At 55.9% G+C, this 57,492-nt stretch carries 51 protein-coding genes and 1 tRNA gene (2 of these 52 running past the window's edge); 24 read left to right on the top strand and 28 right to left on the bottom strand.

The features are described 5' to 3' along the window. Positions 1-283, bottom strand: the 5' portion of a protein-coding gene (locus tag ACGK9W_RS06615) for a hypothetical protein (RefSeq protein WP_041645222.1). The gene continues 47 nt to the left of window position 1, outside the view; only the first 283 of its 330 coding nucleotides appear in the window; it begins with the start codon at positions 281-283; the stop codon falls past the left edge of the window. Positions 284-491: 208 nt separating this feature from the next. On the opposite strand from ACGK9W_RS06615, the gene ACGK9W_RS06610 reads away from it, so the two are divergent. Together ACGK9W_RS06610 and ACGK9W_RS06605 are read left to right on the top strand one after the other, a co-directional pair. Beyond that, positions 492-908, top strand: coding sequence for a hypothetical protein (locus ACGK9W_RS06610; RefSeq protein ID WP_014577128.1), 417 nt, complete (start codon positions 492-494; stop codon positions 906-908). A 57-nt stretch (positions 909-965) separates the two neighbouring features. Next, complete coding sequence (locus ACGK9W_RS06605; RefSeq protein WP_014577127.1) at positions 966-2,207, top strand: trans-acting enoyl reductase family protein; 1,242 nt, start codon at positions 966-968, stop codon at positions 2,205-2,207. Here ACGK9W_RS06605 and cydC read toward each other — a convergent pair. Genes cydC through ACGK9W_RS06585 form a run of 4 tightly spaced genes read right to left on the bottom strand, consistent with a single transcriptional unit; the run spans position 2,204 to position 7,972 of the window. Continuing rightward, entirely contained in the window at positions 2,204-3,820 is a 1,617-nt protein-coding gene (gene cydC / locus ACGK9W_RS06600; RefSeq protein ID WP_405419823.1) for a thiol reductant ABC exporter subunit CydC, read from the bottom strand. The two genes, ACGK9W_RS06605 and cydC, sit on opposite strands and share 4 nt — an antisense overlap. After that, positions 3,813-5,525 carry a thiol reductant ABC exporter subunit CydD gene (cydD, locus tag ACGK9W_RS06595; protein ID WP_273156804.1) on the bottom strand — a complete coding sequence of 571 codons (1,713 nt, stop codon included), beginning with the start codon at positions 5,523-5,525 and terminating at the stop codon, positions 3,813-3,815. Before cydD ends, cydC begins: the two co-directional genes overlap by 8 nt. After that, positions 5,526-6,527, bottom strand: coding sequence for a cytochrome d ubiquinol oxidase subunit II (gene cydB, locus ACGK9W_RS06590; protein ID WP_069183608.1), 1,002 nt, complete (start codon positions 6,525-6,527; stop codon positions 5,526-5,528). A 2-nt stretch (positions 6,528-6,529) separates the two neighbouring features. Next, entirely contained in the window at positions 6,530-7,972 is a 1,443-nt protein-coding gene (locus ACGK9W_RS06585) for a cytochrome ubiquinol oxidase subunit I (protein ID WP_405419818.1), read from the bottom strand. 183 nt (positions 7,973-8,155) lie between these two features. On the opposite strand from ACGK9W_RS06585, the gene ACGK9W_RS06580 reads away from it, so the two are divergent. The 5 genes from ACGK9W_RS06580 (at position 8,156) to ACGK9W_RS06560 (ending at position 11,717) form a co-directional block, all read left to right on the top strand. After that, complete coding sequence (locus ACGK9W_RS06580; protein WP_405419815.1) at positions 8,156-8,797, top strand: class I SAM-dependent methyltransferase; 642 nt, start codon at positions 8,156-8,158, stop codon at positions 8,795-8,797. A gap of 75 nt (positions 8,798-8,872) precedes the next feature. Continuing rightward, a tRNA-Leu gene (locus ACGK9W_RS06575) sits at positions 8,873-8,959 on the top strand. Between the two features lie 296 nt (positions 8,960-9,255). Next, on the top strand, positions 9,256-10,200 hold the full coding sequence (locus ACGK9W_RS06570; protein WP_405419813.1) for a retron St85 family effector protein: 945 nt from the start codon (positions 9,256-9,258) through the stop codon (positions 10,198-10,200). Position 10,201: 1 nt separating this feature from the next. Next, positions 10,202-11,128 (top strand): retron St85 family RNA-directed DNA polymerase, encoded by a 927-nt coding sequence (locus tag ACGK9W_RS06565; protein ID WP_405419810.1) that lies wholly within the window; start codon positions 10,202-10,204, stop codon positions 11,126-11,128. A 436-nt stretch (positions 11,129-11,564) separates the two neighbouring features. Next, entirely contained in the window at positions 11,565-11,717 is a 153-nt protein-coding gene (locus ACGK9W_RS06560; protein ID WP_405419807.1) for a hypothetical protein, read from the top strand. 25 nt (positions 11,718-11,742) lie between these two features. On the opposite strand, the gene ACGK9W_RS06555 is transcribed toward ACGK9W_RS06560, so the two are convergent. From ACGK9W_RS06555 to ACGK9W_RS06540, 4 genes are all read right to left on the bottom strand, one after another. Then, positions 11,743-13,286, bottom strand: a protein-coding gene (locus ACGK9W_RS06555; RefSeq protein ID WP_085986444.1) for an IS3 family transposase whose coding sequence is annotated in 2 segments (ribosomal slippage) — positions 11,743-12,815 and positions 12,815-13,286 — 1,545 coding nt in all. Because the reading frame shifts where the segments join, the coding sequence is not laid out codon by codon here. A gap of 90 nt (positions 13,287-13,376) precedes the next feature. Further along, the gene (locus tag ACGK9W_RS06550; protein ID WP_405419804.1) at positions 13,377-14,180 is read right to left on the bottom strand and encodes an enoyl-CoA hydratase-related protein; all 804 of its coding nucleotides are present in this window, start codon (positions 14,178-14,180) and stop codon (positions 13,377-13,379) included. Positions 14,181-14,233: 53 nt separating this feature from the next. Next, positions 14,234-15,112 (bottom strand): DMT family transporter, encoded by an 879-nt coding sequence (locus ACGK9W_RS06545; RefSeq protein WP_053115334.1) that lies wholly within the window; start codon positions 15,110-15,112, stop codon positions 14,234-14,236. Positions 15,113-15,150: 38 nt separating this feature from the next. After that, positions 15,151-15,294 carry a hypothetical protein gene (locus tag ACGK9W_RS06540; RefSeq protein WP_167450411.1) on the bottom strand — a complete coding sequence of 48 codons (144 nt, stop codon included), beginning with the start codon at positions 15,292-15,294 and terminating at the stop codon, positions 15,151-15,153. A 188-nt stretch (positions 15,295-15,482) separates the two neighbouring features. Here ACGK9W_RS06540 and ACGK9W_RS06535 point away from each other — a divergent pair, with 188 nt between their 5' ends. Further along, on the top strand, positions 15,483-16,274 hold the full coding sequence (locus tag ACGK9W_RS06535; protein ID WP_405419802.1) for an enoyl-CoA hydratase: 792 nt from the start codon (positions 15,483-15,485) through the stop codon (positions 16,272-16,274). 25 nt (positions 16,275-16,299) lie between these two features. Here the strand turns inward: ACGK9W_RS06535 and ACGK9W_RS06530 are convergent, their stop codons facing one another. Genes ACGK9W_RS06530 through ACGK9W_RS06520 form a run of 3 tightly spaced genes read right to left on the bottom strand, consistent with a single transcriptional unit; the run spans position 16,300 to position 18,523 of the window. Then, on the bottom strand, positions 16,300-16,851 hold the full coding sequence (locus tag ACGK9W_RS06530; protein ID WP_405419799.1) for a DUF192 domain-containing protein: 552 nt from the start codon (positions 16,849-16,851) through the stop codon (positions 16,300-16,302). Further along, positions 16,815-17,576, bottom strand: a complete 762-nt coding sequence (locus tag ACGK9W_RS06525; RefSeq protein ID WP_008171593.1) for an ABC transporter permease — start codon at positions 17,574-17,576, stop codon at positions 16,815-16,817. The genes ACGK9W_RS06530 and ACGK9W_RS06525 overlap by 37 nt, the downstream gene beginning before the upstream one ends. 26 nt (positions 17,577-17,602) lie before the next feature. Continuing rightward, entirely contained in the window at positions 17,603-18,523 is a 921-nt protein-coding gene (locus ACGK9W_RS06520; protein ID WP_008171591.1) for an ABC transporter ATP-binding protein, read from the bottom strand. A 132-nt stretch (positions 18,524-18,655) separates the two neighbouring features. Between ACGK9W_RS06520 and ACGK9W_RS06515 the strand changes: the two genes are divergently transcribed. Both ACGK9W_RS06515 and ACGK9W_RS06510 read left to right on the top strand, forming a co-directional pair. Beyond that, positions 18,656-19,117 (top strand): hypothetical protein, encoded by a 462-nt coding sequence (locus ACGK9W_RS06515; RefSeq protein ID WP_039881896.1) that lies wholly within the window; start codon positions 18,656-18,658, stop codon positions 19,115-19,117. An 89-nt stretch (positions 19,118-19,206) separates the two neighbouring features. Beyond that, positions 19,207-19,518, top strand: a complete 312-nt coding sequence (locus ACGK9W_RS06510; protein WP_008171587.1) for a hypothetical protein — start codon at positions 19,207-19,209, stop codon at positions 19,516-19,518. Here the strand turns inward: ACGK9W_RS06510 and ACGK9W_RS06505 are convergent. The 4 genes from ACGK9W_RS06505 to ACGK9W_RS06490 all read right to left on the bottom strand — a co-directional run bounded on the left by ACGK9W_RS06505 (position 19,511) and on the right by ACGK9W_RS06490 (position 23,248). Then, entirely contained in the window at positions 19,511-20,116 is a 606-nt protein-coding gene (locus ACGK9W_RS06505; protein ID WP_273083859.1) for a hypothetical protein, read from the bottom strand. The genes ACGK9W_RS06510 and ACGK9W_RS06505 overlap by 8 nt on opposite strands. Before the next feature lie 135 nt (positions 20,117-20,251). After that, positions 20,252-21,718, bottom strand: coding sequence for an ABC transporter permease (locus ACGK9W_RS06500; RefSeq protein WP_008171584.1), 1,467 nt, complete (start codon positions 21,716-21,718; stop codon positions 20,252-20,254). 13 nt (positions 21,719-21,731) lie between these two features. Further along, complete coding sequence (locus ACGK9W_RS06495; protein ID WP_405419793.1) at positions 21,732-22,382, bottom strand: ATP-binding cassette domain-containing protein; 651 nt, start codon at positions 22,380-22,382, stop codon at positions 21,732-21,734. Beyond that, positions 22,382-23,248, bottom strand: a complete 867-nt coding sequence (locus ACGK9W_RS06490) for a putative selenate ABC transporter substrate-binding protein (RefSeq protein ID WP_405419790.1) — start codon at positions 23,246-23,248, stop codon at positions 22,382-22,384. Before ACGK9W_RS06490 ends, ACGK9W_RS06495 begins: the two co-directional genes overlap by 1 nt. A gap of 183 nt (positions 23,249-23,431) precedes the next feature. On the opposite strand from ACGK9W_RS06490, the gene senB reads away from it, so the two are divergent. Then, on the top strand, positions 23,432-24,406 hold the full coding sequence (gene senB / locus ACGK9W_RS06485; protein ID WP_405419787.1) for a selenoneine biosynthesis selenosugar synthase SenB: 975 nt from the start codon (positions 23,432-23,434) through the stop codon (positions 24,404-24,406). Here senB and selD read toward each other — a convergent pair. From selD to ACGK9W_RS06465, 4 genes are all read right to left on the bottom strand, one after another. Further along, on the bottom strand, positions 24,403-26,679 hold the full coding sequence (selD, locus tag ACGK9W_RS06480; RefSeq protein WP_405419784.1) for a selenide, water dikinase SelD: 2,277 nt from the start codon (positions 26,677-26,679) through the stop codon (positions 24,403-24,405). The genes senB and selD overlap by 4 nt on opposite strands. Next, positions 26,679-27,332, bottom strand: a complete 654-nt coding sequence (locus tag ACGK9W_RS06475) for a helix-hairpin-helix domain-containing protein (RefSeq protein WP_405419782.1) — start codon at positions 27,330-27,332, stop codon at positions 26,679-26,681. Before ACGK9W_RS06475 ends, selD begins: the two co-directional genes overlap by 1 nt. Positions 27,333-27,372: 40 nt before the next feature. Next, positions 27,373-27,771, bottom strand: a complete 399-nt coding sequence (locus tag ACGK9W_RS06470; protein WP_008171578.1) for a hypothetical protein — start codon at positions 27,769-27,771, stop codon at positions 27,373-27,375. Between the two features lie 172 nt (positions 27,772-27,943). Continuing rightward, positions 27,944-29,464 carry a carbon-nitrogen hydrolase family protein gene (locus ACGK9W_RS06465; protein WP_008171577.1) on the bottom strand — a complete coding sequence of 507 codons (1,521 nt, stop codon included), beginning with the start codon at positions 29,462-29,464 and terminating at the stop codon, positions 27,944-27,946. 148 nt (positions 29,465-29,612) lie between these two features. Between ACGK9W_RS06465 and ACGK9W_RS06460 the strand changes: the two genes are divergently transcribed. Continuing rightward, the gene (locus tag ACGK9W_RS06460) at positions 29,613-31,499 is read left to right on the top strand and encodes a methyl-accepting chemotaxis protein (protein WP_405419778.1); all 1,887 of its coding nucleotides are present in this window, start codon (positions 29,613-29,615) and stop codon (positions 31,497-31,499) included. A gap of 14 nt (positions 31,500-31,513) precedes the next feature. Here ACGK9W_RS06460 and ACGK9W_RS06455 read toward each other — a convergent pair whose 3' ends face one another. Further along, a complete protein-coding gene (locus ACGK9W_RS06455; RefSeq protein ID WP_405419775.1) occupies positions 31,514-32,467 on the bottom strand; it encodes a hypothetical protein in 954 nt (317 codons plus the stop codon). A 186-nt stretch (positions 32,468-32,653) separates the two neighbouring features. On the opposite strand from ACGK9W_RS06455, the gene ACGK9W_RS06450 reads away from it, so the two are divergent. After that, positions 32,654-33,208 carry a YiiD C-terminal domain-containing protein gene (locus ACGK9W_RS06450; RefSeq protein WP_041645218.1) on the top strand — a complete coding sequence of 185 codons (555 nt, stop codon included), beginning with the start codon at positions 32,654-32,656 and terminating at the stop codon, positions 33,206-33,208. Positions 33,209-33,213: 5 nt separating this feature from the next. Here ACGK9W_RS06450 and recQ read toward each other — a convergent pair whose 3' ends face one another. Further along, positions 33,214-35,082 (bottom strand): DNA helicase RecQ, encoded by a 1,869-nt coding sequence (recQ, locus tag ACGK9W_RS06445; RefSeq protein WP_273093414.1) that lies wholly within the window; start codon positions 35,080-35,082, stop codon positions 33,214-33,216. A gap of 217 nt (positions 35,083-35,299) precedes the next feature. Here recQ and ACGK9W_RS06440 point away from each other — a divergent pair, with 217 nt between their 5' ends. After that, positions 35,300-36,496 carry a 1-acyl-sn-glycerol-3-phosphate acyltransferase gene (locus ACGK9W_RS06440; protein ID WP_008169692.1) on the top strand — a complete coding sequence of 399 codons (1,197 nt, stop codon included), beginning with the start codon at positions 35,300-35,302 and terminating at the stop codon, positions 36,494-36,496. A gap of 33 nt (positions 36,497-36,529) precedes the next feature. After that, positions 36,530-37,189 (top strand): alpha/beta hydrolase, encoded by a 660-nt coding sequence (locus ACGK9W_RS06435; protein WP_405419771.1) that lies wholly within the window; start codon positions 36,530-36,532, stop codon positions 37,187-37,189. 19 nt (positions 37,190-37,208) lie between these two features. On the opposite strand, the gene glgP (ACGK9W_RS06430) is transcribed toward ACGK9W_RS06435, so the two are convergent. Genes glgP (ACGK9W_RS06430) through glgB form a run of 3 tightly spaced genes read right to left on the bottom strand, consistent with a single transcriptional unit; the run spans position 37,209 to position 43,140 of the window. Further along, complete coding sequence (gene glgP / locus ACGK9W_RS06430; RefSeq protein WP_405419768.1) at positions 37,209-39,761, bottom strand: alpha-glucan family phosphorylase; 2,553 nt, start codon at positions 39,759-39,761, stop codon at positions 37,209-37,211. A gap of 32 nt (positions 39,762-39,793) precedes the next feature. Then, positions 39,794-41,257 (bottom strand): glycogen synthase GlgA, encoded by a 1,464-nt coding sequence (gene glgA, locus ACGK9W_RS06425; protein WP_288365675.1) that lies wholly within the window; start codon positions 41,255-41,257, stop codon positions 39,794-39,796. Further along, a complete protein-coding gene (glgB, locus tag ACGK9W_RS06420) occupies positions 41,254-43,140 on the bottom strand; it encodes a 1,4-alpha-glucan branching protein GlgB (RefSeq protein ID WP_041645216.1) in 1,887 nt (628 codons plus the stop codon). Before glgB ends, glgA begins: the two co-directional genes overlap by 4 nt. A gap of 203 nt (positions 43,141-43,343) precedes the next feature. On the opposite strand from glgB, the gene glgC reads away from it, so the two are divergent. The 5 genes from glgC to glgP (ACGK9W_RS06395) all read left to right on the top strand — a co-directional run bounded on the left by glgC (position 43,344) and on the right by glgP (ACGK9W_RS06395) (position 50,853). Beyond that, on the top strand, positions 43,344-44,609 hold the full coding sequence (gene glgC / locus ACGK9W_RS06415; protein ID WP_014577092.1) for a glucose-1-phosphate adenylyltransferase: 1,266 nt from the start codon (positions 43,344-43,346) through the stop codon (positions 44,607-44,609). After that, positions 44,599-46,326, top strand: coding sequence for a glycoside hydrolase family 57 protein (locus ACGK9W_RS06410; RefSeq protein WP_273018340.1), 1,728 nt, complete (start codon positions 44,599-44,601; stop codon positions 46,324-46,326). The genes glgC and ACGK9W_RS06410 overlap by 11 nt, the downstream gene beginning before the upstream one ends. Further along, positions 46,323-47,816 carry a 4-alpha-glucanotransferase gene (gene malQ / locus ACGK9W_RS06405; RefSeq protein ID WP_108018595.1) on the top strand — a complete coding sequence of 498 codons (1,494 nt, stop codon included), beginning with the start codon at positions 46,323-46,325 and terminating at the stop codon, positions 47,814-47,816. Before ACGK9W_RS06410 ends, malQ begins: the two co-directional genes overlap by 4 nt. A 100-nt stretch (positions 47,817-47,916) precedes the next feature. Beyond that, positions 47,917-48,276, top strand: coding sequence for a PilZ domain-containing protein (locus ACGK9W_RS06400; protein ID WP_039881769.1), 360 nt, complete (start codon positions 47,917-47,919; stop codon positions 48,274-48,276). 42 nt (positions 48,277-48,318) lie between these two features. After that, the gene (gene glgP / locus ACGK9W_RS06395; RefSeq protein WP_405419761.1) at positions 48,319-50,853 is read left to right on the top strand and encodes an alpha-glucan family phosphorylase; all 2,535 of its coding nucleotides are present in this window, start codon (positions 48,319-48,321) and stop codon (positions 50,851-50,853) included. Positions 50,854-50,856: 3 nt separating this feature from the next. On the opposite strand, the gene ACGK9W_RS06390 is transcribed toward glgP (ACGK9W_RS06395), so the two are convergent. Then, positions 50,857-52,269, bottom strand: coding sequence for a TrkH family potassium uptake protein (locus ACGK9W_RS06390; RefSeq protein WP_169702211.1), 1,413 nt, complete (start codon positions 52,267-52,269; stop codon positions 50,857-50,859). Between the two features lie 250 nt (positions 52,270-52,519). Here ACGK9W_RS06390 and ACGK9W_RS06385 point away from each other — a divergent pair, with 250 nt between their 5' ends. Genes ACGK9W_RS06385 through ACGK9W_RS06375 form a run of 3 tightly spaced genes read left to right on the top strand, consistent with a single transcriptional unit; the run spans position 52,520 to position 54,287 of the window. Then, positions 52,520-53,062 carry a porin family protein gene (locus ACGK9W_RS06385; RefSeq protein ID WP_008169714.1) on the top strand — a complete coding sequence of 181 codons (543 nt, stop codon included), beginning with the start codon at positions 52,520-52,522 and terminating at the stop codon, positions 53,060-53,062. 23 nt (positions 53,063-53,085) lie between these two features. Next, positions 53,086-53,661, top strand: a complete 576-nt coding sequence (locus ACGK9W_RS06380) for an ACP phosphodiesterase (RefSeq protein ID WP_008169716.1) — start codon at positions 53,086-53,088, stop codon at positions 53,659-53,661. Beyond that, on the top strand, positions 53,658-54,287 hold the full coding sequence (locus ACGK9W_RS06375; protein ID WP_008169718.1) for an ATP-dependent zinc protease: 630 nt from the start codon (positions 53,658-53,660) through the stop codon (positions 54,285-54,287). Before ACGK9W_RS06380 ends, ACGK9W_RS06375 begins: the two co-directional genes overlap by 4 nt. Here the strand turns inward: ACGK9W_RS06375 and ACGK9W_RS06370 are convergent. Next, positions 54,284-55,120: an ABC transporter substrate-binding protein gene (locus ACGK9W_RS06370; protein ID WP_008169721.1), complete on the bottom strand. Its 837-nt coding sequence runs from the start codon at positions 55,118-55,120 to the stop codon at positions 54,284-54,286. The genes ACGK9W_RS06375 and ACGK9W_RS06370 overlap by 4 nt on opposite strands. 466 nt (positions 55,121-55,586) lie before the next feature. Here ACGK9W_RS06370 and ACGK9W_RS06365 point away from each other — a divergent pair, with 466 nt between their 5' ends. Then, positions 55,587-55,910: a flavodoxin domain-containing protein gene (locus tag ACGK9W_RS06365; RefSeq protein WP_288944283.1), complete on the top strand. Its 324-nt coding sequence runs from the start codon at positions 55,587-55,589 to the stop codon at positions 55,908-55,910. 10 nt (positions 55,911-55,920) lie between these two features. On the opposite strand, the gene ACGK9W_RS06360 is transcribed toward ACGK9W_RS06365, so the two are convergent. Further along, a protein-coding gene (locus tag ACGK9W_RS06360; RefSeq protein WP_405419755.1) for a Tn3 family transposase crosses the window boundary here: on the bottom strand, positions 55,921-57,492 show its 3' portion. Its footprint extends 1,401 nt past the window's final position; only the last 1,572 of its 2,973 coding nucleotides appear in the window; the start codon falls outside the window, past its right edge; it ends in the stop codon at positions 55,921-55,923.

Below are 57,492 nucleotides of genomic sequence, written 5' to 3'. Positions count from 1 at the left end.
TCTCTTCCTCAAGTTCTTTCATCACTTCCTGGTACACCATTTTGCGAACCATCACGGGGAGTTTGTCGGCAAGCACTCGGGCAGAGCGTGACTCCCGCTTGGCCAGGGCAATCGGATCCAGTACCCGAAGCGTAATAACCAGCTCCGGTTCCTGCTCGGAATCTGCGATATCGTCGTTCTCCATCATTCGGGCGATCACTTTGCGCTGTTCAAGAACCTGCCAGCAGACAAAGCCGCTGAACAGGACAAGCAGGATGCTCAAGACTGTTAAAAAGGTGATCAATTCGAACCTCCGGAAATCGTTTTCTTGCTCTGCCTGCCAGTGTGCCCCAAGCAGTATGACAAACGATTGGCCGTGAAGACGGATTTACCGGTGTTGCCGGGAAAGTAGAACGAGCGCTCAAAACTGTTAACATTGGTTGCAGTTGTTCAATGAGCTACGCAGAATCAACGGGTTAAGGCCGACTATTCATACCAACAGAGGATTGTTCATGGTTTGGTTCAAGGCGTTTGCAAGTGGTTTTCTCGCAACCCTGGTGTTTCATCAGGGCCTGTTCGCACTGTTCTGGCTTGGGGGCATCGTGCCCGCAGCGCCCTTCAACCTGTCACCGGTGCCGCCGCTGGGTGTGCCCCAGGTTGTGTCACTGGCGTTCTTTGGTGGCCTTTGGGGAATGTTGTTGTGGCTGATTCTTGGGCGCCTGGCAGGGGTGAAGTTCTGGCTGGGGCATGTCATTGTAGGGGCTGTAGGTCCCACAGCAGTCGCCATGCTGGTTGTATTCCCCCTGAAAGGGCTAGATGTCTCGGCCCAGACCTGGGTGGGCGGCTTGCTCCTCAACGGTTTCTGGGGCCTGGGTGTTGCCGTATTCATGCGTCTGATGGGCGAGAAAGCGGTTGCCGGGCTCCGCTGAAATACCATTGATTCGTTATCAATTTCTGTTGTCATCACTGTTTACTAAGGAAGAGCAATGACCAAATCCGCAGAAACAGCCCATGATCTGGTGGTGTTCGGTGCCACCAGCTTCGTCGGCCAGATTCTTACCCGTTACTTGCTCGAGACCTACGGTGTAGGCCAATCGGTAAAATGGGCGATTGCCGGACGCTCCGAGAGCAAGCTCAACACGCTGAAGAGCAGCCTTGGCGACAAAGCCAGGGATCTGCCGGTGATTCTTGCCGATGCCGCCGACGACGCAGCCCTCAAGTCCATGTGTGAGCAGACCCGCGTGATTATATCCACGGTCGGCCCTTATGCGCTTTACGGCGAGCCGCTGGTCAAGGCTTGCGTACAGACTGGTACGGACTATTGCGATCTCACCGGCGAAGTTCAATGGATTCGCAAGATGGTGGAGCGTTACGAGGCGGAGGCGAAAACCTCCGGAGCGCGAATTGTCCACTGTTGCGGTTTCGACTCGATTCCTTCTGACATGGGCGTCTGGTTCCTGCAGAATCAGGCGGAGCAGACGTTCGGAATGCCGTGCCAGGATGTCCGCATGCGGGTCAAGACCGCCAAGGGCGAGTTCTCCGGCGGTACGGTTGCCTCCATGATGAATGTGGCGAAGGAAGCGGCGGCGGATCCGAAGCTGCGCAAGGAGCTGGCCAACCCGTTTTCCATCTGTCCGCCGGAACATCGCTCCAAGACCCGGCAGCCCAGCCTCAAGGGCGCCGAGTTTGATAAGACGTTCAACGCCTGGCTTGCTCCCTTCGTGATGGGTGCCATCAATACACGGGTGGTGCATCGCTCCAATGCCATGCAGAACGCGCGGTACGGCAAGGAATTCACCTACGATGAAGCCATGATGACCGGTCGTGGCACCAAGGGCCGGCTGGCTGCTTATGCGATCACCGGCGGCCTGGCGGCGTTCTTTACCGCCTCGGCGATCAAACCGACTCGCTGGCTGGTGGAGAAGTTTGTCCCTCAGCCGGGCGAAGGCCCAAGCCCCGAAGCCCAGAAAGCGGGGTTTTATGATCTGCGCTTTGTTGGTCGCACCGAGGACGGCAAGACCATCATCACCAAAGTGACCGGCGATCAGGATCCGGGCTACGGTTCCACCGGCAAGATGTTGGGCGAAGCGGGCATGTGCCTGGCGTTCGATATTCCGGCGGATCAGCCGGGTGGGTTCTGGACACCGTCTTCTCTGCTGGATGGCAAGCTGATGGACAGGCTTACCAGCAAGGCGGGGCTGACGTTTGAGGTTCTCGAAACCCGCTAACCACTCAGGTAGATCACACGGTCGGTGCCCGGAAGGGCATCCGACCCGTGGGCGAGACTGACCACGGTTTTCCCTTCCAGAAGCGATTCCATCCGTTTTGCTATCCTCGACCGGGTCTCGGCATCCAGGCCAGTGAACGGCTCATCCAGTATGACCAGGGGAGCTGGGTTCAGTAACACCCGTGCCAGCGCCACTCGTCGAGCCTCGCCACCTGAGAGCCTGCTTCCGGCGCTGCCCAGCCAGGTATCGAGTTGGTCCGGTTCGGTAGCGAAGCGCTCAGCCAGTTCCATCTGCTCCAGCATGCTCCAGAGTTCCGTGTCCGAAGCCTCCGGAGATCCCAGTAACAGGTTGGCCCGCAACGTGTCTTCAAACAGCACGGTTTTCTGGGTCAGGTAAACGCACTCCCTCCTCGCCAGATTGCCCTGGGCGGTGGGCAGCAGGCCGGCGAGCACATCCGCCAGAGAGGATTTGCCGCTGCCCGAATGCCCGAGAATGCCGATGTGCTCTCCATCCTCAATCCCAAGGTTGAAGTGTGTGAATAAAGGCGCGTAACCCTCATGTTTTACGGCAATATCTTCCGCCAGAAGGGCTTTCTGCGGCGGCAGTTCTGAGGCGCTGGCCGCGGCGTTCTGGTCATCCTCCCGGCAATCCCGGTTCAACCGCGCCGCAGACGCAACGGTAGCACCGAGCTTGTCAAAGGCATCCGGCAGCATGGCGTAGACCTCGGCCAGGCCGAGCAGGGCAACGGGCAGTAACACCAACACCGGACCGGACACCGAACCTGACTGGAACAGGGCAAAGCCTGCCCAAAGGGCCAGAACGGCAGAAAGATTGACGAACAAATGGGAGCCAGCCAGATGCCAGCCTACCCGGGTATCGGCCCTGGCTTGCTCGGCAGTTACCTGATGGGCCTGGCGCATGAGCCAGGCCGCATGTTTGCCGGTGCGCCCGGCCGCGGTCAGCTCGGGGAAACCCTCGATGTGCTCGATCACCGCCGTTCGAAGGTCTTCCTGCCGGTCGCTTTGCCGGGCCGCCAGGCGCCAGGTTCTCAGATAAACCCCTGCGGTGGCGATTACCAGGGCAACGACCAGCAACAGTCCCACCAGCAATGCCGTGCCGATATCAAAGAGCACGGCAGCCAGAACCATCACCAGCAGAGTAACCAGGCCCGCAAGGGCGGTGGGTGCGATCAGGCGCAGGTAGAGGGTGTCCAGGGCATCCACATCGGTGGTGAGCCTGGATAGCCACTGGGCGCCACTCAGCTCGCCACGGCGAACGCGATTGGCGCGGGACAAACGTTTGAACAAAGCGACACGAATGTCTGTGAGCAACCTCAGAACGGTATCGTGGTTGTAGACCCGCTCCAGATACCGGAACACCGTGCGGGAAACGGCAAAAAACCGGATCGCGCCGCCGGGTACGTAAAGATTTATGGTCGCCGCCACGCCTGCCGCCAACAGAAGGCCAACCAGCGCAGTTTCAGCAATAAACCATCCGGATACCGCCAACAGACCTATGCCGGAGAGCAGGGTAGCCAAAATCAGGAAACCGCCCACAACCAGGCGCCCCGGGCGTTTGAAGATCAGGTCCAGCCAGGGCTTCAGTTCACGCATCGCGCACCTCCCCGTCGGAGACCAGCAATACACGATTGGCAAGAGTCAGCAGGGCCTGGTGGTGGGTGGAGAAAATCAGGGTTTTGCCGGCCACCGCCAGTTTATGCAGAGCCTCCAGCACAAACACTTCACTGTCGCTGTCCAGGCCGGCAGTGGGTTCATCGAGCAGAATCAGGTCGTAATCGGCCAGGAAAATACGCGCCAGACTCAGCCTTCTTGCCTGGCCGCCGGAAAGCCCCTGGCCCTCCTCGGATACCGGGCTGTAAATACTTTGCTGGCGACTGTCGAGCAGGGACCCGAGGCCCACATTGCGCAGGGCGGTCTCGATGGCGATATCAGAGGCATCCGGAGTGGTCAGTCTGAGATTGTCAGCCCAGGTGCCCTGAACCAGAAAACCTTTCTGGCCCAGCCAGCCAAACCGGAAGCTGCCCGGTGCCTGGCCGAACAGGTGGATATCACCGGTATCCGGTGCCAGAAATCCTGCCAAGAGATGGAGCAGGGTGGACTTCCCGCCGCCGGAGGGGCCTGTCAGGGCAACCACTTCGCCTTTGCGGATGGTCAGCGTGAGATCACTCAACACCTTCTGACCCGACCGAAAGCTCTTGCTGACGGAACGCAGCTCGATCCAGTCTTCCGCGCCCTCCACAGACACGGTTTCACTCGCGCTCTGAAGGTTCACCGGGGATGCCAGCCGCTCAAGAATTTCGGTACCAGCACCCATCGCTGCGGCACGATCATGATAATGCTGGGAAAGGGTACGCAGCGGCTGGAAAAACTCCGGGGCCAGTAAAAGAATCAGCAGCCCGGAAAACAGGGTCAGATCTTCGGAAGGCCCGTAGGTGATGTAGCCCAGCAGACCAAACCCGATGTAGATGGCGATAACGGCGATGGCCACCGACGCAAAAAACTCCAGAACCGCCGAAGACAGAAACGCGACCCGGAGCGTTTTCATGGTGATGCGTCGGTAATGATCCGAGCGCTTGCGAATCAGCTCGGCTGCCCCCTCGGTCTGCCCGAAGAGCTGCAGCGTAGTCAGGCCGCGTACCTTGTCCAGGAACTGGCCGGATAGTCGGCTGATGGTTTCAAAATGCTGCTGGTTCAGTTTCTCCGCACCCATACCCACCAGCGCCATGAACAGGGGAATCAGCGGTGCAGACAGCAGCAGGAAGATGCCGGCCAGCCAATCCAGCCAGAACACCAGGGCGAGGATCAGCAGTGGCACAATCATCGACAGGGTCATCTGCGGTAGAAAACGGGCGAAGTAGCCATGCAGAGCTTCCACGTGATCTATCCATTCGCGGGCAAGCGCGCCAGCCGAAGACTGGCCCAGTTCAACAGGGCCGGTGACCTGCCAGTGCTTGTGGAGTTGCCGGCGGGCGTCACGGCGAACCTGTTCGCTGCATCGAGCGGCGAAGCGGGTCTGGTAGCCCTGGCCAAGTGCGCGCACAACGAGGGCGATAATCAGACCCATAAAAAGAGGAGTGAGGTCCGCAACCGGAACCTCGTCAATGATGCCCAGGTGGATAATCCGGGCAAGCAAAACCATCTGAATAATGGTGGCAATGCCGGCAACGGTGCCGGCAGCCACGGTACTTCGGATCCACAGGCGACTGCCACGGGCCAGATCCGCAAGCCATCCTTTGACGGCTTTCTGATCGGCGGCGGAGGTATTCTCTCCGCCCCCATTGGCCGATGGCTCCGCCACTTAGTGATATCCCTCGCCGGCGCGTACCTTGCCGCGGAAGACCCAATAGGTCCAGGCGGTGTAGACCAGCACAATCGGAATCACGAACAGCAGACCCAACAGGAGGAACAGCTGGGATTCATAGGCGGAGGCTGCCTCCCAGAGCGTGTATTCCGGCGGGACCACATAGGGCCAGCGGCTGACCACCAGGCCCAGATAGGTGGTGATGAACAGGCCCATGGTAGCCACGAACGGCATGCCGTCTTTGCGATCACGAACCGAACGGTAAATCTGGATAGCACAAAGCAGTGTCAGAACCGGCAGGACCCAGATAATGCTCAGGTTGGAGAACCAGCGCTCACGCACCATTTCATCCACGAAGGGCGTCCAGACGCCGATGATGCCAAAGACCACCAACACCGCGAGGAGCAAGGGCAGGGTGATCTTGTAGGCCCACTGCTGCAGATTCCCCTCGGTTTTCATGATCAGCCAGGTGGAACCCAGCAGGGCATAGCCGGCCAGCATACCCAGACCCGTGAGCACGGTGAACGGCGTCAGCCAGTCCAGCGCGCCGCCAACATAGACGCCATTGGCGGTTTCAAAGCCCTGGATATAGGCCCCGACCACGGCGCCCTGGGCAAAGGATGCAACTGTGGAGCCGCCGGCAAACGCCCAGTTCCAGAGATAACGTGACGTACGGGCCTTGAACCGGAACTCAAAGGCCACGCCCCGGAAAATTAGCCCGGCCAATAGCAGGAATACACCGATATAGAGTGCCGGCAGGAAGATGGAATACACCATGGGGAAGGCGGCCAGAAGACCGGCGCCACCGAGCACCAGCCAGGTTTCATTGCCGTCCCACACCGGGGCCACCGAATTCATCATGGTGTCGCGGGCTTCCTCGTTCGGAGCAAAGGGGAAGAGAATGCCCACGCCCAGGTCGAACCCGTCCATCAACACATACATGATGATGCCGAAGCCGATAATGAATGCCCAGATAAGAGGCAGATCAAACAGTTCCATAATCAGTGACCTCCCTGGTTGACGGGCTTGGCAGTACCAACAGTATCGCCAGAATTGTGGTCAATTTCGAAAGGCACGTGTGCAGCGGAGAACGGACGCTTGGGTCGATCTGCCTCGTGTTCGTCCTCATCACGGTCTTCAAGACCGACATACAACACACGCATGAGGTAGTAGACACCGGCAGAAAACACCAGAGCGTACACAACGATATAGCCGATGAGCGTGAACAGCGCCATGCCGCCGGTCAGCGACGGGGTCAGGGCCTCGGCCTGGGTCATCTGGCCATACACCAGCCAGGGCGCGCGGCCCACTTCGGTTACGAACCAGCCGGTGAGTACCGCAAAGAAGGGCGCAATGCTCATAAAACGCATCCCCTGCAGGAACCAGTTGGTGCGCCAGTACCTGCCGCCGGCACGCAGAACCAGGCCGGTTACCGCGAAGGCGATCATCAGCAGGCCAATACCTACCATGATCCGGAAGGACCAGAACACAATCGCCACCGGAGGCTGCTCTTCAACCGGCACTGCGCTCACACCCGGCACCTCTCCGTCCCATTCATGGGTCAGGATGAAGCTGGCCAGGCTGGGAATACCGATCTCGTACAGGTTCCGCTGGTTTTCCTGATCGGGAATGGCGAACAGCAGCAACGGCACATTGCGGGAGGTTTCCCAGTTACCTTCCATGGCCGCAACCTTGGTGGGCTGGTGCTCCAGGGTGTTCAGACCGTGGAAATCACCCAGCACCGCCTGAGCAGGAGCAATGAACAGCAAAAGCCACAGGCACATGGACAGCGCTTTCTTATTGGCCTCCACCTCGCGACCCCGCAGGAGATACCAGGCGCTCACGCCGGCCACCACGAAGCCGCCGGTCAGGAAGGACGCCAGCGCCATATGGCCAAAGCGGTAAGGGAAGGACGGGTTAAAGATCGCCTCGCTCCAGGAAGTCACATAGAACACGCCATCACGGAGTTCGGTGCCCGCGGGAGTCTGCATCCAGCTGTTGGCCGAGAGAATCCAGAAGGAGGAAATAAAGGTACCCGTCGCAACCATGATGGCGGCAAACAGGTGAACGCCAGCCGGCACCTTATCCCGGCCGAAGAGCAGCACCCCGAGGAACGCCGCCTCCAGGAAGAACGCCGTAACCACCTCATAACTCAGGATAGGGCCAAGGAAGTTGGCCGAGGCCTGCGCGAAATTGCTCCAGTTGGTTCCGAACTGGAACGACATCACGATGCCCGACACCACCCCCATACCAAACACCACGGCAAACACCTTGGTCCAGAAGGCAGAGAGCTTCACCCACACAGGATTCTCGGTTTTGAAGGCAAGGCCTTCGAGTACCGCGATGTAGGAAGCGAGGCCGATGGTAAACACCGGAAAAATGGCGTGAAATGACACCACGAACGCGAACTGGATTCGCGATAGGATGAGAGGATCAAGTTCCATGGGAACCCTCCGGTAACGATCACATCATAACAAACGGGCCCAGCGAACCCGTTCAGCCGCTGCCTTAGCTCTGATTGTTATATTGTTATTACCGGCAGATGGTTACTATGCTACTAAATAAGCTAGCAGTTTCGATAGGGCCGATTGTCGCACCCTTGATTTAAAACAATTATGGTGATGCCGATGAGCTTTTACGAAGACAGAATACTGCCTCACATCATAGACCGGGCTTGCTCAATGGGCCAGGTGATGAAACTTCGCAGCCAGGTAGTTCCCCACGCCAAAGGGGTGGTTCTGGAAGTGGGCATGGGCTCGGCCATCAACATGGAATTCTACAATGCCGAACACGTAGACATGGTGTACGGCCTGGAGCCCTCAGAAGGCATGCGCCGCAAGGCCCAGCCGAACCTCGCACGATCCCCCATCAAGGTAGAGTGGCTGGACCTGCCCGGAGAGAAAATCCCACTGGAAGACCACTCTGTCGACACCGTACTGCTCACCTTCACCCTGTGCACCATCCCCGACTGGCAGGCCGCGCTAAAGCAAATGTGGCGGGTACTGAAACCGGGCGGCGAACTCCTGTTCCTGGAACATGGCGAATCCCCCCACGATGGCACCCGCAAGTGGCAACACCGCATCACCCCAGGCTGGAAAAAGCTGGCCGGCGGCTGCCACCTGAATCGCCACATCGCCGACCTGATCCGACACGCCGGCTTCGAAATCCAGGAACTGGAAAATCTCTACATCCCCAAGGCGCCCAAAATCGCCGGATACATCTACAAGGGCAGGGCAACCAAGCCCACAGTAGCCAGCCCAGCAGCTTGAAGGCGAGGGCAGAATCCGAATTGCGTTACCCCACGCAGACTTATACAATTCTGCCCGTCAAAACCTCCCCCGAATGCTCCGGTGGTGAAATTGGTAGACACAAGAGACTTAAAATCTCTCGACCGTTAGGTCGTGCCGGTTCGATTCCGGCCCGGAGCACCATCAATTTCACTGCTAAGTGGTTCGATCATGTCTTCCGGAGTCGCCACCTTTTCATGTAGACGTTTTGAGAAAACGCCCTCCAGCGATTTGCTCCTACTGAAAAAAAAGAATACCCTCTAAATTCCTTTACGCGAATGCTCGATTTGTTGATTTGTCGAGTTGTGTCTGGTGTATATCCGGACCCCAAATTATTGTTGGCACTTAGGTGCGCTGGAGCCGCCTCAGTCTCCATGCGGAGCCTGAGTCGTCTCCAGCGCCCCTTTAAGGTAAAGGCTATATAAAAAGAAATGACAGCCGTGTCTTCTGGCCACCATCCGTTTGAGCAATTCAAGAAAGTCGAACTAGAGAGCTCTAGGCTTAACCTAGACCCTCACATCCTGTTTATCTGCGGTGGTGAAGTCGATGTAAAGCAAATGGACACCCTATCGTTACGCGAGCGGTTTTTTGAATCGTTCGATGAGCATGGCTATCCAACCTATCATGACTCCTGCATTAGAGCTGAGACCTTCAAGGATTACCATGAAACAGGTCAATATAAAGATCTTGCAGCTTTTGAAAACGATTTAGCACACATTGCGTCATTACTGGTAATTTTTCTTGAGAGTGCTGGCTCTATAGTTGAGTTGGGCCTTTTTTCAGCGAATGAAATGCTTCGCAAAAAGCTTTTGGTTGTCGTAAATCAAAAGCATCACAACAACGATTCTTTTATCAAGCTTGGCCCCCTAGCCACGCTCAGGAGAGCCAACAAAGATAGCGTTTGCGTATATCCTTGGGAACTCCACAATCCAGCCGGAATTAGCAAAGACGATTTGGGTTTCATATTTGAGGATGTGAACTCTGCACTGTCTAAGATTGATGCAACTATTAAATTTGACAAGGATGACCCTGGTCATATTTGCTTTTTAATTTACGAGGTAATAAGGATATACCGGGCACTTAGGATTGGGGAAATTCGAAAGCTGTTAAGTTTTCATGGAATAGAAATCGATAATGTCAGAATAAACAACTTTATTTATTTGTTAAGTATTTCTGAATATGTAAAGGAAGAAAATTTAGGGCGAGATACATTTTATGTTTGCGTGAAGTCTTTTAAAAAAATTAAGTATAAATCTAAAGATTTGTCCGATAGGTTTGATGACAATAGCATGTTTCTTGAGTCTTCTATTTTTTACTCGCGTGAAGAATCGGAAAAAAGACGGCATAGAATCATTGAAATGAATACTACGCCAGAGGGTGTCTAATATGTCATTTATAAATGAAGTGTCCAAGAATATTAGCATTCCATCTGGAGAGTTATCTCGTTACGCCAAAACCTGCCCGAGGCGTTACAAAGTTTATTATATTCGGAAACGGAACGGGAAGGGTTTAAGAGAGATTGCGCAGCCAGCAGCTCCTGTAAAGAAATTACAGAGAGAAGCTTTAGAAGTCCTGAAGCCGGTACTTCCTATTCATGACAGTGCTATGGCATACAGGGAGGGACGCTCTATAGTTGACAATGCCGATAGGCATAAATCGAACCCCTATATCCTGAAAATGGATTTTCGTAATTTTTTTCCTTCGATAAGGCCTGAAGATTTTATAAGTGTCTTAGAGAAGAATGTTGGCGAAGTTGACAGCACAGACCTTAATTTCTTTACTAATCTATTCTTCAGATCTGTGAATGAAAACTTAGGATATCGACTTAGTATTGGTGCTCCAAGTTCTCCTTTTATATCAAACTGTATTATGTTTGAATTCGATAGTGCGATGTCTAAAGAATGCGAACGGTTAAACGTCACTTATACACGCTATGCTGACGATTTGACGTTTTCTACCGCAAAAAAGGGTGAATTATTCGGGTTCCCTGACCTTGTAAGGGAGATTTTGATTACAACACCTTCTCCAGACTTAGAAGTCAATAACGAAAAAACCGTTTTCTCATCGAAGAAACACAACCGACATGTAACCGGTTTGGTCCTAACAAACGACGGAAATGTGTCTCTAGGTAGAACTAAAAAACGTGAGATTAGATCTTTGATATATCATTACAAGAATGGACACCTAGACAATGATCAAATAGAGAAGCTTATCGGAACCGTAGCATTCGCTAGACAAGTAGAGCCAGACTTCTGGAGACGCATCAAGCTTAAGTACGGCTTAGACGATAGCTTTTTTAAAATTAAGCCCTAGAAATTGGTAATGTCGGATACAGTTGTTGACAGAACTCCAAGGTAGCAGATGAGATTCACTGTTGAGTTTCTCCCAGGGATAAGCGGTAGCGGCGGGCAAGGCGTCGATTTTCGCCCTTTGTGACTTCCTGAACCTGAGTGGGTCGCGAAAGGCGGTCGAGCCAAGATTCCTTAGTCTTGTCGTGCCCGCCCTTGTCGTTTTTTTTGGAAGTGTAACTTCCCGCCTGAAAAACCTCGCTAACCATCACCGTGCTCCAGCATAAATACCTAAAGGCTTGTCTTTAGATGGGGCACCGAAATAGATCATGTGACAACTCAGGTATTCACCAGTTTCTTTAGACACTTTTGCCATTTCGCGGCTCTGAATAGGTGATCGACGTTCCCACTCCCGGCGTAAGCATTACCTCAATGTTTTCCTTACAAGGAGACAGAACGCCATGGCCGAAGTTGAAGCTATTGGTAAGCAAATCGCAGATTACGTGAACGATCCGGTCGAGAAAGCCAAACGGCTGATTGTCACGCCTGTTGGGCAGGCCAGGATGGTTGTCTGCACGCCATCACCCGGTCAGGGGCGGAGTCTGTCAACGTAGATGTCGCGTTTAAGTCATCAGCTCTTTAACAATTGGCCGCCTTTTCCGGGTTCAGAGTGACTGATTCCGGCAAGCTGAAGTTTCGGATATCACCAGACCAGCGACGCGGGTTCTCGGCTTTCGCCGCTTCGATAATCTGTTTTCGCTGGGCCAGGATCTGATCAGCTTCGCCCGTATGGCGTTGCTGAGGTGTTACGTAGTTCAAGGCGCTGTGTCGGTGCTCGGTGTTGTACCAGCGCACGAACGCCAGTACCCATTTGCGGGCCTCCTCGATCGTTCTGAAGCCGTTTACCGGGAACCCCGGGCGGAACTTCAGGGTTTTGAACAACGACTCCGAGTAGGCATTGTCGTTACTGACCCGGGGGCGACTGTTCGAGGGCGTAATACCCAGATCGTACAGTTTCTCCAAGAAGGTCGAGGCCTTCATGGGGCTGCCATTGTCGGAGTGCAGCACTAGAGGCTTGTCCTTCGTCGCCAGGTGTTCACGCCAGTAGGCCTTCTCGATGAACTCGCTGGCAAGCTCGCCGGTCTCACTGTGATAGACCTCGTGACCGACGATCTTGCGGCTGTATACGTCCAGCATCAGATACAGGTAGAACCAGGTGCCTTTTGCTGGCCCCGGCAGCCATGAGATATCCCACGACCACAGCTGGTTCGGTTCTGTGGCCTTGTGTGTAGTTGCCCTGCGCTTGCTCTGGGGCGCTTTTTGCCGACCTCTGGGGTGTACTTGATCCTTCTCCCGCAGAACCCGATAGAAGGTGGATTCCGAGGCCAGGTAGCGACCCTGATCCAGTTGATCCGCAACGATGAAGGCCGGCGGACAGCTTCGATATTCCTTCTGGTTGCACAGTGAGACCACGGCCTGACGCTCCGCCTCCGAGAGTTTATTGGTGGGTGCTGGTCTGGGCACCACCGGTCGTTGATCGGCGCTGACGGCCTTATCTGCCGTCCAGCGCTGATAAGTGCGTATACTCAGGTTCAGCAAGGCGCAGGCCTTGACCAGCCGGGCTCCGTTACCCTGAGCCTCTTGGATCAGGGTAACCGCCTGCTGGCGATCCGGGAGGCTGGTCATTCGTCCTCGTCTTTGGGGCCCCAGATCGCCTCGGCTTTTTTTGACAGCGTCAGCAGTGCAGCCGTTTCTGCCAGAGCTTTTTCCTTGCGTCGCAACTCGGCTTCGAGTTTTTTGACTCGTTTTTTCTCAGCCCTGGCCGCTTGCCGATTCTGCTTGGCCTGTTCATCCGACAGGGCATTGGCTCCCATGCAGGCGGCTTTCCAGGTTTCGATTTGTTCCGGGTAAAGGCCGTTCCTACGGCAATATTCACTAACTTCCGCCTCCGTCATCGGGGCGGTTTCCAGAACAATGCGGAACTTCTCTTCGCTACTCCACTTGTCTGGATGAGCTGAATTCGATGGCAAAACGGCACCTCGTCCTCTGGCGGCTTTACGCCAATTGTACAAGGTTGCGGTACTGATGCCTTCCTGGCTGGCCAACTCGGCAACAGTCAGACTGTGAGGTGGGGCCATCTTCTGGAGAATGGCTTCTTTACGTTCCGGTGAATAATGGGGCATGGTTGTCCTCTGAAATATTCAGGCGACAACTACGCTGACACATAGGGGGGGGCTTCTTCAGCGATTCCTGCCGGATAGGCGGCCTTCACACTATTTCTTGGACATAGCCTCCAGCATTTCATTAACCGCTTCCAGATGCTCCGGCTCGTTATGGCACATGCCCTGGAAGTTGGCACACACGTCCAGAAAGTCCTTCAGTTCCATTCTCGGCGCCATTTTCATCAGGCGTTTGGTGAGCCGCGTGGCTTTTGGCGGCTGGCTGGCCATGCGGCTTGCCATGGCGTTTGCGGCGTTCATCAGTTCGTCCACCGGTACTACCTCCAGCACAATGCCCAGCTCCTTTGCCTCTGTAGCATCGATCACCCGGCCGGTGAGCGTAAGCTCGAACGCGCGCTGGTAGCCGATCAAGCGCTGCATGAACCAGGCACCGCCGTCGCCCGGAATGATGCCGAGGTTGAGGAAGGTTTCGCCGAACTTTGCACTTTCCGAGGCAATGCGGATATCCGCCATGTTGGCCAGATCAAAGCCGGCACCAATGGCAGGTCCGTTCACGGCGGCGATGATGGGCACTTCCACATTCTGGAGAGCCAGAGGAATGCGCTGGATGCCTTTGCGGTAGCGGTCGGCGCATTCGGCCACGTCTCCGGCGAAATCGCCGCTGCGGTTGGCCATATCCCGGATGTTGCCGCCGGCGCTGAAGGCAGAGCCCGCGCCGGTGATCACCAGTACCGACACATCGTCGCACTGGTTCACCCATTCCGCGGTGGTCACGATGTCGTCGATCAGGTTTGAGCCTGTCAGCGCATTGCGCAGGTCGTGACGGTTCAGAGTAAGCGTGGCGACACGGTTTTCGAGGGTCAACAGGGCATCGGTGAGCTTGGGTACGGTGGTCATTATTGCGGTTCCTTGTTTTTGATCAGCGCGTATCTTCGCGCGCGGGAACCGGGTTAATCAACTGCCACCCGCGCTTTTCGGTACCGGCTTACTTCTGTCCAGCCATGCACCGCCAGGGCGGAGAATACAATAACACCACCTACCAGGCTGAGCTTTGGCGGTACTTCGCCGAGGAATAGCCAAACAAGGAAAGACCCGAACACGGTTTCCAGAAGCAGCATCAGGCTGACTTCCGCCGCCGGAATATAGCGGGGGCCAATCTGGATCAGGATGCACGCAGTGGGCAGGAACACCAGACAGAGCAGAGCGATAAAGAAGAAATCACGGGCCGAGGGCATCTGCGCACCACCAAGCAATGCCGCAACACCTGCCAACACCAGCGCGCCGAACATAAGCATCACGCTCATATCGCTGTCGGGTTTGGAGCGCGCTACGTTGAGGTTGGAGGCCAGGGCAGTGGCGGCAACCACGGCCATCAACAGACCCAGAGGGTCGCCCTTGCCGAATTCTCCCACGGCCATGAAGGTGGCGCCGGTGACGCACACCAGAATAACTACCCAGGTGCGAAGAGGCAGCGTTTCTTTCCATACCGCCCAGGCAATCACGGCCGCGATGACCGGCGCGGTGTTCAGGATGACCAGCACATTGCCGGCGGCTGTGTTCTTCATGCCAACCACGAACCCGAGGGTACTGATGGCAAAGGCACCGGCACAGAACAGGCCTTTACGGCCGCATTTTCGAATTTCAGGCACCAGCCGGGAACGGTATCGCGCCCAGCTGATCACAAAAAAACTGATCGCCAGTAACAGGCCGCGCCAGAACAGAAAGACCACAGGATCCACGGAGGTGATTTTCACCAGCAACGCATCGGGCACTATAAACAGCACGCCCAGAGCCGCGATGGTCAGTCCTTTGATTCTGGTCGTCTGCAACGTGGCTTCGCCTGTTCCGGTGTGGTGGTTCGGTTAATTTATGGGTTGTCCTGTTCCGGCAGCGGCTGGATGCTGTTGATGTCGCCGGTTGGTGTTGCTGGCTCGTCTTTTACGATTATGAAGACTGCTCCGCCGATAACCGCGATGGCGAAGATCGCTTTGAGGATCATCGATTTTGACATGTGTTATTCCTCTCTGCAGTTTTGGCCTCTTACAACACCCTATGGGCAGCAGAGGTCTATAACAACCGCAACGCATTGAAAACTGAGCATCCTACAAAAGTCGCTTCGACAGTATAGACGCAGTCAGCAATACTCTGGATAAGATTCCAGAATGCCCGGTGCAGCAACGATTCAAATGGAGTGTCCACATGACTGAACAAACACAAGAGCTGGTGCACAAGTACAGCGAAAATGGCATTACCACGCTTACACTGAACCAGCCGGAGAAGAAAAACAGCCTTTCCATGGCGATGCTTGAGGCCTTGTCTGAAGAGCTGGCGATCATCGCCTCCGATTCGGAAACGCGGGTTGTCGTCCTTGCGGCTCATGGCAGCGTGTTTTGTGCCGGCCATGACCTCCGGGAAGTGCGTGAGCAGTTTGATAGCCATGAATTCCAGCTGGCCCTGTTTAACCAGTGTAGCAAGGTGATGCAGCAGATCGTGAACCTGCCCCGGCCAGTCATTGCGCGGGTTGCGGGTGTTGCGACCGCCGCCGGCTGCCAGCTGGTGGCCAGCTGCGACCTGGCCGTGGCGGCCGATACCGCCCGGTTTGCGACGCCTGGCGTGAATATCGGGCTATTCTGTTCCACGCCGATGGTGGCGCTGTCCCGGAATGTGTCACGCAAGCACGCGATGGAAATGCTGCTGACCGGTGAGATGATTGGTGCCGTGAAAGCTGAACGCATCGGACTGGTCAATCAGATTGTTGATGAGCAGCACCTGGACGAAATGGTTTACAAGCTGGCGCGTACCATTGCCGACAAGTCTGGTCATACTCTGAAGATTGGTAAGGAAGCCTTCTACCGGCAACTGGAAATGCCGCTGGAGGACGCTTATGAGTACACCTCAGAGGTGATGGCAGACAACATGATGGCGAACGACGCCCAGGAAGGTATCTGCGCATTTCTGGAGAAGCGCAAGCCAGAGTGGCAGGACAGCTGAACCGGTTGCTGAGACATTGCCCGGCCTAATTTGCCGGGCAATTGTCCTTTCCGATGGCAAGCCGGTCGCCCGTTCCGATTCCATGTTCCAGGAAAAAGCCGGCGTTCATCTCCACGGCCTCGATGAATGGCACACCGGCCGGGTAGGTGGGGCAACCGGAGCCGCTGGCCGAGGGGCAGGGCACCATCTTGCGAATGCTGCCAATCTTGCCATCCTCGTTCAGGTAGGCGATGTCGAGGGGAATCAGGGTCTTGTACATCCAGAATCCGTGGCTGGCTGATCTCGGCTCGTGGTATTTAAACAGCATCCCGGCATCGGGAGCCATGGACGTACGGCCCATCAGTCCTTTCTGGCGTTGCTCGGAAGTGCTGGCAATCTCGAGTTGCACTGGCACCACGCCCGACGCAGACACAAAGCAGGCCTCGACAACCGGCAGGCCGTCCTGAGGTGCTGCAATGCCCGAGGAGCAGCCGTAGAGCAATAAGCTGGCTGCAAGGAGGGCCCAGACTTCCGCCCCCCGAACCGGGCTTGATGCGCAGGTCACGAGCGCAACCGGTAGCCGGTCTTGAAAATCCACCAGATGCCGACCATGCAGGCCGTGAGGAATACGAGGGTCATTCCCACACTGATGGCAATATGAACGTCAGACACGCCGTAAAACGCCCAACGGAAACCGCTGATCAGGTAAACCACCGGATTGAACAGGCTCACGGTCTGCCAGACCTCTGGCAGCATGTCGATTGAATAGAAGGTACCGCCAAGGAAAACCAGCGGTGTGACAATCATCATCGGCACGATCTGCAGTTTTTCGAATCCGTCGGCCCAGATGCCGATAATGAAACCGAACAGGCTGAAGGTCACCGAGGTAAGCACCAGGAAGGAGAGCATCCAGAAGGGGTGCAGTACGTCGTAGTCCACGAAGAACTTGGCGGTCGCCAGGATGATAAGCCCAAGAATGATGGACTTGGTGGCAGCAGCACCGACATAGCCCAGCACCACTTCCACATAGGAGACCGGGGCAGAGAGCACTTCATAAATCGTGCCCGAGAACTTGGGCATGTAGATGCCGAAGGAGGCGTTCGAAATACTTTGCATCAGCAGCGACAACATCACCAGGCCGGGGATGATGTAAGCGCCGTAGGCGATGTTGTCGATGTCGCCCATCCGCGAGCCAATCGCTGAGCCAAACACCACGAAATACAGGCAGGTGGATATAACCGGCGAGAGCACACTTTGCATCACAGTGCGCTTCATGCGGGCCATTTCAAAATTGTAGATTGCGCGGATACCGTACAGGTTCATGCATTTCTCCAGAATAGCCGGCAGTTTTACTCGTGCACCAGGCCGACAAAAATCTCTTCAAGGGAGCTTTCCCGGGTTTGAAGGTCTCGGTATTCGATACCGAGATCGCCAAGCGTGCGGAGCAATCGGGTTACCCCTGCCTGCTCTCGCTGGGAGTCGAAGGTGTATATCAGCTCGTAACCATCCTCTGACAGCTCTATCGGCTCCAGAGTCAGTTCACCGGGCACCTTGTCCAGTTTGTGCTGCAGCTGCAGTCGCAACTCTTTCTTGCCCAGCTTGGTCATCAACTGGGCCTTGTCCTCGACCAGAATGATCTCGCCACCGCGAATGACACCGATGCGATCCGCCATTTCCTCGGCTTCTTCGATGTAGTGGGTGGTGAGGATGATGGTCACGCCATGTTCCCGAAGTTTGCGCACCATTTCCCACATGTCCCGCCGCAGTTCAACGTCGACGCCCGCCGTGGGCTCATCCAGGAACAGTATCTGGGGCTCATGGGAGAGCGCCTTGGCAATCATCAGGCGGCGCTTCATGCCACCGGAGAGAGACATGATCCGGTTGTTGCGCTTGTCCCAGAGAGAAAGATCTTTCAGGACTTTCTCGATGTGCGCAGGTTTCGGCGCCTTGCCGAATAGCCCACGACTGAAGGAAACGGCATTCCAGACAGTTTCGAATGAATCGGTGTTGAGTTCCTGTGGCACCAGGCCGATGGTCTCGCGGGCCTTGCGGTAGTCTTTGACAATATCGTAACCGGCGGCCGTTACCTGTCCGGAGGAGGCATTGACGATACCGCAGATGATACTGATGAGCGTGGTCTTGCCAGCGCCATTGGGGCCGAGGAGGGCGAAGATCTCGCCACGGCGGATGTCCAGGTTAATGTCTTTCAAAGCCTGAAAACCGTCGCCATATACCTTGCTCAGGTGCTTAACGGAAATATCCGGCTGCACGGGCGTGTCCTGTGGTCAGAATGGGTCGAATTGAAGGCGCAGTATTTTCTCATGAGTAGCGCCAGTTTAGAAACCTTTGCCTCGGCCGGAGAAAACCCCATAATGCCGGCCGGGTTTGTTCGGGAAGCGGTTATGTTACGCGCGATTGCTGTTACAGGATTGATTCTGGCCGTGGTTGGTGCCGGTGTGTTCGGTTGGCGCCTGCTGGGAGACACTGGCAAAACGTCCGGCGGAGAAAGTCAGACCGTTCAGTGTGATCTGCTGGAAAGCGGTCCGTGCCAATGGTCAAATGGTTCCGGAGATTGGCAGGTTGCCCTCAACACCATGGGCGTGGGCGCTCAGGGCACCGAATACCAGCTAACCGTTGCCACGCCGGAGCGTCCGGAACGCTTTCTGGCTGTTCTCCGGGGCGAGTCCATGTACATGGGCGAGTACCCGGTGCCCCTCGGCAAACAGTCGGAAAACCAGTACTCCGCCCGTTTCACAGCGCCGTTCTGCACCGTGGATGGCAAAATGACCTGGCGCATTGATCTGCAACAGGGCCAGGAACCCATCGAAAACATCCCGGTTAAGCTGGTTTTCCAGGCCGAATAGCACCGGGACAGCTGAACCGACAACTGGTCGGCTGACAACGGTCCGGGATTGTGTAAAATCATCTCATCGCCATTTGCAGGGACAACGTGATGGATTACGGAGATAGCGTTCAGAAGGTTCTGCTCAGAAAAATCCGCAAAGCCGAACAGGATCTGATTCAGCTAAAGCTGGATTACTGCCGGTTTGTTTTCGGCCTGACTCATCGCGCGAAAGTGCTGGCCGGCGGCGTAACCTATGTGGTTCGTTCCGTGGATGTGGACAGCATGGCAAATACGGATGATGGCGGCTTCAGCCGGCCTGAAATAACCGGAACCCGAGTGGACGAACAGGATCATGCGGAACCCGTTGCCCTGGGTACCGACTGGGTACTTGAAACCGCAAACAAACAGGCTGCTAAATAAACGCGTTGGCAGTAATGGCGTCGTAAAGACTCGACGTGGGCGGTACGAAATGGTTGTATCGCCAGAACTCCGCACCTTCCAGACCCGCCCGGAAACAAGCCAGATAAACCGCACTGTCTGTTAATGTGCTGATCGCCTGCATCGCCTCCGGTTGACGCATCCCCGTTTTTCGATTGATGGTCTGGGCAACAATCCCGGCCAGTGCCTCGGAATGCCGACTGCCTTTGTCGCTCAGGGCGCACCCGGCACCGTACAGCCAAGCCGTGGCATAGGCTTTGACCGCATCGGGTGCGGTCGCTAGCGCCAGACCCTTTACACGGCAATCCCGTTCCTGGAGACCAGCCAGAATGTGCAATCGGGTGATGAGCTCAGCCCGGTCCGGAGCAGCTTCAGGAGTCGGCCTTCTGCTGGCAACCGGCCATTCGGAATTGTTTGAGGGCAGGTCGGTAGCCACCGTGTCCCTCGTTGCTGGCCAGATTTCCTGGCGACCGACTGCGATGGGTTCGGAACGCACCAGCGAGATAACCCGCACAGCCAACAGGACAAGCAGCGCCAGCAGCCCGACCTGAATGAAGAGAATCAACCCGTTAACCATCATCACCAGAACTCTGAATGTTGCAATAGGTGATCTGAGTGTAGCGGAATGTATCCTGGCAATACCGCCAACCGGTCGCCAATTACCAGTTTAGCGTTGGCCGAAATGACGGAACTGTGATGGGGATCGCAGTGCGGGTTAGCAGGTGGGCATGGTCTGCAAAGCCAGCTTGCGGCGAATATAGCGGCCGAGGATGTCTACGCCGATGTTAAGCATGGCCGTTATCAGGATCAGAACCATTGCCTGGTCGAACCGGATACTCTGTATCGCGCTATCAACGTAAAAGCCAAGGGTGTAGATGCCGAGAATACCAAGGATTGCAGTTTCTCTCATGATGATTTCCCAGCGATAAAATAGAAACGCCAGAAATGATCGGTAGATCCGGGGCACGAGTTCCCAGCTATAGCGATTAAAGCCTTTGGGAGCATCGGATCTCAAACGGATCGTGTTGGTTTGCCGGCCAATCAGGTGGCCTATGATGCCGCCATTGTGAAGGGCCAATGCAACCACTGCAGGAAGCATGGAAGGTCCCCAGAGTTGCAGGAGTATGTAGGCCAGGATGTACTCAGGGGTTGATCGGGCAATTACTAGAAAAATATGGCCGGAGGTTCGACGTATAGGGCCGCCAAAATGATTTGAGATCAGGGGGAACGCCAGCAGGGTGAGGATACCCGTGGCCACCAGCGCAATCTGAGTGAGAACCACAGTATTCCAGATGCCAGGCAGTGCCTGCTCGATCATCAGTTCATTCAGCCACGGTAAAAGGCCGGCCAGGCCCTCTCCATCCCTGAGTGGGCTGGGGACAATATCCTCGGTGAAAAACCGTTCAACATTACCCCAGACGATGGGCAAGCCATCGCCAAGGAAAAACGGCGCCCCCACGATATACACGGGTAACAGCTTGGGTCTTACCCAAAGGGGAATGGTTGCAATGAGCACGTAAAAGAGGATCAACATTGCGCCGGCGTCGGAGTACATCCCCTGGGAAAAAGACGTTTCCAGATAAAACCCCAGAGTTGGCAGGCCCACAAATCCGAGTATGGCGCTCGAACGCAGCCCGCATTCCAGGCGATAGGCGGTGTAGGTTCTCAGCTGGACCCAGCAATCAGGAATCCTGGTATACAGAAACGCCGCGATAGTTCCAGTTCCCGGTGGCAAGAGCCTGCCCGGCTCCGGGTCAGCTTCCTCGAGAATCTCGGAATAAACCTTGGCGAAGATGCCGGAATAAGGTATCGCGATCGCCAACACGCCCGTCAGGGGGTGGAAACCGAAAAACTGCAAAAAAATAAGAGCCCAAAAGAGCTCATGAATCGCCCTGATGAAAGCACAAAACACTCGCACCGGGAGGAATCGGTACACCAGAGCCAGAAAAAATCCGCAAACCCCGCCAACGGTCACCCCAACAAAGGCGAAGGCCACTGTTCGCAATAAGGCGGTAAGAAGACCTTCGCTGCTGAAAAAGTTCGGAGTGAGTACACCCAGGAAAAAGTTGCCCAGATCCCGCCAGGGATTGTTTGCGGTGATCGCAATATCGGCAAACAAGAGCCCCACAAGCGCAATAGCAAGAAAGATCAGGCTGGTGCGAACAGTCGGGTAGGAGAGCATCGCTCGACAGATCCTAATACAGCGACATGATGTCTGCGGCCGCCAATTGGTCAGTAGGCTCATCAAGGGCGACCTGCCCATTCTGTATGCCAACAATGCGGTTACAGTACTTCATCGCCATTTCCACGTCGTGAAGAGCGATAACACTGGTTTTGAAGCGATCTCGCAGCAATTGCATAACGTGATGCGCCATGGGGCCGTCCAGTGCGGAGATGGGTTCATCTGCCAATAAGACCGGGGCGTTGCGATAAAGGGCTCTGGCAATGGCCACCCTTTGACGCTGCCCGCCCGAGAGCGAAGCTGTGGGAATCCAGAGTTTTTCAGACATTCTCAATGCGTCCAGAAGCTCCAGGACCTGTTTTCTGTCCTGTTTGAATGGCCGCACAAGGGTAATGGTGTTGTACCAGGTGGCATGCTTGTCGAGCTGGCCCATGAACACGTTGTGAAACACAGGAAGGGCGTTTACCAGGCCAAGCTCCTGAGGCACAAGAGATGACTGGCCATCCACTCGCTGGTGAATAAGCCGGATAAGAGTGGATTTACCTGCACCACTCTTACCGACGAGGGCAACCTGATCTCCTTCCTTTACCTTGAGGGTGAGGGGCCCGAATACCCGCTCACCCCCAAAAGAGGCCGTCAGGCCTGAGAGATCAAAGCCTGCCATCAATCAATGATTCCGATTTCTTTCGCTACTTTGCGAATCGGCTCATAATCGTCGTTTGAAGCGGGAATAAAATCAGAACGCGGGAAGCTCTCAAGCAGCTCGGGATCATCAAGGGAGAGCAGGGCTTCGCGAACGCGATCGGTAAAGCCTTCGCCGTAGTTTTCATCCACGTCGCCACGGATGCTCCATTGGTAATTCGGGAACCCGGGTGTTTTCCAGATGACCTGCACGGCGTCGGTATCAATGTTTCCGTTTTCCAGTTCTTTTTCCCAGACCGCGAAGTTCATCGCGCCCACTTCGTAGGTGCCGGACTCGACCAGACGGAGGGTGCGAGTGTGGTTGCCGCTGTAGCCGACCCGAGAAAATACATCTTCAGGTGCTTCGCCAAACGTTTCGCGGATGTGGTACTCCGGAATCAATCGTCCCGACGTTGAGCCCTTTGATCCGAAGGTAAAGGTCTTACCACGTACGTCTTCTGGCAGGCTATCCTGACGATCCAGGCCGGTGCTCTCATGAGCAATAAAATAGACGTAGAAGGCCTGGTCTTCAGTCCCCTGTGCGATTGCCTGAGAACCGGGTACAAGTGATCTCGCCTGAACACCCGACAGGCCGCCGAACCACGCCAGCTGCACCTGGTTATTCCGGAAGGCGGAAACGGCAGCCGCATAGGATTTCACGGGGATGTACTTCACATCGGCATCCAGTTCCTCGGAAAGGTAGTCCGCAATGCCGCGAAAACGCTCGACGAGCTTGGTTTCATCTTCGTCCGGGATTGCCGTAAAAATGAACGTCTGCGCGGTCGCGGCGGCTGAAAAAAGAGAACAGAGACCAATAATCAGCAATTTCCGTATAAGATTGTGGGTCATGGTTTTTCCTTTTTGGAATGGATATTTACAGTGCAGAGATGAAGTGAACGACTCCAGCTTCAGAAGGATACCTTGATTTAGGTTAACTCTGAACAGCTATACGGTTTGCGGGTTTAATTGGCTCAGGGCCGAACGCTCCATTTTTCAGTAAGCTGGGTTCAATCAAAGACAATGCATCTGATAATGATCACGCCGGCGCAGCCGGGTTCGAAAGCAGGAAACCGGGCAACGGCGGAACGGTGGGAGACCTTGCTGGAAAGTGCCGGGCACTCGGTCGACGTGGTTACTGAATACCACGGGGAACCCTGCGATGCGTTTATAGCCCTGCATGCCTGGCGTAGTGTCGATGCCATACGGCATTTCCGCGAAATCTGGCCTGAAAAGCCGCTCATCGTGGCTCTCACCGGCACGGATATCTATTACCACCAGCACGAATACCCGGAAGACACCCGGTATTCCATGGGCGCGGCCGATGCGCTTATTGGTCTGCACGACTTGGTAGCGCACGACATACCCGCCGGCCTTGCCAGCAAATTGGTCACGCTATACCAATCGGCTGAGGGGCCGGAGGCCTTTCCGGCGCGGCAAGCGGATCTCACGAAGGAGAGTTTTGGCGCTTGTGTGATTGGTCATCTTCGGGACGAAAAGGATTCTCTGCGGGCGGCCTATGCCGCGCGATTGCTTCCGAAGGATTCGAAGGTACAGGTTTTTTGCGCCGGCAAGGCCCACAACGACGCATGGCACAACAAAGCAGAGCGGGAAATGGCTGAAAACCCACGCTTCCAATGGCTCGGCGAGCTGGATAAAACCCGCACCCGGCAGTTGATGGCGAACAGCCAGTTAATGGTGATCAGCTCGGTAATGGAGGGTGGCGCAAACGTGGTCTCCGAAGCCTGCCGGGCTGGCTTGCCGGTGTTGGCATCCGACATTCCGGGCAATGTTGGTTTGCTGGGGCGTGACTATGCCGGATATTTTCCCGTTGGCGACGAACAGGCGCTGGCCGGTCTGCTGCAACACGCAGAGACCGAACCTGGGTTTCTCGAAAGCCTCAAAGCCCAGGTTGGTAATCTGGCCGAGCGTTTCCTGCCCGAAAAAGAACAGGCATCCCTGGAGCAGGCGCTACACCTTGCAATGCAGCGCTGCTCACAGGGACGTTAATCCCGCAGGGAAATAGGCTCGATGGGCCCCGATTCATCCTGGGCGGTAATTCGGCCGATGATGGCTGTGTGCGGATAGCCCAGGGCTTTCAGTTCCCGTACACACTCCTCTGCCTTGTCCGCCGCAACGCTTGCCAGCAGACCACCCGCCGTTTGAGGGTCAAAAATCAGGGGATATCGGGCATGATTTACCCATTTTTCCTGATCCCGGATACCCCGGCGCAAGCGGATGTTTGCTGGTTGCAGGGAACTGAGGATCCCTGCTGCCGCTGTTTCCTCCGCGCCCGGAAGGATCGGGATGGCAGAAAGGTCCAGTTCGGCATCCACACCCGAGGGCTTGGTCATTTCAACGAGATGCCCGAGGAGACCGAAGCCGGTAACGTCTGTACAGGCTTTTGATCCAAATTTCCTGAGGCAGTCTGCTGCCGCCTTATTGGACTGGACCATGGAGGCGAGGGCGGAATCGATCCACCGACCTTTGGCCGCCAGCTTTGCGTGAGCGGCAAACAGGGTGCCTGTACCGATGGGCTTGGTGAGAATCAGGGCATCGCCCGCTTTCAGGCCACCTTTGCTCATGACTTCTTCCGGGTCGATCAGGCCGTTGACTGCAAAGCCCAGGGCCAGTTCCTTGCCCTCGCCGGTGTGCCCGCCAACCAGCGCGCATCCTGCCTCGTTCAGCACTTCAACAGCACCAGACATCATCTGATAGACGACATCCTCAACCTTGGACTCGATGCCGTAAGGCACCGTGGCAACGGCCGTGGCACTCTGGGCTTCGGCGCCCATGGCAAAGACGTCACCGAGGCTATGATTGGCCGCCACCTTGCCAAAGATGTAGGGGTCGTCAATGAACGCACGGAAGAAATCCACGGTGTGAACCACGGCTTTGCCGGGCGGCACCGTCAAAACGGCGGCGTCGTCCGGGGCGTGAAGGCCGATCAGGATATCGTCCCGCTCGATGGGTTTCAGCTCTCCCAGGGCACGCGAAAGAACGGTGCTGCCCACCTTGGCGCCACAACCACCACAACGCATGGCAACCGCCGAAATGGCCTGGGAGGCTTCCTCGGCATTCTGTGCGGCAGCCGTATCCGGCAGTTTGGATTCTTCCTCCATTGGAGGCAGATCGTTGAACTTCTTCATAAAGCGGCGATCGATCCAGTCTTTCCAGCGCCAGACCCAGGCGCCGTCGAACTGCAAATCTCCCCGGGAGGCCACAGCGTACTTGTCCCCGGTGCTGATTAGCGCTAACCACTTCTTCTGCGGATGAAAATCCTTCGGATCCTTGCCGGTTGCAAGCCGCTTGAGGTTGTCGGCGAGGGGAGGGCCCTGTCTTACCGCAAATACCCCCGCTTTTTCTCGGGGGTGATTCAAGACGTTGGCAATATCGCCAGCAGCAAAAATGCTGTCGTCATTCTCCACTTGCAGGGTATCGCGTACTCTCAGGAACAGCCCATCGTCCAGCGCCAGGCCTGTGTCCTTGAGCCATTCCGGGCCACCAGCCCGGGTTACCCAGAGCACTTCGTCCGTTTGCAGGGTTTCGCCGGATTCGGTAATCAATAACCCTTCCTGAACCTTGCTGACTGGCGATCCCAGATGGACCTTCACACCACGATTCGACAAGGTTTTTCGGAAAACCTCACGCACCTTGGGGTTGTGGGTCGGTAGAATTTGGTCGGCGGCGTCGAAGAGGTGGAAATGCAGCTGACCGGGATCTTTACCACGCTGTTTCAGTTCATTCTTCAGTCGAAACTGCATGGCGAGGGTCAGCTCAACGCCACCGGCACCAGCGCCAACCACGGCAACCGCCAGCGGCCCGTCGTAATTCTCGATACGGGAGAGCAGTGCAAGCCAGCGGTTGTTGAAGCCGGTGATCGGCTTAACCGGAACCGCGTGGTCGGAAGCGCCTTCCACTTCATTGACCCTAGGAGACGAGCCAATATTGATTGACAGTATGTCGTAGGGCACATCCGGGCGACCGCGGCAGATAACCCGCTTCTGATCCCGGTCGATGCCCATGGCTTCGGCCCGGTAAAAGCGCGCACCAGCGTACTCCGCCAGGCGGCTCAGATCGATGTGGACATCGTCGTAGCTATAGTGGCCGGCCACGTAGCCCGGCAGCATGCCGGAATAGGGGGTGTGGGTGTCGCGGCAGATCAGGGTCAGGCGCACGCCGGGAACAGGGTTCATCGCGAACCGCTTGAGTACCCCGACGTGGCTATGCCCGCCGCCAATCAGGACAATGTCCCGTAAAACAGGCTGGTCAGGCGTTCGCATCAGCCGATTTTCTTGGCTTCAGCGCTGAATTGGCTGTATCCCTTGACGTTTGAGAAGGCCTTCAGCTTTTCCTGGTCTTCGGCAGACGGATTGGCGATCTGGTCGATGGAGGTAATGCCAGCGTCCTTCATCTTCTTGGCGGTGGCCGGGCCGATACCTTTAACCAGTGTCAGGTCACTCTTGTCGACCGGCTTTGCAGCCTTGGCAGTTGGTGCTTTCTTGGCTGAAGGCTTCTTCGCCGCAGGCTTGCTGGTCGCGCCTTTGGCTTTGGAAGCTGTTTTGGCGGTTTTCTTCGGCGCTGATTTCTTGGCTGCCGTGCTGGCCTCTTTACTCACTTCATCTGTGAGCTTCTTGACCTCTTCACCCGCTTCCTTGGAAGCCACGCCAAGACGCTCGAGAATGCTGCTCTGCAGTTCATGGAACTCTTCCAGGCGGCGCTCAAACTCTTCGTGGAAACGCTTCATCTCGCGGTCGCGAAGCTCGTCGATTTCCTTCAGCAGCTTGCGAACAGGCTCCTGAACCTGGTTCTGCAGGCTGTCGAACTGCTTCAGCGCATCGTTCACCAGGCCTTCGATCTGGGAAGAAGTCTTTTCGAACTCCTTGTTGACCTTTTTCACGATTTTATCAACGTTCTGTTTGGCTTTCTTCGCCATGGAATGTCTCCTTACGGGCAGGTTTCAACGAAAATCAATGTCAGGCCATCTGCCGGAAACCGGACATGGAGCCTGGGGAACGACGTGATTTGAGCGACTGTTTTTTGGATAGCACTTCCCGGATTCTGCGGAGCTTTTCCGCCAGCGACGAGCTGCCGTTGGAGTCGAGCTCTACAAAATCGATTGAATAGAAGAAGTTACTGCAGTGTTTTCTGCGTTCGGTCACCAGCCCGGCGAGTCCTTCTGCGCGGATCTTGTCGAACGGCATGTCCATCACGAGATCGAGCACCACGGTATCACCGGGGTTGAACACTTTGTCGGTTTTCATAACACATCCGTAGCCGTCCAGCTCATAAAGGGCGGCTTCGACAAGTTCCTTCCGAAAAAGGCCCTGTCTGACTCGGAATCGTGCGACAAGGTCCGGCAATGCTTCGTTCATGAATCGGGTTCTCTGGTGATTTCCGTATCCACAGCAACCTGTCTCATTGGGAGACAGGCTGGATATTGGTTAAACAATAGACACTGAATTCTAGTTTTGCAACGCCATCAGTGCCATACGATCGACCGCTAACGCAGTTATTTAACAAATTGACCTGGCTGATCAGGCCAGTTTACTTGGTCTTCAATTCATACATATCAACGCGACGATCTTTCAGGTTAGTGACAGACCCCTCGTTACGCACCAGTTTCAGCTTTTCCAAGTCCATATCGGAGAACATGATCATCTCCGTATTCGGCGTGGTTTCCGCCATAACTGCATCGTGCGGGAAGGCAAAATCCGAAGGTGAGAATACGGCAGACTGAGCGTACTGGACGTCCAGGTTCTCGACTTTCGGCAGGTTGCCAACGCTACCAGTGACGACCACATAGCATTCGTTTTCGATTGCGCGGGCCTGGGCGCACTGGCGAACCCTGAGGTAGCCGTTTTTGGTGTCGGTCCAGAACGGCACCATGATGATATCAACCTCCTGGCTGGCAGCAATACGGCCCAGTTCAGGGAATTCGATGTCATAGCAGATCATGATGGCGACCCGGCCGGCATCGGTCTCGAAGACCTCAAACTGGTTGCCGCCCTCGATCACCCAGTCGCGGCGTTCGTGGGGCGTGATGTGAATCTTGCGTTGCTCATCAACACGACCGTCCCGGTGGCAGAGATAGGACACGTTATACACCCGATCGTTTTCGATCAGCGGCATGGAACCGGTGATAATGTTGATGTTGTAGCTCACCGCCATTTCAGACATCTCTTCCCGGAACTGCTGGGTAAATCCGGCGAGGAAACGGATGGCCCGGGTCTGGTCCATCTGATCGGTCAGTCCCATCAGCGGCGCGTTGAAAAACTCGGGGAAGATGGCGAAGTCACTTTTGTAATCAGACAAGGCGTCCACAAAATACTCAACCTGCTCGAGCACCTCTTCAACCGAGGTAAATTCACGCATCTGCCACTGCACGGCGCCCAGCCTTATCTGAGTTTTCTTGACGCTCAGAACCGGGGAAGGTGGGGTGTAGAGAATGTTCCGCCATTCCAGCAACGTCGCGTAGCCCTGGGATTTCTCATCCTCGGGAAGGTATTTGTGCATCAACCGCGTAACCTGGAAATCGTTCGAGAGCTGGAAGCTCAGAATCGGATCGTAGATTTCCTTGCGATCGACCCGTTGAATGTACTCTTCGGGTGAATACTGTTCGGCGTATTTGAAGTAGCTCGGTATGCGCCCGCCCGCCAGGATGGCACGCAGGTTCATGGAGCGGCAGAGTTCTTTTCGCGCTTCGTAGAGTCGACGACCCAGGCGGTAGCCCCGATAGTCGGGGTGGATAAAGACATCCAGCCCATAGAGGGAGTCACCATTGGCGTTGTGCCAGATCTTCTCGTTACGGAGGATCAGATCGTCGTAGGTGTGCGGGTTGCTGAAACGCTCGTACTTAACGCAGACCGTCAGCGCAACCGCAATAAGCTGGCCGCTTTCCTCAATGCAGATCTGGCCGTCGGGGAACTGCTCCACCAATGCCTTGATGGTGTCCTTCGGCCAGGAGCCTCCGATGTCGTCGTATACCCGATCCATAAGCTTCTGAAGCTGATCGTAGTCATCAAGCCTCAGGTTCCGGAGGTTGAGGTGCAGTTCTTCATGGGCCATTCAGTTCGGCTCCCGTTCGTTATGGAATGAGGACAATCTCAGCGTCTGCGTCAATAATTGGAAAGTTTAACAGAAGCCGCTAAAGACTTCGCACCATGGGCCGAAACACACATTAACGAATATCAATTTTATTGCTGAGGATTCGACCGTGCAGCTGACATTCGGGCAAAAGCTCCTGACTGCTTTCGGTATTCTGTTGCTGTTGGTTATGGGGGCTTTTACGCTCTCTGGCGATTTACGATTACAAAGCACCACCGAAACCTATGTGAACGCGCTGATCGACGACACCGTACAGCAGAGCACGTCGAGCATCGCAGAGTGGCTCAATGCCCGGCTGGTGATGACTGAAGCCACCGCCAAAGCCCTGGAGAATGCCGAGAACGACGAAGAGGCGCGGGTCATTCTTCAGGCCATTACCACCGGCGGCGGCTTCCGGGATGTCTATGTCGGGCGTACCGACGGCTACATGCTGATGAAATCGCCGGAGGCGAATGCCACGCTGCCAGCGGATTACGATCCCCGCCAGCGCCCCTGGTACAAGAAGGCCATGAGCCTCGGAAGCGCCTCGTTCACCGAGCCGTATCAGGATGCCAGCACCAACGACATGATCATCTCCACACTTGCGCCCGTGAAGCGCGGTGAATACGAGGGCGTGGCCGGTGCTGATATCGGCCTGGGCGCGATAGCAAAAACCCTGAGCACAGTCACACTCGCGGACACCGGTTACGCTGCTTTGATCAATGAGCGTGGCACCATACTGTTCCACCCACGGCAAAGCCTTGTCGGCAAGAACATCAGTGAGCTCATTGGCGGCAAGCCGGATCTTGGCGGGGACGCTCACGAATACAGTAATGATGACGGCAACTGGGAGGCCAGCTTCCATCCGATCAGTGAAGCGCGCGGCGTGCAATGGTATCTGGGGACCTTTGTAAACGCGGACAAGATCAACGCACCGGTCCAGAGCGCCAGAATGACTGGATTGATCATGGCCGTGATCGGCCTGATCGTTTCTCTGGTGATCCTGCATCTGGGCATCAAGGTTCTGATGGCGCCGGTTCGCCGCTTGAACAAGGCCATGGCGGACATTGGCAGTGGTGATGCTGACCTGACCCAGCGTCTGGACGACAGTGCAAAAGATGAATTCGGTGAGTTGGCCCGGAGCTTTAACCAGTTTGTCGAGAATATCCAGACGGTTGTTCGGGATGTCCAGAAGGGTAGCGCCGAACTCGGGGAAAATGTCAGCTCGCTGAGAGATACCGCCAGTACCAGTCGTTCGAGCGTGGAGAGCCAGCAGGCCGAAATCGACATGGTGGCGACCGCGATCAACGAGATGTCGGCCGCTGCCGGCGAGATTGCCCAGAACGCACAGCAAACCGCAGACGCCGCCAACACCGCGGATGCGGACAGCCGGGCTTCGCTGGAGACCGTCGCTGCCTCCCGGGACGCCGTACAGAAGCTCTCGAAGGAGATTAATGCGGCCGCAGAGGTCATCCACACCCTTGGCAAGGACGTTACATCAATCACAACAGTGCTTGAAGTGATTCAGGGTATTGCAGAGCAAACCAACCTGCTGGCATTGAATGCCGCGATTGAAGCCGCTCGGGCCGGTGAAGCAGGGCGGGGCTTCGCAGTTGTGGCAGACGAGGTACGTAACCTTGCCCAGCGCACCCAGTCCAGCACCGAGGAAATCAACGACATGATTGAGCGTCTGCAGAAAGGCGCCAATGATGCGGTCGATGTCATGAATGCCTCAACTGCAGTATCCAATGTCAGCATGGAAAAAGCGCAGGACGCTATGGATGCCCTCAACCGGATTGCCGAGGCAATCACGTCCATCAGCCAGATGACGTCGCAGATTGCCACAGCATCCGAGGAACAGACGTCGGTTACCGAGGAGTTGAATTCGTCGATTACCCGGATTGCAGATCAGGGCCAGGAAGCGGCCGCCGCGGCCTCCGAAAACGATGTTTACAGCGGGCAAATTGAGCGCATCGGCACCGCACTGAACCAGAACGTGTCGAGGTTCCGGGTGTAAGCGAAGAGCGACTGTTAGCGGCTTAGGACTTCCAGCCGACGGCGCAGGTTCTCGAAGGTTTTGCGCCCAACGTAACGGGATTCTTCGCTCAGGTACGGGTTTTCGAGAGTAATGACCTTACGCTCGTCGAGATCAAGCTCTTTCACAGCGCGGGCGTAGTAGTGCCTGAGGAAATCATTGAAGCTGCCATCGTGGATGGCGCGCTCAATTCCCAGCTGAAGGCGATGGGCGGTTTCCTGGTCTTCGGGACCGACAAAGAGATAGGACGGCATCGGGTAGGCGATCAACAGATCAGGCTCAATTAGGAGATTAGGATCCTGCTCCAATTCCAGGTCGTAAAGCACTTCGCTTACGCCCCTGGCAAAACACTCGAAGCGTTCATTACGCAACATTCCGAACAGTATTTCGTATCGGGAGTGAGTGACCACCGGAATACCGTTGGCTTCAAGCACCGGTGTGTCTGGCCAGTGGGCGCCCTGGCCAATCCGAATCTGACTGTCTCTCAAGTCATCCAGAGTCTTGATTCCCGCAAACCGGGGCAAGGATTCCGGCATGACCACGCAAACCCGAAAACCGAGCAACCCGCCATCGACCGGAAACGGTATGGCGGTCAGGGACTTCTCCCGTTCTGCGGAGGTAGCGACATTGGCGATGTCAACTAATCGTGATTGGCCGTCTGTCAGTTCCCTCAGTACGCGGCCCTGGCTCAGCTCTTCACTTCTGATGATCTGAAATTCCCCGTACTCTGGCGTCTTCTTCAGAGCAAGCTCCACCAGGGCCCGGATGGCAGGGCTGTCGTAATTCCGGTACCAGAGTACGTAACCGCGCACGGCTGCCTGCGACGCAGTGGTCGATGACGTTGTGGCTGAGAGTGGTCCTGCCGCAAGGCAGAAAGCCAATGGCATCAGGCAAAGAACCAGTTTTCGGAACCGGTGGAAGACCAGGGAAGCGGGCAGAGAATATTCCAAATCAGAGATCCTTTCTTACTACTGGAAAAACCGGCTAACAAGCGGTCATGATTCAGGCACGCATCCTCACTTTAGAACAGAAACTCAAAAATAAATCGGACAACATCCAAAAAAATTGTAAAACCTTCTTGCGAGCACTGAAGTCCGTTGTAATCATCAGTTCCCAATCAATTTCGGAGCTTGGCAATGGCAATTATCGATAATCTCATCGGAGCGACCGGTCAATGGGTGGCAAGTACCGACCCCAAGGCTACACTGGCTAGCCCTCTGGCCTGGCTGAAGAAAACGGGCGGGTATGCAGCGGTGAACAAGATCATCGGACTGTCGATTCCTTTTGCACCACGGAACAACTTCAGCGTTGAGGAGGTCAGGCCAGGATATGTAAGAGCGAAAATCCGCTTGAAAGGCAACAAAAACCACTTCGGCAGCCTTTATGCGGGCGCGTACTTTCTGGTAGCCGAAATTCCCGGTGGCGTGCTGACCCTATTTGATCTGGGGCCTTCGTACACGCCGATTCTCAAGGAAATGACGTTGCAGTTTCTCCAGCCAGCCAACAGCGATGTCACTGTAGAATTCACCCTGGATCCCGAAACCGTGGCAGCCATTCTTGCTGACGCTGACGAGACCGGGCGGGCGAAATTCTCCCTGGAAGGAAAACTGGTGGACGAAGAGGGCAACCATGTAGCGACCTCCATCGCCCATTACCGCGTCCGGAAGAAAGGGTTTAAAGCAGAGGCCTGAACAATTCAGGCCTGTTCGAGGCCAGCGATGGTTTGCAGGAAAATCTCGCCGTATTTCTCTAGCTTGGCGGCGCCCACGCCGCTGACTTCCGCCAGCTCATCCAGGGTGCGCGGTTTGCGTTCCAGCATTCCAAACAGGGTAGTGTCATGGAAAATGACGTAGGGCGGCACGCCCTGTTTGTCAGCCAGCTCCTTGCGGCAGGCTCGAAGCGCCTCCCAGCCGGCCTTGTCGGTAATCTGTTCTGAGACCGGCGAACCCGACCGGCCGCCGTTTGCCCGGCCGGTTGTCTTCTTGATTTCCGGGTCCTTGCGCAGCTCAATGGTATGACGTCCTTTCAGCAGTGGTCGACACTGCTCGGTCAACTGGAGCGCACCATAGCCCTCCGGATCTGCACGGAGGTAACCATTGGCCACCAGTTGCCGGTATACCGATTTCCACTCGTTGGCACTCAGTTCCGTTCCAATGCCGTAGGTTGACACCTGGTGGTGCCCGGATTGGAGAATCCGCTCGTTTTCCGAGCCTCGCAGAACATCAATCAGATAGGTAACGCCGAAACGCTGGCCCGTTCGGAAAACGCAGGAAAGGGCTTTCTGGACGGCGACGGTTCCATCCCAGGTGTCCGGTGGATTCAGGCAGGTGTCGCAATTGCCACAGGGTTGCTCAAGCTCGTCCCCGAAATAGCGCAACAGCACCTGACGGCGGCAACTGGTGACCTCACAAAGGCCCAGCATCGCATCCAGCTTCTGCCGTTCCACGCGCTTGAAATGATCGTTACCCTGTGAGCTTTCCAGCATCTGGCGCAGTTTGATGACATCCTGCAGGCCATAAACCATCCAGGCCGTAGACGGCTTGCCGTCACGCCCGGCCCGACCGGTTTCCTGATAGTAGGCTTCAAGGCTCTTCGGCAGATCTAGGTGTGCGACAAAGCGCACGTCCGGTTTATCGATACCCATGCCGAAGGCGATGGTGGCAACAATAATCACCCCGTCTTCACGCAGGAACCGCTCCTGGTGATGGGCACGCTGTTCCGAGGACAGGCCTGCATGATAGGGCAGAGCGGTATAGCCTTTCTGGGCCAGGGTTTTCGCGGTGGCGTCGACCTTGTTCCGGGACAGGCAGTAAACGATGCCGCAGTCGCCCTCATGTTCGGCTTTAATAAAATCCAGTAACTGTTTGTTCGCGTTTATTTTTGGCGCTATACGGTACTGAATGTTGGGGCGATCGAAGCCACTGACGAAGTGTCTTGCCTCTGTCAGTGACAGTCGTTCTGCAATTTCCTTTCGGGTTCGCTCATCCGCGGTTGCGGTCAACGCGATGCGGGGTACGCCGGGAAACTGTTCTGCCAGCATGCTGAGCTGAAGGTAATCGGATCGGAAATCGTGACCCCATTGGGACACACAATGGGCCTCGTCGATAGCGAACAGCGAGATGGAGGCGTCATGAAGCAATTCGATGGTGCGCGGCTGTATCAGTCTTTCAGGGGCGCAGTACAGAAGGTCAAGCTCACCGGTCATGAGCGCGTATTCGGTCGCCCGGGCCTGCTCGAAATCCATGGTTGAATTCAGGAACGCAGCCCGGACCCCTAGCTCTTTCAATGCCGCTACCTGGTCCTGCATCAGGGCAATCAGAGGTGAAATTACGATCGCAGTGCCCGAGCGAACCAGCGCCGGCACCTGGTAGCAAAGAGATTTACCGCCGCCCGTCGGCATGAGCACAAGTGCATCGCGGCCTTCCGATACTTCCCGGATGATGTCACCCTGAAGCGGACGGAAGGATTCATAACCAAAGACTTCGTGCAGCACCTGTTCCGGATCACGGCCCGAGGTGGTTGGGCGCTCGGTGGAAAGCTGTTCGAAATCCTGATCAAGATACATAGAATAACCGGTTGCTCGGCTTGGAGCCGCTGTATTGATTCGGGTGGAGTGCCGGGTTCGGCGCAATGGCGAATGATACCAGATTAACCCTGAGGATTGGCCAGCAAACCCACGGGCCGGGTGGAGGCAAACTAATCTAAGAAACGCTACAATACCGCGTTTTTGAACCACCGTTTCACGCCATACTGTGACAGACACTGATAACAACAGGGCTTCCATGCAGGAATTTGATGCCATCCGTCCCTATTCGGACGAAGAAACCGGCGCTGCTATCAACCGCCTGGTCAACGATCAGGAATTTCTGGATATGGTCGGTCGCTTCAAGTCACCGACTCTGGCCCGCTGGGCGCCGGCCATGTTGCGTGTGTTTACCCGTCGCTGGTTAAACAGCCATTTTGGCCACTACACACGAGTCGATGATCTCCAGGCCGGGCTTTCCAGCTACGTGGGTGAGCTGGTTGAGAGCACAACCACGCGAGTAACGACCAGCGGGCTGGAGAACCTCGACAAGCGCGGCGCCTATCTGTTTATTTCAAACCATCGGGACATTGTTTTCGACCCCATGGTGGTGAACTACCAGCTGTTCCAGAATGGTTTCCATACCACCCGAATTGCCATTGGCGACAACCTGCTTGCCAACCGCGTGTTCGCTGAAATGATGCGACTGAACAAGAGCTTTGTAGTGCGACGCAGCATGACAAGCCCCCGCGAGATGCGTGATGCCTACATCACACTCTCCGGCTTTATCAACCACAGCATCGATACCAATCACAGCATATGGATTGCCCAACGTGAGGGCCGGGCGAAGGACGGGCTGGATTTTACCGACCCCGCCATCATCAAGATGTTCTATATGAGCCGCAAGAAAAGCGGGCTCGGTTTTGACGAAGCCATGAATCGGCTGCATGTGGTGCCAGTTTCCATTGCCTACGAGTACGATCCGTGCGATGCCGACAAAGCCCAGGAGCTGGAAACCCGGGCCCGGACCGGCCAGTACATCAAGCGAGAGGGTGAAGATACCGAACAGATCATGAAGGGACTGACCGGTTTCAAAGGGCACGTGCATGTGCACTTTGGTGCGCCCATCCATGATTCACCGGATAACCCGAAAGATTTGGCCGCCCGTATAGATCGGGAGATGCATGCGAACTATCACCTGCATGCCTCAAACCTGGTGGCTTATCAGCAGCGTGGTCTTCATCCCCAGGCCCACGATACGCCGGATACCGTCAGCGATTCAGTGGTCACTGCCGAAACCTGGTCACCGGCGGAAATGGAAGCTGCTGAAGCCGAGATGGAGCGGAGACTGGAAGCCTGCGATCCGGCCATCCGGCCTTATCTGCTGGATATGTATGCCAACCCAGTGGTCACCGCGCTTGAGGCCAATGCCGAGAAATCCGGCCATTCCGAATAAACCGGTACATAATTTTCAGACATGAGGTAAACCGTGCAGGATCTTCAGTACATTCAGATTGAAACCGGGGAAAGCCCGACCGCAGCCGTCATCTGGCTTCATGGCCTTGGTGCGAGCGGCCACGACTTCGAGCCCGTAGTGCCGGAACTGGGCCTGCCGGAAGATACAGCGGTACGCTTCATCTTTCCCCATGCGCCCAATCTGCCTGTCACCATCAACGGTGGCATGTCCATGCCCGCCTGGTACGACATCAAGGCCATGGATATCGACCGTGTGGTGGATACGGAACAGTTGCGGGCGTCTGCCGATGCGGTCGCCAAACTGGTCGAGCAGCAAAAACACAAAGGCACCCCGCCGGAGCGCATTATCATCGCCGGATTTTCCCAGGGAGGCGCCGTTGCCTATGAACTGGGGCTCAGCTACCCGGAACGTTTTGGCGGTGTTCTGGCGCTTTCAACCTACTTCGCCACCGCGGACACGGTTCAACGCTCAGAGGCCAATGCTGATGTGCCGATCAGCGTGTATCACGGAACCTTCGATCCGATGGTGCCGGAATCACTGGGTGTGCGCAGTGTCGAAACCCTGAAGGAGATGGGCTACGACCCTTCGTATCAGACATTCCCCATGGAACACAGTGTGTGCCTTGAGGAAATACAGGACATCGGCCGATTCATTCGCCGGCACCTGCTTTGAGGCACCGCCATGCCCTGGGTCAGACCCAGAGCATGGCGCCCATCTCCAACGGATGCGTCAGTGATTCGTGATAGGGGTACATCCTGAGCCTGAGAGTCTGCAAGCCGGGATAGGGGGGTTGCACGCGTGTAGAGAACACGGTTCGCCCCTCCGCTTCGCTTTCCTTATCCAGCAAGAAACTGTCGGGCCCCGGGCTGTTATGGGTGCCGGTGCATTCTGGGCTGACCAGGCACTCCACCCGCACATCCTTCGCTGACAGGCCATTGAGCCTTGCCTCGACTCTGAGTTCTACGCCGCCATCATGGGGGCAGGCAGCTTCGACGCAGCCAACCACGTTTAATTGCACTCCCGGCCAGGCATGCCTGACCCGTGCCTTCCAGTCTGCCAGTTCTTTGGCAACCTCGCCGTTGTCGGCCATCAGCAAAGCACCCTGGGTTGACGCCGGCTGGTAATAGTTATTGACGTAATCCATCACCATACGCCGGGCGTTAAACCTTGGTGTGATCGACTTCATCGAAGCCTTGGATCGCTGGACCCAGCCTTTCGAAAAGCCCTGGGAGGCGCGCTCGTAGTAGAGGGGAACCACTTCGAATTCGAGCAGATCGATCAGGTCCCGGGCCTCTTCCTCATTCCGGAATTCAGGGTCCAGTTCGGTATCCCTGGGAGGGATGCCCCAGCCATTTTTGCCGTTATAGCCTTCGCCCCACCAGCCGTCGAGCACGCTGAGATTAAGAGCGCCATTGAGGGCTGCTTTCTCTCCGGAGGTGCCACTGGCCTCTTTCGGGTATTCCGGTGTGTTCAGCCACACATCGACGCCACTGAGCAGCCTGCGGGCCATGGCCTGGTCATAGTCCTCCAGGAGAATCAGGTGCCCCATCAACGAAGGGTGCATGGAAAGGTCGTGGATTACCTTGATCAGTTGCTGACCGGGTTTGTCCTTGGGATGGGCCTTGCCGGCAAATACCAGCACCACCGGGCGGTCCGGATCGGTCAGGATGCTTTCGAGGCGTTCCAGGTCCGAGAAGATCAGCGTCGCGCGTTTGTAGGTGGCGAACCGCCTTGCAAACCCGATAACCAGCGTGTCTTTTTCCGAGGAAACAAGCTGCCGGGTCATCCTGTCAGTGACGGAATGGCCGGTGCCGTTGCGTTTATGCTGGCGCCTTAGCCGCTGGACAATGTATTCGCCCATTTGCTGTTTCAGGGCCTTGTGAACGCTCCAGTAGTGATAGTCCGGGATCTGGTCGATAAACTTCCAGAATTCCGGGTTCCGGAGTTCACTTTTCCACGTGGGCGCCTGTATATCGAACAGGCTGGACCATTCCGGCGCCAGAAACGTCGGTACGTGCACACCGTTGGTAATGTACCCGATAGGGTTTTCTGCCGACGGCACCTGGGGCCAGATATCGCCCTCCATCAACGAGGCGACACCACCGTGAATCCGGCTCACCCCGTTGTGGAAACGAGAGCCGCGCAGGCCCAGACTGGTCATGTTGAAACTGTCCCCACCGTCCTTCGAGCCCAGGGCAAACACCTGATCAAAATCCAGGGCAGATTCCTCGATATATCGCCCCAGGGCATGATGAACGAGGGAGCGGGGGAAGATGTCGTGGCCGGCCGGTACCGGCGTATGCGTTGTGAACAGCGTAGCGCCGGCAACGGCTTCAAGCGCGGCCGCGAAACTCAACCCGGAAACCATGGTGTGCCTGCAGCGTTCCAGAATCTGGAATGCGGCATGGCCCTCGTTGATATGCCAGACCGTCGGCTTTAGGTTCAGCGCCTCCACAACCCGGGTTCCACCAATGCCAAGCAGCATTTCCTGGCTGATCCGCGTGGACTCGTCGCCACCGTAAAGCTGGAGCGTGAGATCCCGGTCTTCCGGGCCGTTCTCTTCGGTATTGCTGTCCAGCAGGTATAAGCGGATATGGCCAACGCGGGCTTCCCACACCCGCGCCACAACATCACGCCCGGGGAAGGGTACGGAGACCTTGAGCCACTTGCCGTCTATCTCCACCGGTGAAATAGGCAATTCATCGCTGGAATGGGACTGGTAGCGCGCAATCTGCTGACCGTGGGCGTCGATACTCTGGATAAAGTAACCCTGCCGATACAACAGACCCACAGCGACAAAGGGCAGGGCCAGGTCACTGGCGGCCTTGCAATGGTCGCCGGCAAGGATGCCCAGGCCGCCGGAATAGATCGGAAAACTTTCGTGGAAGCCGAATTCGGCACAGAAGTAAGCCACCAGGGCCTGTTCCGGATCGAGCTTCTCCGTCACTTCCGGGCCGGGGCCAGCCTCAAGATAGGCATCGTAGCTACTCAGAACCCGACGATACTCGGCCAGAAACGCCCGGTCTTCAGACGCTTCATCGAGTCGATCCTGGGCAACCCGCCGCAGGAAAAGCTTTGGGTTGTGCTCGACTTTCTGCCATAGCGGTAGGTCAATACGGACAAACAGGCTTCGAACCCCATGGTCCCAGCTGTAGAACAGGTCATTGGCAAGCTCTTCCAATCGCTCCAGGGGTTCGGGAAGCAGGGGATGAGCTTCAAGTCGGAATTCCGTTGCTTTATGCATGTTGGTTGCCTCCAGGCGGGCAAACGCTCGCACTAATCCAGCTGTTGTTGGTCACGTTCTTTGAGAATACGTTGATACAGATCGCCATAGGTGCGAGCCCGCTGCTTCCAGGAATAATCGATCGCCATGCCGTTATCCTGCAATCGCCGCCATTGCTTACGTTTTTCAAAAAACTGTAGCGCGCGGTTTACGGCAGCCAGTAACGAATCGGCATTGGCGCCGGTAAAAACGAATCCGGTGGCCTTGTCGATGCCAACTTCCTGAGGGTCCTGGACGGTATCTGCCAGTCCGCCAACACCGTGCACCACCGGAATCGTGCCGTACCTGAGGCTGTACATCTGGTTGAGCCCACAGGGCTCGAATCTCGATGGCATCAGGAACAGGTCACATCCGGCCGTGATGCGATGGGAAAGCCCCTCGTTGTAGCCCAACGTGAGAGACATTTGCCCCGGCCATTGCCGGGCAAGGCGTTTCAGGGGCTCCTCGTAACTGGCTTCACCGGAGCCAAGAACGACAAACTGGCAACCCTGTTCCAGCAAGTGCGGCATCACCGAAACCAGCCAGTCCACGCCTTTCTGTTCAACCAGTCGCCCGATGAAGCCCAGTAGTGGACCGCCGTTTACCTCCAGCCCGAGCTCTTGCTGCAGGCCGGCCTGGCACTGCGCCTTGTTCTTCAAGTGATCCCGGCCATAGTGAAAGGACAGTTCAGGGTCCTCCTCGGGATTCCAGACCCGGTTATCGATGCCGTTGAGAATGCCGGTGAGCGCGTCCTGGCGGTGTCGGAGCAAACCATCAAGTCCATTACCGAATTCCGGGGTCTGGATCTCGAGCGCATAGGTCGGGCTGACGGTGGTGATTCGGTCACTGAAAACCAGGCCGCCCTTGATGAACGAAAGCTGCCCGTAGAATTCAAGCTGCTCGAGGTTCCAGAGCGAATCAGGCAGACCCAGGGCACGGAAAGTCTCGTGGGAGAAGAGTCCCTGGTAGGCGAGGTTATGGATGGTAAACACAGTGCCGGGCCTGTCGTGGTAGGCCTCTAGAAATACCGGTATCAGCCCGGTTTGCCAGTCGTTGCAGTGAACCAGATCCGGTCTCCAGGACAGGCCTGCCTCTCCCATGGCGATCATGGCGCCGACCTTTCCGAACAGCTCAAAGCGATGGGCATTGTCCCACCAGTCTTTGCCTTCCTCGTTCTTGTAGGGGTTGCCAGGGCGATCAAACAATGGCGGACAGTCCACTAGCCATAGCGTGACAGCGGTGCCGGGCAGTCGGGTCTGCCAGAGGCTCACATTGTATTGCCCCAGCTGAAACCGCGCCTTCCTTCGGGAGCCTGCCTTTCTTGCCGCTCTCAAAGCATCGGGATAGCCCGGTAGAAGTATCTGTACGTCGTATTCCAGGCGGCAGAGCGCTTCCGGCAAACTTGCTGAAACGTCGGCAAGACCGCCGGTTTTCATCAAGGGATAAACCTCACTGGTTGCAAACAGCACGCGGATCATAAAGCCGGCCTCAGAATGATCGCGCCCAGTGGTGGCAGGGTTAGTTCCACGGACCACTCACGGTTCATCCAGGGCTGGGCATCCGCAGGCATGGGGTAGGGATTTCCCAGATTACTCCCACCGTAATACTCTGAATCGGAATTAAAAATTTCCCGCCAGTTGCCACCTTCAGGCAGGCCGATCCGATAGTGGTGTCTGGGCATGGGTGTGAAATTAACGACAATCACCGAGGTTTCGCCCTTGGCGGTGCGCAGGAAACTGATCACTGACTGGGGGGAATCATGGCAGTCGATCCACTCGAAACCATCCGGCTTGAAGCAGGCGCCGTGTAACGACACCTCCCGCCGGTAAATACCGTTCAGGTCCTGAACCAGCTTTTTAATTCCCTGATGCTCCGGGTAGGCCAGTAGAGACCAGTCCAGTTCCCGGGATTCACTCCATTCGCGTCGCTGCCCGAATTCACCGCCCATGAAAAGAAGTTTGGCGCCCGGGTAACTGAACATGTAGGTAAAAAGCACCCTCAAAGTAGCCCTCTGTTGCCATTCGTCGCCGGTCATTTTGTTGATCAGGCTGCCTTTGCCATGAACCACTTCGTCGTGGGAAAGCGGCAGCAGGAAATTCTCCGAGAAGGCATAGAGCAGCCCAAAGGTCAGCTTGTCGTGATGATACTGACGATACACCGGATCCTGTGCCAGATAGTCCAGGGTGTCGTGCATCCAGCCCATGTTCCATTTCAGGTTGAACCCGAGTCCGCCAATTTCCGGTGGCCGGGTTACACGCGGCCAGGAGGTCGATTCTTCCGCGCAGACCAGCGTTCCGGGGAAGCGGCTCTGGCAGACCTGGTTCAATTCCCGCAGGAACTCAATGGCTTCGAGGTTTTCATGGCCTCCATGCACGTTGGGCTCCCATTCGCCTTCCTTGCGGGAGTAGTTGAGGTACAGCATGGAAGCCACCGCATCCACCCTGAGTCCGTCGATATGAAAGGCGTCCAGCCAGAACAAGGCACTGCCGATCAGGAAGTTCCGCACCTCATGCCGGCCATAGTTGTAGATGAGTGTGCCCCAGTCCTGATGGCGCCCTTTGCGGGGATCTTCATGTTCGTAAAGCGCGCTGCCATCAAAGCGGGCAAGGGCGTGTTCATCGGTCGGGAAATGTCCCGGTACCCAGTCCAGAATCACGCCGATGTTGTGCCGGTGGCATTGGTCCACCAGATAACGAAGATCGTCCGGCGTGCCGAACCGACTGGTGGGCGCGTAGTATCCGGTCGTCTGGTATCCCCAGGATTCATCCAGGGGGTGTTCCGTGACCGGCAACAGTTCAATGTGGGTGAAGCCCAGTTCGAGCACATAGGGAATGAGTTGGTCGGCCAGTTCCCGATAGGTCAGCCATCGACCCGAACCGTGGTGGCGCCAGGAGGCGGCATGAACCTCGTAGATGGAGATGGGCGAATCCTGCCAGTTCCAGCGACCCCGCCGGGCCAGCCAGTCGCCATCGCCCCAGCCAAAGTGGCCTCGCTCGGTGACTACAGCAGCGGTGGAGGGCCTGAGCTCGAAAGCCTGTCCATAGGGATCGGTTTTCAGGATCTGCCGGCCTTTGTCCGTTGTGATGGCGAATTTATAGAGAGCGCCGTTACCGATGCCCGGGATAAAGCAGGACCAAACCCCCGTGCCTTCATGCAACGACATGGGATGGATGCCCGCGTTCCATTCGTTAAAGTCACCGGCAACACTGACGGCGCTGGCGTGCGGCGCCCAGACTGCAAACCGGACACCTTCCACACCTCGGTTCCTGCAGACATGGGCACCGAGCACGTTGTAAATGTGCCAGTGGCGACCCTCGGCAAAAAGGTGGAGGTCGAATTCGCTGAGCGTTGGACTGTCCATAGACCGTGCTGTTCCTGACCAGATGAGGCGCTTTGAGCGTCCCTTCATTGGACGCGAAAGGGCCTGTTTAAAAAATGACCCAAAACAAGTTTACGTCATAATTCCGTGCTAGTGTTCTACTATAGTTTAGGGCGTCAAAAACGTGGCAAACCCTTGCGGTTAAACGACCGGTTACAGGGAAGGTTTTCTTCAGGGAAGCAGCTATGCAAACGGCCAAGCGTTTCGTCAGTCGTCTCACTCGTCAGACTCTTGCTCTGGTACTTGCCGGAGGGCGGGGATCCCGCCTCCACGATCTCACCAAATGGCGGGCCAAACCGGCGGTGCCATTTGGCGGCAAGTTCCGGATTATCGATTTTCCACTCTCGAACTGCATCAACTCCGGCATCGGGCAGGTTGGTGTGATCACCCAGTACAAATCCCATTCCCTGATCCGCCATATCCAGCGGGGTTGGGGGTTTCTCCGGGGAGAACTGGATGAGTTCGTAGAGCTCTTACCTGCGCAACAGCGGATCGAGACTTCCTGGTATGAGGGAACGGCAGACGCTGTGCTTCAGAACCTCGACATCATTCGCAGCCACCAGCCAGAGTATGTGCTTATTCTTGCGGGTGATCACGTGTACAAGATGGACTACGGCACCATGCTGGCCCATCACGTGGAGAATGATGCCGATATTACCGTGGGCTGTATCGAAGTACCTCTCGATGAAGCCTCGGCATTCGGGGTGATGTCGGTAGATGACGAGTTGAGGGTCACCGAGTTCGTCGAGAAGCCAGAACAGCCAAAGCCAATGCCGGGCCAGCCCGGAAAGGCGCTGGCATCCATGGGCATCTATGTGTTCAGCACCCAGGTGCTCTTCGACGAGCTCATGCGCGACCAGCAGATGGATGGCGAATCGTCCCACGATTTCGGCAAGGACATTATTCCCTCCGTCATCAAGCGTCTGCGGGTGGTCGCCTTCCCGTTCCGTAATCCGGTTGAAAACAAGCCGGCCTATTGGCGCGATGTGGGCACCGTGGACGCACTCTGGCAGGCAAACCTGGAGCTGATCGGAATCAGCCCGGAGCTCAATCTCTATGATTCCCACTGGCCGATATGGACCTATCAGGAACAGCTGCCACCGGCAAAGTTTGTTTTCGATGATGACAATCGACGGGGCATGGCTGTGGACTCCATGGTGGCCGGCGGCTGTATTGTCTCCGGCGCTCTGGTGAAGCATTCCTTGTTGTTTTCGCAAGTTAAGATTCATTCTTATAGTGAAATCTCGGATTCGGTCATCTACCCGGATGTCGAGATTGGCCGTCACTGCCACATCCGCAATGCCTTGATTGATCGTGGCTGCCGCATCCCCGAAGGGACGAGGATAGGTTTCGACGAGGCCGATGACCGGAAGCGTTTTCATGTATCGCCCAAAGGTATTGTGCTGATCACGCCCGAGATGCTCGGGCAGGATTATCCCCATGGCCTCTGACACCAAAACACCGGTTGTACTCTGCTGGCATATGCACCAGCCGTCTTATCAGGATATGCGCACTGATCAGTTCCTGTTTCCCTGGGTGTACCTTCATACCATCAAGGATTACAGCGACATGGCGGCGCATCTGGAAGCAAATCCGGACGCCAGGGCGGTAGTCAATTTTGCCCCGGTTCTGCTTGAGCAGATCGAGACCTACCTTATCCAGATTGAAAAATGGCGCCATGGCGCTGGCGAGATCGGCGATCCTTTGCTCGCAGCTCTGGTTGCAGAACAGTTGCCGGAAACCGGAACGCCTGCGTTTCTGGGATTGATCGAAAAGTCTCTGCGGGCCAACCGGGAACGGATCATCAATCGGTATCCGGCCTACGCGCAGTTGGCGGAGCTTGCAGAGGTTTACCGCAAAAAGCCCGAGCTGCAGAGATACATTTCAAGCCGGTTTCTTTCCGACTTGCTGGTTTGGTACCACCTTGGCTGGATGGGAGAAACCATCCGCAGAAGCAGCCATTGCATCCAGAGCCTTCAGGAGAAGGGCCACAACTTTTCGATGGATGACCGGAAGGCTCTTCTCGACGTGATTTTTGATGTGCTATCCGGCATCGGCCCAAGGTACCGGCATCTTGCGCAAAAAGGGCAGGTGGAGTTGTCTGTCAGCCCCTATACCCATGCCATGCTCCCTCTGTTGATCGACCTGGGTGCTGCCCGCGAGGCCATGCCGGATATTGCTTTGCCAGCACACAGCCATTACCCGGAGGGTGAAGCGCGCGCCGCATGGCAGCTCCAACAGGCTAGGACCGTTTTTCAGCGCTTCTTCGGTGTTGATCCCTCCGGCTGCTGGGCTTCCGAGGGTGGTCTCAGCCAGGCTACACTGGGCCTGCTGGATCAACATCAATTCCGATGGACTGCCAGCGGAGATTCTGTGGTGCACAACAGCCTCAATCTGGCCCGGCAGGACAACCCGGATTTGCCCGATGCCGGAATTCACCAGCCCTATACGTTCGGCGAATCGGATACCGCCGTCTTCTTCCGTGACGACGGTCTGTCGGATCTGATCGGTTTTACTTATGCAGACTGGCACGCCAGGGATGCCGTTGGCGACCTGGTGCATCACATGGAAAACATTGCGGGGCAGGCCAAGGGCAAGACGAAGCCGGTGATTTCGGTGATCATGGATGGCGAAAATGCCTGGGAGTATTACCCCGAGAACGGTTTTCACTTCCTCGACGAACTTTATCGGGTACTGGCAAACCACCCCCGGCTCAGATTGACCACTTATGCCGATCTGGTGGCGAACCCCGTAGCCGCGCCGGTTCATTTGCCGCATCTTGTGGCCGGCAGCTGGATTTACGGCACGTTCTCCACCTGGATCGGTGACCCGGACAAGAACCGGGCCTGGGATCTGCTCTGTGAAGCCAAAACCCACTTCGACCGGGTGATGGACAACGGCAGCCTCAATTCGGAGCAGAAAGCAGCCGCCATGCAGCAACTGGCTATCTGCGAAGGGTCCGACTGGTTCTGGTGGTTTGGTGACTATAACCCGGCCCAGATCGTCAGCGACTTTGAGCATCTGTATCGCCGTCACCTCGTCAACCTCTATGAAATGATCGGCTACCCGGCGCCGCCATCCGTGTTTCAGAAGCTCAGCCAGGGCAGCGGGGAACCAGCTCGCGGCGGCACCATGCGGCCGGGCCATGAGGCGGACCATCCTGCATGACTTCAGCGAACGACAAGGATCTGTTCAGTGCCCGAAGGGCCGGTGTGCTGCTTCACCCGACCTGCCTGCCCGGAAGCCTCGGTGTTCTGGGCGCCGGCGCCCGCCGGTTCGTCGATTTTCTGGCCGACAGTGGCATCACCATCTGGCAGACACTGCCTATTGGACCAACCCACCAGGATCTTTCACCGTACCAGTCCCTGAGTGCCCACGCGGGCAACCAGGATTTTATTGACCTCGCTGAACTGCTGCAGACCGGACTGCTGGCCGATGCTGAACTGGCCCAGCCCATCGCCGAATCCCGCCAGCAGCTGCTGGCCATCGCCGCCCAACGGTTTTACGAGGGCCATGCCACAGGCCGGAAGGGCCTTGATCTGGCCGGATTTGAAGCTTTCCGGGCAAGAAATGATTACTGGCTGGATGATTTCTGTCTGTTCTGCGCAATCCGGGAGGTTCAGGAGTCGCCAGGCTGGCTCCAGTGGCCAGAGCACTTGAGGGATCGGGAGCCGGCTGCCTTGCAGGCCTTTGTCGACCAGAACCAGGCCAGACTGGCTCGCATCAGGTTTGAGCAGTTCCTGTTCAACCACCAGTGGCAGGCACTCAGGGACTATGCACGAAGCCGCAATGTTTTGCTGTTTGGTGATATCCCCATATTTGTCGCTCAAGACAGCGCCGATGTCTGGGCCAACCGACAGTTCTTCAAACTGGACGCCCGGGGCGAACCTACTGTGGTTGCCGGTGTGCCGCCGGACTATTTTTCCGAGGAAGGTCAGCACTGGGGTAATCCACTCTACAACTGGCAGGTCATGGCGGAAGATGGCTACCAGTGGTGGCTTCAACGGCTCGAAAGCCAGCGCCATCTGTTCGATCTGATCCGGATAGACCATTTTCGGGGGCTTCAGGCCTATTGGGAGATCCCGGCTGAAGCTCCTCAACCACGAAACGGCTATTGGGTTCCCGGCCCCTCTGACCATTTTCTACAGGCCTGCTTCGACCGCTTCCCGGATTTACCCCTGGTGGCCGAAAATCTCGGCATCATCAGCGACGATGTGGAAGAACTTCGTCATCGCTTCCGACTGCCAGGGATGACGGTGATGCAGTTTGGCTTCGACGGCAGCCCAAACAATCCGCATCTGCTTCACAACCACCAGCCCCGGGATCTTGTCTACACCGGCACCCACGATAACGACACAACACTGGGGTGGTACCGCAGCCTGGATGACCGTACCCGGCACTATGTGAACGATTATCTGGCCACCAGTGGTGATGGGATGCCATGGCCGGTAATTGAAGCGGCGTTCCGTTCGGTCTGCTCATTGGCCGTGGTGCCTATGCAGGATTTCCTCGGTCTTGGAACCGAGGCAAGGTTCAATACGCCGGGCACCATTACAAATAACTGGACATGGCAACTGGACTGGAATTTTCCCGAGAAAGACTTGTCGAAAATAATCGCTGAATCGGTAAAACGACATGGGCGCCTTCCTCCGGTCTGAGCATTTTTTGATCAGCATCAAAGAGGCGGGCCCCAACCTTCGATATAACACACAAGCAGTATCAACAATTGGCGTTCAAGATGAGTCACGAGGGGGGAACATGGAACACAGACTCAGTAAACGCGTACAGGGAAAGCTTGGTCTGTTGGTATACAAGCGCGGGATGCCGGTTGCGACCGGTCAGATTCGCGATGCCTCCAAACGTGGTCTGTTCATTGCCACGGACTACACTGACGTTCAGTTAAACCAGACGGTGGAACTGGAGTTCCGTTTTCCGGATACCCAGGAAAAGCGGTTCCGTCGGCTGAAGGCCCATGTTGTGCGGAAGTCAGACCGCGGCCTTGGTGTCGACTTCGAAGGCGTCGAGAACGACAGTTTTACAATCTCTTCACTCATTAACTGGCTGAAAAGCCACCACATGCCAGTCAATTATTTTCCTGTTCGCCGTAAACAAGCATAGTTCGCCCCGAACAAGGATAGAAAGTGCCCAAGGAGCTCGAATTTGACCCTGGCAGCCTATACCCCGCGGTCCTTGCCGGAATCCCTGAGCGGATTGTTCCAGTTGGCGCTGGACCTTCGGTGGACCTGGCATCACGGTACCGATGAACTCTGGCGCGCTCTTGATTCGGACATCTGGAACACCACCCGGAACGCGTGGCTGGTTTTGAACAGCGTGTCCGGGGAGCGGCTGGAAGAACTGGCCGCAGACCCCGACTTTCAGCAGCGCTACCGTGAGCAGATTCATGCTCACCAGGCTTTCACAGAGGCTGACACCTGGTATTCGACCGATTGTCCGGGCGATCTGGGCGAGGGCGTTGCCTATTTCTGCATGGAATATGGTCTGAGCGAATCGCTGCCGCTGTACAGCGGTGGTCTGGGCGTACTGGCCGGCGATTTTCTGAAGGCGTCCAGCGATCTGGGTGCACCAGTCATGGCGGTGGGTCTGCTGTACCAGCAGGGCTACTTTCGCCAGGCCATCAGCACCGATGGCGAACAGCTGGAGTTCTATCCTTACAACGACCCCACCATGCTGCCCGTCTCGCCCCTGCGGGACGCTGACGACCAGTGGGTGAGGGTGATTGTGCCTTTCCCGGGAAGACACGTGCGCCTTCGGGCCTGGAAGGCCCAGGTGGGCCGCTGCGAGCTGTTGCTGCTCGATAGCAACGACCCCCGAAACGAACCGGGCGACCGGGGTATCACCAGCGAACTCTATACCGGTGACCCGGAAAAGCGCCTGCAACAGGAAATGGTATTGGGCATCGGTGGCTGGCGTCTGCTGGAACAACTGGGGAGATCGCCGTCACTCTGCCATCTGAATGAGGGCCACTGTGCCCTGGCGCTCATAGAGAGGGCCTTCAGCTGGCAGGACGACCATGAAAGTGATTTCCAGACAGCTCGAACCGCAACCAGGGCGACCAATCTGTTTACCACGCACACCTCGGTGGCGTCCGGCTTTGATCATTTCTCCCGATCGCTATTGCGACTGTATCTGACACCCTGGCTCGAAGGCCGCGACCTGAATGTCGATCAATTGCTGGCATTGGGAAGCCAGCCCTCCAGCCCAGACAATCAGTCGACTGACCTTAAACTCAATATGGCCTTGCTGGCCCTCAATATGAGTGGTCGGTTCAACGGTGTCAGCCGCATCCACCAGAAGGTCACCCAGACCATTTTCCAGCCTTTCTTCCCGCGCTGGCCGGCCGAAGACATTCCGGCGGACTATGTGACCAATGGCATCCACACGCCGAGCTGGGATTCTCCGGAATCCGACGCCATCTGGACCCGGGCCTGTGGCAAGGATCGCTGGCGCAGGCCTCTCCAGAGCACCTGCCCGATGACAAACATCGCCGACGAAGAATTATGGGAAATGAGGCGCCTGGAGCGCGCAAGGCTGATTACCTACCTCCGGCGAAGGCTTGCAAGCCAGCATTGCGAACAAAACCCCGGAAACAACCATGAAGCCGCGTGTGGCCTTTTGTTGGACCATGAAACCCTCACGTTGGGCTTTGCCCGCCGGTTTACGGAATACAAGCGACCAGATCTCCTGCTCAAGGATCAGGAGCGCCTGCTCAAACTGCTTGCCAGCCGCGATCGCCCGATTCAGATTGTGCTTGCAGGCAAGGCCCACCCCTACGATCTCCCGGGGAAAGACATCATCCGGCGATGGAAAGCCTTCTCCCGGCGACCGGATGTCGAGGGCAAGGTGGTGTTTATTGAAGACTACGATCTGGGCGTGGCCAACCAGCTTATCCAGGGCGTGGATGTGTGGCTCAATTGTCCGAGACACCCTTGGGAAGCCTGCGGCACCAGTGGCATGAAGGTACTCGTGAACGGGGGACTGAACCTGTCACAGTACGATGGCTGGTGGGCGGAGGCCTGGAACCCGGATGTGGGCTGGGCTATTCGACCTGGCGCTACGTTTGACGAGCTAAGCGGGTCAAACAATCACGACCACGATCTCTCAGACATGGAACAGCTGTTTGATCTGTTGGAGAACGAGGTAATTCCCGGGTTCTATGACGTCGACAGCGAAGGTATTCCCCGGAACTGGGTTGGACGTATGCGCGCAAGCATGGATCAACTGACGGCGGCCTATTCTGCCAACCGGATGGTGCGGGAATACGTAGAGCAGTTCTATCTCCCCATGGCAGAAATGGGGAGCCGGCGCAGCTCCGAGACTGCAAGGGAGTTAATTGGTGAATACGGAGAAATCTCCAGGCACTGGTCCCGGTTGCGTTTCAACAGCTTCAATACAAGCGAAGATTCGGGTAGCCAGACTTTCACCGTGGAAGTCTATCTGGATGGAATTGACGAGCAGCGGATTGCAGTAGAGCTTGTTGCAGAGGATTCCGAGCATGGCCCAAGAACCATTACGGCCATGCAGATGAAACATCCGCTGGGTGGTTCCCCTCATACCTATCTTTATGAATGCACAGTGCCTCCACGCCCCGAAGGACACTACACGCCGCGCCTGCGAGTGCGGGATGAACGCCTGAACCTTCCCCTGGAAAACCCCGCCATACTCTGGCTCAGGTAGGCCTCAGCTGCGCCAGAATGCCGGCGATAGAACGATCACCACGCTCAGTATCTCCAGACGCCCCATCAGCATACCCACAGACAGTACCCATTTTGCCGCATCGGGAAGCGGCCCGAAATTACCCGCAGGGCCGATTATGTCCCCAAGGCCGGGGCCGACATTGGTCAGCGAGGTGAGGGCGCCGGACAGTGCCGTGACAAAGTCCAGCTGCATGGCGGCCAGGGCAACCGTGATCAGCAAAAGACAGAGCAGGAAGATAAACGTGTAGGCGATCATCGACGAGATAATCTCATCACTCACGGCCCGGCCATTGTAATTACGGGTAAGAACCGCACGAGGGTGCAGCAGGCGCATCAACTGCTCACGCAGGATGATCAGGGAAAGCTGGAACCGGAAGATTTTCATGCCGCCGGCCGTGGAACCAGAGCAGCCGCCCACGAACATCAGGAAAAAGAACAGCACGAACGCCAGAGGGCCCCAGGCCGAATAATCTTCGGAGGCATAGCCGGTGGTGGTTACCACAGAAGTGACGTTAAACAGGGTAGAGGCATAGTTATGGATGGGATCGAAGGGGACCGGTGACACCATCCAGCGGTAAAGAGTTAGAAGCAGCGGTACGAAAAACAGGATAGCGAGAAACAATCGCACCTGCTGATCCCGGAAAAGAACGCCGTGTTGGCCATGCATTTCACGCACGAAAAGGAAGAAGGGCAAGCTGCCGATAATCATGAAAAATGTGGCTTCCATGAGGATCAGATCATTGAACTTGCCCATGGACAGATCCGAGGTGGAAAAGCCACCGGTGGCGATGCTGGTAAGACCATGGTTGAAGGCATCGAAGAGCGTCATGCCAGAAAACCAGTAGGTAACCACCGCAATGATCGAAAACGCCAGATAAACCACCAGCAAGCCACGGCTGAGTGTTTTCATCCTTGGCAGAGCCTTGTCGGTCCATTCCGAAGACTCGGTGGCGAACAGCCGCATGCCGCCGACCCGCAGAAACGGGAGTACCGCAACGAACATACCGATAATTCCGATACCACCAATCCATTGCAGAATGGACCGCCAGATCAAAAGATCCCTGTCCATATCATCGAGGCCGCTGAGCACCGTTGCCCCGGTGGTGGTAATCCCCGAGGTGCCCTCGAAAAAGGCGTCTGCGGCAGAAATGCCCAGGTCACTCAGATAGAAAGGAAGCGATGAAAACAGGGCAATAATGAACCACGAAGATACCGTGAGTACGAACATGTACCTGGGCTTCAGATCTCTCGGTTTGCGGTAGGTGGCGGCCATTCCCAGTATACCGAGCCCCCAGACAATGGCGGCCGATTCTGCAAACGCCATGGCGTTCGGCGCTTCAGAGCCCGCAAGCAGGATGACAGGCAATGTCATGAAAATGCTCAAAAGCACGAACATGACGCTGACAATGAAAATGACGGGGTAGAGATTTCTCAATGGATGCTCGAGCCAGCTGATACCGGGAGACGGCGTCAGAATACCTGTGGGGTCGGCCTTCCGCAAGGTAACACCGCGCGGATGCTGAAATTACCGGCGAATTAAATCGGTGTAAATAACGCGTAAATGCGGATCTTTCTGATGGCAAAACGCGTCAGTCTGGTGCAAGTTCAGCGATGTACACCGAACAATTCGGTTAAGGAGATAAAAAATGAAACACGTACGTTCAATTGCCGTTATCTTTGCCACCGGTATGGCTGCTGCAGGAGCCGCATCCGCCCAGGATATGTACAAGTCTGGCGTTGGCGGGCTCTACACAGGCCTGAACTACACTTTCATGAACCTTGAGAGCGGTAACGCGGATGCCGACGTAGGCACGCTGTCTGCCAAAGTTGGCGTGATGGCGACGCCGTATCTGGGCATCGAAGCGCGGGGCGGTTTTGGCGTGGATGACGACCGCATCGGCGGAGTCGATTATTCACTGGATAACTTCTTCGGCGGCTACGCCACGTTCAATCTGGCCAACGAATCACCCATTACGCCGTACGCTATCCTCGGTTTCACCCGGGTCGAAATCGAAGCTTCTTCGTTTCTGGGCACTGCCACCGAGGATGAAACGGACGTGTCCTACGGCATCGGCATGAATATGGAATTTGCGCCGAACCTGTCCGGCAACCTTGAATACATGCGTTATTATGAAGACAGTAATGCCGAAGTCGATGGTCTGGGCGTCGGTATTCAATTCAACTTCTGAAACCAGGCCACCGGGGAGACTGTTTGAACCATCTGGCTCATGTATTTCTCGCGCCGGACTCACCTGAAGCTCGGGTGGGGAGCATCCTCGGTGACTTTACCCGGGGCGTCGATCTCTCGACGCTGCCGGACCCGGTGAAGCAGGGCGTCCGCCACCATCGGGCGGTCGACAGCTTCACCGACCAGCACCCCGACGTACTTGCCAGCAAACAGGTCTTCTCCCGTCAACGTCGTCGATTTGCCGGCGTTGCGCTCGATATTCTCTATGACCATTTTCTTCTCAAACACTGGGACCGGTTCAGTGAAATTGAGCAAGAGGCGTTTATTCGCGGTATATACAACGAGTTGCAGCAGAAAGAACATCTAATGCCGGAAAAAATGGCCAGAGTTACCCGAATGATGGTGTGGAACGACTGGTTCGGGGCCTACCAGGACCTTGAAAACATCGGGAAGGCACTGGACCGCGTTGCGGGGCGCATACGGTTCAGAAATGATTTCGCTGGCATGATCACGGAAATCCGCGCAAACCACGAAGAACTGGAGCACAATTTTTTATCATTTTTCCCGGATTTACAGGAATTTGCAGGAGGTATTGAATGAGGTTTGTTATTAGGGCGTTGTTGGCTATGGCATTGGTTTTTCCATCAGCGATGGCAGTTTCTGCGGAGGCCGATGCCAACAATAACCAGCAGCGACCGCCGGAAACCCTTGGCTATGTTGAATGGGTAGTCATGAAAGATACCAACCTGAGGCTTAAGGCGCGACTCGATACAGGCGCCAAAACGTCGTCTCTGCACGCGGTCAACATCGAGGGCTTTGAGCGCGACGGAGAGGAGTGGGTCAGTTTCCAGATTCCACTGGGTGACCACGAGGACCAGCCGACCGAGGGCGAACTGGACCATGACGACGTCATTCTGGAGTTCGAGCGGCCGGTCGAGCGAACAGTTCTGATTAAACGAAAAGGCGCGCCATCCCAGAAGCGATATGTGGTCATGATGGACTTCTGCATTGCCGGAACCACCCATACCACGCAGTTTTCACTGACAGACCGCGGCAAGTTCTCCTATCCGGCGCTGCTGGGTCGCCGATTCATGCGCGATGACAACATCCTGATTGATTCGGCAGACTCGTTTATGGCTGAAAAAGAGTGTGAGTACATAACGCTGGAAGAGCTGGCAAAGAGGCATGCCGAGAATGTGGTAGAGGAAACCGACACGGACTCTTAACCACAGGAACTGGGATCTTCATCCCAGTTCACCAGTTTTTCTTCCAGTATTGCGGCCGCCGCAGAGGAACTGTGGGCATTCAGGGCATTTTCAATAATCTCCTGATAGCGGCCGCTTTCACGCAGATTGGCCAATCCCCGATCAAATGTCCGCTTGAGGCGGCCCGCCTCCGGGTCGTCACGAGAAAACGGGAGATGGTAGAGAGCACTTCTAAGCGGCCTTGGATGGAACTCCAGCCGGGCTCCCGCTTCTGGCCCCAGGTGATGGGCAATCATCGCTTCACCAACCACCGGATCCATGGGAAAAAGATCGATCCGCTCAAGCAACAGCTTCCGGAAATTGGCAATGTCGGACGTGGTGACATCGGAACTTACCAGACCACTGTCGATAGCATCGCTGAGTGTCTGTCCGTAGCTGTAATCCTGCGTAAGTCCGACAGTCTTCCCACTGAGATCTGGCAATGCATCCCAATCGAATGGCATTTCCTGCCGATGATAAAACACATATTGATAGGGCAAAATTGGCGCGGAATAGAGAAACTCGCGTTTTCTTTCCGCCGTGCATGACCAGACCGCCGACGCCTGGTATTTCTTGGACTTCACCAGGGCCAGGGCTCGGGACCAGGGAAAGAAAGAAAACTCCACGCGTATGTCTTCGCTGTCAAAAGCCTCGCGAATAATCTGCGCCAGAAAACCACCGTGCGGACTTTCCTTATCCAGGTAGGGAGGCCACTGGCCGGTGGTGACTCGGATGATTTCCTGATTAGCTGCCGCAGGACTTATCGGCATCAGGGAGAATAACATGGAAAACAGAAACAGCCGGTACCACTTCATTAATGAACACCTGAAAGCCGGATAGGTGAGTTGGGTGCGCACAGAGTGTAACGACTGTATTGATGTGAGCTTGAGTGTTGCTATACTAGATTTAACATAATATACATTATACGCACTTTGATGCTGGGGATTGAATACTGTTTTGTGCGTTTGGTGGACGACCACAGTAAGTACTAAAACTTTTAACAGTAAGTGCTAAATTTCCACGGTGAGTACTACTAAGTCTAACTTTCTGATTTGCAGCGTTTTTGTCCATGCTGGCTCTGACCTCGTCAGCGCTGGAGGCGCCAAGCGCGAATCCCCAAAAACACATGAAACTGTAGTCGCCAAAACCAAGACGCTGTTTTTGAGAATACGCATGCTCAACCCCCTGTTGATCGCCAGTGTTCTGTTAAGAACGGTGCCCCGGTCTAAAAGGTTCAAATGGATATGGCTAAGCGCGAGATTCCACCCTATATTTGTAGCAATGACAGACCCATCCGACAGAGAAAAACGCTGTTTCCACAACGGTGAGCGCATTCTTCTGGCCTTTGCCAGCCAGACTGACACCGCAAAAGGCCTTGCAACACGGATCTATGAACACAACTCATCCATGTGCGATATGGTAAATCTGGCGGAGATTGAACCCGAGACGCTGGAGCAATACGGGCGCCACATTTTTATTGTCTCGACATTTGGTGAGGGAGAGGCGCCGACCGAGGCGCGTCCCTTTGCCCAGGCGCTCGACCAGTCGAGCATCAATCTGAGGGTCGGCAACGATTCTGACGAAATCCTCCAGAAAGTGCACTAACCTATTGGATTTAAATTATTTTTGTATTGTAGCTCATGGGTGAAACCTGCCGATCAAAATCAAGCGTATAATCGCCGATTCGATTGATATGGTCCGTGCGGTATGGGGCCAACCCTTTGAGAATATCGTGATCTATATGATGACCTTGATCCTTGAGAGCTTTAAGAGTCAACGTCATCGACTCCACATTGTGAAGAATGACCAGGTTGGCCACCAAATGGTTATATTTGATCACCTTCCGTTGCTCGTGGCGGATATTCTCGGCGATCACCCCCTCGCCGCCGAAGAATAGCCATTTCACGAACTGGTTGAATTCTTCCGTTTTGTTCGTTTCCGCATGAATGGTTCGCCGCAACTCCACGTTGCCAATGTAATCCAAAAGAAAGGTCGTCCGAACAACCCTCCCCAGTTCCCGGAAAGCAAAGTAGAGTTTGTTCTTGAGGCTTGCGGTACCCAAGCGCCGCAGTATCGTGGAGGGTGCGATCTTGCCAGCCTTGATCGATAGCGCCACCCGGAGCATGTCGGGTACATGTGTTTCAATCAGTTTCCAGTTGACGGTTTCGCTGAATAAGGCATTGATGTGCTCATACCGCTGGCGTTTATCGGGCTTGTAGAACACCAGTTGCTTCAGATTCCGGATTCGGGGCATGAGGTTGATACCCAGCAGATAAGCCAACCCGAAGACGGGCGCACTTTGCGCCTGGGTATCGCCATGCAGGGTGTCAGGCTGGATATTGGAGTCGTTTTTGATCAGCCCATCAAGGATATAAATGGCCTCATAAACGCCGCAAGGAATGAAGTGGCTGAACAGCGCGATGTATTTGTCCGAGACGTGGTAGTAGCCCACCCCGCCATAGCCACCGTACCGTATGTGGTATTCCGATAGCAGGTTCTGTTCGTACAGGTTCCATTTTGTGCCATCGGCGGCGGCCCGCTGGCCGGTTCCCCAGTGTCGCGGCAGCCGGTAGCGGTTGTAGGCATTGATAACCTGTACAATCGCCTGCTCCAGGCGCTCTTCGGTAACGTGCCGCAGGTTGAGCCAGGACACCTGCCGGCGATTAAGCGTCGTGATGGATCGCGCGGTCTGAGTTGGCCCGAGATTGCAGCCATAGCAAAATAAGGTCGAAACAAAGCGGGTACGGGGGTCGTCCAGCTTGCCCTCAAATCCGGAAAGTGGCCCAAAGCGTTTGTGGAGGCCCAGCCAGTTTTCGGCTTCCACCAGGATGTCGAGAATATTCTTTTCGGGCAAATTCTGGGATAACTGTTTATCAATCTCAGCTAACCCATCCGGAGGCGCTGGGCGACGGTGCTTCCGGATCACCAGCTCTTCACCATGGAAGACGGCGTATTCATTCTCCGGGAAGCCACGGTCAATGCGGTCGGCCGTTTCGCTCAACCGGGAGTGGGCTTGTGCCACCAAAGCGGCGGGGTCGGATTCGATATCAATCATCGCGCTGTAGTCCGCTATCTGGGCATCATAGACACTCCAATCCACCAGCTGATCGCGGTAGTCACTGTATTGGTCGCTGTTCGCGACCGCGAGATCGCCGGAAATCAGTTCACGCTTCACCTGTGTCAGTAC

This window comes from Marinobacter flavimaris (assembly GCF_045057155.1).
Taxonomy (GTDB): domain Bacteria; phylum Pseudomonadota; class Gammaproteobacteria; order Pseudomonadales; family Oleiphilaceae; genus Marinobacter; species Marinobacter manganoxydans.
The sequence above is the reverse complement of the archived record's forward strand: the minus strand, read 5'-3'. Positions and strand labels throughout refer to the sequence as shown.

Excerpts from the sequence above, each read along its gene's own strand:
- ACGK9W_RS06465 (WP_008171577.1), bottom strand. The coding sequence starts at position 29,464 with ATGGCCCATGAAGAACTGCACCTCAACCTCCGGAACCTGAGGCTTGAT.
- ACGK9W_RS06540 (WP_167450411.1), bottom strand. The coding sequence starts at position 15,294 with ATGTCAAAATCGATGATCCTCAAAGCGATCTTCGCCATCGCGGTTATC.
- ACGK9W_RS06440 (WP_008169692.1), top strand. The coding sequence starts at position 35,300 with ATGCAGGAATTTGATGCCATCCGTCCCTATTCGGACGAAGAAACCGGC.
- ACGK9W_RS06490 (WP_405419790.1), bottom strand. The coding sequence starts at position 23,248 with ATGACCCACAATCTTATACGGAAATTGCTGATTATTGGTCTCTGTTCT.
- malQ (WP_108018595.1), top strand. The coding sequence starts at position 46,323 with ATGACTTCAGCGAACGACAAGGATCTGTTCAGTGCCCGAAGGGCCGGT.
- ACGK9W_RS06565 (WP_405419810.1), top strand. The coding sequence starts at position 10,202 with ATGTCATTTATAAATGAAGTGTCCAAGAATATTAGCATTCCATCTGGA.
- ACGK9W_RS06525 (WP_008171593.1), bottom strand. The coding sequence starts at position 17,576 with ATGAACCTGTACGGTATCCGCGCAATCTACAATTTTGAAATGGCCCGC.
- ACGK9W_RS06385 (WP_008169714.1), top strand. The coding sequence starts at position 52,520 with ATGAAACACGTACGTTCAATTGCCGTTATCTTTGCCACCGGTATGGCT.
- ACGK9W_RS06560 (WP_405419807.1), top strand. The coding sequence starts at position 11,565 with ATGGCCGAAGTTGAAGCTATTGGTAAGCAAATCGCAGATTACGTGAAC.
- ACGK9W_RS06610 (WP_014577128.1), top strand. The coding sequence starts at position 492 with ATGGTTTGGTTCAAGGCGTTTGCAAGTGGTTTTCTCGCAACCCTGGTG.
- senB (WP_405419787.1), top strand. The coding sequence starts at position 23,432 with ATGATCACGCCGGCGCAGCCGGGTTCGAAAGCAGGAAACCGGGCAACG.
- ACGK9W_RS06605 (WP_014577127.1), top strand. The coding sequence starts at position 966 with ATGACCAAATCCGCAGAAACAGCCCATGATCTGGTGGTGTTCGGTGCC.
- ACGK9W_RS06475 (WP_405419782.1), bottom strand. The coding sequence starts at position 27,332 with ATGGCGAAGAAAGCCAAACAGAACGTTGATAAAATCGTGAAAAAGGTC.
- selD (WP_405419784.1), bottom strand. The coding sequence starts at position 26,679 with ATGCGAACGCCTGACCAGCCTGTTTTACGGGACATTGTCCTGATTGGC.
- ACGK9W_RS06370 (WP_008169721.1), bottom strand. The coding sequence starts at position 55,120 with ATGAAGTGGTACCGGCTGTTTCTGTTTTCCATGTTATTCTCCCTGATG.
- ACGK9W_RS06495 (WP_405419793.1), bottom strand. The coding sequence starts at position 22,382 with ATGGCAGGCTTTGATCTCTCAGGCCTGACGGCCTCTTTTGGGGGTGAG.
- ACGK9W_RS06410 (WP_273018340.1), top strand. The coding sequence starts at position 44,599 with ATGGCCTCTGACACCAAAACACCGGTTGTACTCTGCTGGCATATGCAC.
- ACGK9W_RS06505 (WP_273083859.1), bottom strand. The coding sequence starts at position 20,116 with ATGATGGTTAACGGGTTGATTCTCTTCATTCAGGTCGGGCTGCTGGCG.
- ACGK9W_RS06535 (WP_405419802.1), top strand. The coding sequence starts at position 15,483 with ATGACTGAACAAACACAAGAGCTGGTGCACAAGTACAGCGAAAATGGC.
- ACGK9W_RS06400 (WP_039881769.1), top strand. The coding sequence starts at position 47,917 with ATGGAACACAGACTCAGTAAACGCGTACAGGGAAAGCTTGGTCTGTTG.
- ACGK9W_RS06585 (WP_405419818.1), bottom strand. The coding sequence starts at position 7,972 with ATGGAACTTGATCCTCTCATCCTATCGCGAATCCAGTTCGCGTTCGTG.
- ACGK9W_RS06375 (WP_008169718.1), top strand. The coding sequence starts at position 53,658 with ATGAGGTTTGTTATTAGGGCGTTGTTGGCTATGGCATTGGTTTTTCCA.
- ACGK9W_RS06580 (WP_405419815.1), top strand. The coding sequence starts at position 8,156 with ATGAGCTTTTACGAAGACAGAATACTGCCTCACATCATAGACCGGGCT.
- ACGK9W_RS06365 (WP_288944283.1), top strand. The coding sequence starts at position 55,587 with ATGACAGACCCATCCGACAGAGAAAAACGCTGTTTCCACAACGGTGAG.
- ACGK9W_RS06450 (WP_041645218.1), top strand. The coding sequence starts at position 32,654 with ATGGCAATTATCGATAATCTCATCGGAGCGACCGGTCAATGGGTGGCA.
- cydB (WP_069183608.1), bottom strand. The coding sequence starts at position 6,527 with ATGGAACTGTTTGATCTGCCTCTTATCTGGGCATTCATTATCGGCTTC.
- ACGK9W_RS06390 (WP_169702211.1), bottom strand. The coding sequence starts at position 52,269 with ATGTTCGTGCTTTTGAGCATTTTCATGACATTGCCTGTCATCCTGCTT.
- ACGK9W_RS06515 (WP_039881896.1), top strand. The coding sequence starts at position 18,656 with ATGTTACGCGCGATTGCTGTTACAGGATTGATTCTGGCCGTGGTTGGT.
- cydC (WP_405419823.1), bottom strand. The coding sequence starts at position 3,820 with ATGCGTGAACTGAAGCCCTGGCTGGACCTGATCTTCAAACGCCCGGGG.
- glgP (WP_405419768.1), bottom strand. The coding sequence starts at position 39,761 with ATGCATAAAGCAACGGAATTCCGACTTGAAGCTCATCCCCTGCTTCCC.
- recQ (WP_273093414.1), bottom strand. The coding sequence starts at position 35,082 with ATGTATCTTGATCAGGATTTCGAACAGCTTTCCACCGAGCGCCCAACC.
- ACGK9W_RS06470 (WP_008171578.1), bottom strand. The coding sequence starts at position 27,771 with ATGAACGAAGCATTGCCGGACCTTGTCGCACGATTCCGAGTCAGACAG.
- ACGK9W_RS06500 (WP_008171584.1), bottom strand. The coding sequence starts at position 21,718 with ATGCTCTCCTACCCGACTGTTCGCACCAGCCTGATCTTTCTTGCTATT.
- glgB (WP_041645216.1), bottom strand. The coding sequence starts at position 43,140 with ATGGACAGTCCAACGCTCAGCGAATTCGACCTCCACCTTTTTGCCGAG.
- glgA (WP_288365675.1), bottom strand. The coding sequence starts at position 41,257 with ATGATCCGCGTGCTGTTTGCAACCAGTGAGGTTTATCCCTTGATGAAA.
- glgC (WP_014577092.1), top strand. The coding sequence starts at position 43,344 with ATGCAAACGGCCAAGCGTTTCGTCAGTCGTCTCACTCGTCAGACTCTT.
- ACGK9W_RS06510 (WP_008171587.1), top strand. The coding sequence starts at position 19,207 with ATGGATTACGGAGATAGCGTTCAGAAGGTTCTGCTCAGAAAAATCCGC.
- ACGK9W_RS06550 (WP_405419804.1), bottom strand. The coding sequence starts at position 14,180 with ATGACCACCGTACCCAAGCTCACCGATGCCCTGTTGACCCTCGAAAAC.